The following is a 57,189-nucleotide window of genomic DNA, read 5'->3' as shown; positions in this document are numbered from 1 at the left end:
GGCGCTTCGAGCGTGACCTCGCCACCACCCCGATGCGCTGGGTCGCCGCCGAACGGATCGCGGTCGCCAAGACCCTCCTGGAGACCACCGATCTGCCGATCGACCGGGTCAGCCACGAGGCGGGCTACTACTCGCCGGTGACCTTCCGGGCGGGGTTCACCGCGGAGGTCGGGGTGACTCCGGGGCGCTATCGGAGGCGGTTCTCGGGGCGGGAGGTCGGGTAGCTGGATCGCCGCCGGACTCGCCCGTGCGGACGCGCTTCGGCTTCTGTGTTTTGTGGTGGGTGTTTGCCGCCGACCCGTTACGGGAGGGTGTTCTCAGCGACGCCCGGAGTAAAGGACGGCCTTCGGCCGCCGGCTGACGCCGGCCGCTTCGCGGTCCTTGACACCGGCCGTCGCTGAGAATTTTGGCTGGCTATCGGGTCGGCGGCAGGGGTTTGGCGCGGTGATCTGGGTTGGGTAGGGGCTTGGGTCTGTGGGGTGAACGAATTTTCGTTCGCTCGGGGGCGGGGCTCCGGTCTGGGTGGGGTTGACGGGTGAAAGAAACTTTTCTTTCACGTCAGGGAGGGATCGCTGGGCGGGGTGAACGAATTTTCGTTCGCCATGGAGGCGGCAACCTCTCCGAGGAGCGACTGTCTCCCGGCCACACCGGGGCCGCCGCCCCTGATAGCCAGCCAAATCTTTCTCGACATGGCCCGGTGTCAAGGATCGCCGAAGGCGACCGGCGAAGCCGGCGGCCGAAGGCCGTCCTTTACTCCGGGGCAGGGCGAGAAACACTCGAGGACAGGGTCGGCGGCCCAAGTCCAGCCACAACAAACAGTCGCTGACAGCGGACCTTCTCAGCCACGACCGCTCAGCGCCGCCACCAACGCCGTCTCCGCGGCTGCTGCTCGCGACGTGCGTTCTTGGCCGCCTCCACCCGAGCGGCGCGGCGCTCGCGCCAGGCGTCGAGCGTGGCGTCGACGTCGCGGGGCATGGTGATCAGCGGCGGACCCTCGGGCGCGCCGTAGCGGGCCGCGATGACGCGCTCGTTGAACTCCTCGACGATCCGGCGGGCGCCGTCCTCGGTGGTCTGGGTGTCGAGGAGGCTGTCGAGCTCGGCGTCGTCCTTGCGGAGCTGGACCGACCGGGGGAGAACCACGATCTGCTCGCGCTCGATCAGCTGCTTGACCCACCAGTCGGGATCGTGGTCGCGGTCGAGGTTCTTGATCGGCTTGCCGGCGCCGGGCAGGTTGTCGAACTCACCGCGCTGGATCGACTGCTGCACCTGGAGGTCGACCCACTTGGTCTGGTTCTCGATCCGGGCGGCGGCCGCCGTCCTGCTCGCGGCATCGTCGAGGTGGGGCGCCTGCGTCTCGGGGCGTTCCTCGGGCCGGTCCTCGCTCGTGGGCATGTGGTCACCTCCAGCGCGAGAAAGTTTACCCAGCGCTGGTTGCGCGGCGGGGCAGCAGAAGCAGCAGCCCGGCGACGAGGGCGGTGACCCCGCACACGGCCCACACCGTGAGGTAGCCCGAGAGCGGCGCGTGCGCCTCGCCGGAGATCGACCCGTCCGCCGCGAGGGCGATGGCGAAGACCGCGGAGGCGATGGCGCCGCCGACGGTCTTGGTGGCGTTGGTCATGCCGGTCGCGAAGGCGGTGCGCGAGGTCGGCGCGGCCGCGGCGGCGGCCGCCGGCAGCGACGCCACCAGGGCACCCGAGCCGAGCCCGACGACCGCCATGTTGAGGAGTCCCTGAGCGGTGGAGTCGTGGAACGGCAGCCACATCAGGTAGCCGGCGGCCACCAGGAAGCAGGCGACCGCCTGGGCCCGGACCGGCCCGAGGAACCGAGCCCACAGCGGCAGGGTGAAGGCGGAGACGGCCATCGCGATGACGTACTCCGCGATCAGCAGCGACACGAACGACGCGTCGGCGCCGAGCCCGAAGCCGGCCTCGGCGGGGTCGGTGCGCGCGAAGGTCGACAACGGGATCTGCGCTCCCAGGACGGACATCCCGAACAAGAACGCGGTGAGCTGGATCGGCCACTGCGCGCGCGAGACCAGCAGGCGTACGTCGATCAGCGGCTCGCGCCCACCCGCATCCTCCAGCGCCGTCTCGATCCGCCAGAACGGGATCAGCGTGAGCAGGCCCAGGACGACGAGGGCCCAGGCGAGCAGCGAGCCGGCCCCGAGGACGCGTACGCCGACCAGGCCGGCCATGACCAGGCCGAGGACGAGGGTCAGCACCGCCAGCCCGAGCCAGTCGAAGGCGCCACCACTGGTGCCGGAGTCGGGCTCGATGCCGACCGCGATGACGAGGAAGACCGCGGTCACGGCCACCGCCGGGAAGGCCAGGATCGCGGTCATCGGGAGCACCCCGACGAGCGCACCGGCGGCGATCGCGCCGATGATCACCGAGAGCTGCAGCGCGCCGACGAGCACCCCGGCCGCGCGACGGGTCAGGGCGGTGTCGCCACCCGTGCGCTTGTGGACGATGGCGACCTCGAGCGGCAGCCAGATGACGTAGGCGCCCTGGATCGACCAGGCGACCAGGAACGAGCCGAAGTCGGGAGCGACCACGGTCCACCAGGTGGCGAGCGCGGTGATCCCGGTCGCCAGCAGGAGCACCTTCTTGTGGCCGATCAGGTCGCCGAGCCGGGCGAGCGGCGGTACGCACAGCGCGGAGACGATCAGCTGACCGGCCTCGAGCCAGTTGAGGTCGGCGTCGGAGACGCCGAGGTGGTCGGCGAGGTCGGAGAAGATGGGGGTGTAGTAGCCCTGCAGGATGCCGCTGGCGAACTCGACGGCCACCAGGAAGCCGACGATCACCCAGATTCCGCGGGCGGCCTTCTCGACGCCGGTGCGCTGACTTTCGGTGGTCACAGTGACTCGATCAACCTTCGGTAGAAGCGGATCCCGTCGAGATAGTCATCGACCCCGATGTTCTCGTCGGCGGCGTGGATGGTGGCCCGCTGGGCAGCGGTCATCCGGAACGGCGCGAACCGGTAGACCCGGTCGCTGATCTCGTAGAAGAAGCGGGAGTCGGTCGCGGCCATGACCGTGTAGGGGGCCGGCACCGCCTCCGGGAAGATCTCCGTAATGGTGTCGGTGACCAGCGAGAACGCCTCGTCGCGAGGGGAGACCGGCGACGGCTCGCCGGCTCGGACGACCTCGATCTCGACGTGCTTGTCGCCGATCGCGGCCCGCAGCCGCTCGACGACCTCGGCGACCGTCTCGCCGATCATGATCCGCAGGTTGACCCCGGCCGAGGCGGCCGAGGCGATCACGTTGGCCGCCGGGCTGCCCTCGAGCGTCGTGATCGCGACGGTGGTGCGGGTCAGCGCGGCGGGCTCGGGCCCGAGCCGGGTCAGCAGCCGGGCCAGCGCCGGCGCCAGCCGGCCGGCGTTGGCCAGCACGGGCCGCATGGGCCTGGCCGCGTACGGGGCGATCTGCTCGAACATCTCCACCGTCGGCGTGGGCAGCCGGACCGGCATCGACATCCGGTCGAGCCGGGTGATCGCGCGGGCCAGCCGCGCGGTCGGGCCGTTCTGGCGCGGGGTGGAGGAGTGGCCGCCGTCGCCGGTCACCCGGAGACGTACGTCGGTGGTGCCCTTCTCGGCGACGCCGACGACCCCGATCGGAGCGGTGACGCCCGGGAAGGCGTCGAACGCGACCGCACCGCCCTCGTCGAGGACGAACCACGGCTCGACCCCTTGGCTCTTGAGCTCCTGGACGGCCGCCCGCGCTGCCTCCCCGGTGGTCTCCTCGTCGGAGCCGAAGGAGAGCCACACGTCGTACGCCGGCTCGAACCCGTCCGCGAGCAGCCCCTCGACCGCGGCGCAGATGGCCACGAGCTGGCCCTTGTCGTCGAGGGTGCCGCGCCCGTGGATCACCCCGTCGACGATCTCGCCGCCGAACGGGTCGTGGGTCCACTCGCCGGCGATCGGGACGACGTCCTGGTGGGCCATCAGCACGACCGGCTTCGCGGCCGAGGCGCCCGGCCAGCGGAAGAGGAGCCCGTGTCCGCCCACGGGGGTGAGGTCAAGCGTCGCGTGGAGCAGCGGGAAGTGTTCGCGCAGCGCCTCGTGGAGCTGCTCGAACGCCTTCGCCTCGGCGCCGGAGCCGTCGTTGACGGTCGGGGCCCGAAGTGCGGCCTGAAGAGCGGCGACGGGGTCGAGTGTCATGTCCGAAACCTAACCCGGTGGCCGCGGTGCAGATCACCCTGTTGGCGACTCCGTCACCAGTTTGTGGCGCTCCCGGGCAGCCTCACGTCGCGCGGGTGGATGACGTAGGTGATCCCGTCGGTCGAGGTCTGCCAGACCCGCTCGAAGTTCTCGCGGGTGTAGACGTTGCGCACCTCGTCGTCGGAGGGGTAGTTGGGGTCGTAGAGGATCGGGTCGCCCTCGGCGGTGAAGCCGCCGACGACCAGCAGGTGGCCGTCGGTGCCGTAGCCCGCCTCCGGCATCTCCTCGCGCTCCCAGCTGGCCGAGACGACGAGCGGGAAGCCGGCCGCCACCAGGGTCTCGGCCTCGGCCAGCGAACGCAGACGGGTCACGGACCCGTCCAGGCCCCAGCGGCCGGCGTAGGCGGTGTTGAACGGCCAGTTGCCGGCGCCCTCGTAGGCGTAGTCCCAGGTGTTGATCGCGGCGTAGGCGACCTGCGGGTCGCCGTGGGGCGCCTCGATGCCCTCCAGTTCGCGCGCCGGGACCTCGTGACCCCAGTGGTACTGCACCATCGTCGTCGACGTCGGTGAGCACCAGACCTGGCCGCCGCCGCCGAACTCCGGGTATTCGCCGCGGTGGATGTTCTGGCTGAACGGCGGGACATGGAGGTCGATCGCGCTGTCGAGGGTCGGCGCGCTGGTGCCGGGGTAGGCCGAGTCAGGCAGGTATTCGTTGGTCAGCGTCGAGACCGTTCGCAGGCTGGGGGAGGTGGTCGCACCCTCGGGGCGCAGCAGGGTGACCCTGGTCTGGAACGCTTCGGGCTCCTTGCCGGTCCGGGCGACAAAGGTGTCGGTGTAGAGCGCCGCGTCGGTGTCGCTCTGCCCCTCGACGGAGGTGCGGTGGATGTCGCCGGCCGCGAAGTCGTCGCCGGCCGTCCAGCGACCCATCACGAACCACTTCGTCCAGGCGCCGTCGGCCTTCCGGCCGCGGAACCCGATCTCTGCCCAGGTGCCGGTCGGTGTCTCGACGTCCCACGAGGTGACCGACTCGTCGATCGGGTATCCGGTCCTGACCACGGGCGAGGTCCAGGTGCCGAGCTCGTACGTCCTCGTGATGCCGTCGCCGAAGGGGTCGGTGTAGGTCGTCGTCTCGCTGCCGCGCCCGATCCGGAGGGTGCCGTGGCGGTCCGGGTGCAGGTTGGTCGACCTGCCCTTCGCGAAGTCCTCGACGCTGTTCCACCGGGTGAGGGTGATCTCGGTGGGCGGGGACTCGGGCTCGGCCGCGTGGACCGGAGTCGTGGGTGCGATCAGGACGGTTGCGGCGGCGAGGGCGGCAACGTACGCGAGGCGAGACCGAGGGCTCATGTCGGAACGCTATTCCCCCTCGGAGCGCGCGGCCACGACAATTCGTCGGTGTCGACTGGCATCCTTGGTCGACGTGAACAACTTCGCATCCGACGGCTGGTTCAAGGACGAGTTCCACAAGAGGTACGCCGAGTCGGCCAAGGAGATCGGCCGGTTCAACCTCGCCGTCTTCGGCAAGACCGGCGTCGGCAAGTCGACGCTGGTCAACGCCGTCTTCGGGGCGGAGGTGGCCAGGACCGGGATCGGCGAGCCGGTGACGAAGGAGTCGACGCTCTACCTGCACACCAGCGGCTTCTTCGGTCTGCTCGACACCCAGGGCCTCGAGATCGGCGTCGAGGGCGACCGGGTGATCAAGGACCTCGCCAAGCTGATCCAGGAGCGGCGCCGCAAGCCGCAGTCCGAGCAGATCCACGTGGCCTGGTACGCCGTACGTTTCGCCGACCGCCGCTTCGAGGAGACCGAGGCCGCGTTCATCCGCAAGCTGGCCGACCTGGGGCTGCCGGTCGTGCTGGTGATGACCCAGGTGCCGACGTCCCCGACCGGTGCCTACCATCCCGACGCGGTCGAGTTCGCCCAGCAGATCGACGCGCGCGGGCTGCCCGTCCACGGCGCCCGGGTCTACCTGACCAACGCCAAGGCCGACGACTTCTCCGGCCAGCAGGTCCACGGACTGCAGGAACTTGTTGATGCCACCTTTCGATGCGCGCCTGCAGGCGTCGAGGAAGCCCTCACCGCGGCGCAGAGGGTGGATCTCAAGCGGAAGCAGGAGCAGGCGAACACCGTGATCGCGGGTGCCGCGACCGCGGCCGGGGCGGCTGGCGCGACCCCGATCCCGTTCTCCGACGCGGTCGTCCTGGTGCCGATCCAGCTCGGCATGATGGCGCGCATCTCGGCGATCTACGGCATCGAGGTCGACAAGGCCGCGATGGCCTCGATCGCGGCCACCGCGGCTGCCACCCAGGCCGGCCGCACCGTGGCGGGCAACCTGCTCAAGATGATCCCCGGGTTCGGCACCGTCGGCGGCGGCGCCATCAACGCCACCGTCGCGGCCGGCTTCACCGGCGCCATCGGCGCCGCCTGGTCGGCCGTGTGCGTCAAGCTCGGCGAGGGCAAGCTGCGCGGCGTCAACGGCGCCCTGGACACCGAGGGCATCCGCTCGCTCTTCCTCGACGAGCTGAAGAACCAGATCTCGAAGCTGAAGCTGCACGGCAAGGAGAGGTGAGGTTGGCAGGGGGATGTTCGTCTAGGTATGCAGCCGAGCAGTCACTTCCCAGGTGGAACTCCACGAGGGAAGCGACGGTTCGGCTGCATACCTAGACGAACATGCGCCCCGAGCTCAGCCGCCCATCGCCGCCTCGTACGCCGCGGCGAGCTGCTCGCTCGCCCGCGGTGCGTCCGGGTCGGGCCGGGGTGTGCCGAGGTGGAGCTCGCGCAGCTCGTCCATGAAGGACGCCACCGTCTCGGGGCCGGCATCGCGTAGCAGCTCGGCGCGGACCCGGAGCTGCCGGGTGCCGTCGCGGTGGGCGAGCCCCCAGTTGCCGAGGGCGACCATGATCGGCAGGGTCTGGATGCCTGCCTCGGTCAGCGCATAGGCCGCCTTCTGGCCGCGGCCGGCCTCCTCCTTGGTCAGCAGCCCGCCCTCGACGAGCTTCTTCAGCCGGCTGCTGAGGATGTTGGAGGCGATGCCCTCCTCGGAGCTCGCGAGCAGCTCGCGGAAGTGACGTCTGTTCCCGAACATCACGTCGCGCAGCACGATCACCGACCAGGGGTCTCCGAAGACCTCCACGGCCGCGTTGATCGGGCACCCCGATCTGGGCTCGCTCACTCGGCTTCTCCTGCGCTCGAAAATAGTGGTTGCAATCTGCAATCGGGAAGTCTACTCTCGACGCTAGTGATTGCAAAGTGCAACCACTCGGATTCGAGGGAGAACGACATGTCACGCGTACGTGCTCACACCATCGGCGTCTCGCTGGACGGCTTCGCCACCGGCGACGGCCAGAGCCTGGAGGCGCCCTTCGGCCACGCCGGCATGCGGCTGATGGAGTGGTTCTTTCCGACCAGGACCTTCCAGAGCGCGAGCGGACACCGCGAGCGGATGGAGGTCGACCCGGCCGCCGATCCCGACGACGCCTTCGCCGCGCGCTCCTGGGAGGGCATCGGCGCCGAGATCATGGGCGCCGGCAAGTTCGGCCCGCCGGGATGGCAGGACGACGCCGAATGGACCGGCTGGTGGGGCGAGGAGCCGCCGTTCCACACACCGACCTACGTGCTGACCCACCAGCCCCGCGAGTCGATCGAGATGAAGGGCGGCACCGTCTTCCACTTTCGCAACGCGCCCATCGAGGAGGTGCTGGCCGAGGCGCAGGAGGCGGCGGCCGGCCAGGACGTACGCATCGGCGGCGGCCCGTCCTCGCTCCGGGCCTACCTGGCGGCCGGTCTCGTGGACCACCTGCACGTCGCCGTCGTCCCGATCATCCTGGGGCGCGGCGTACGGCTGTGGGACGGGCTCGAGGGGCTCGAGGACGGCTACGAGGTGGCGTCGACCACGACCCCGAGCGGGGTCACCCACGTGACCTTCGACCGGAAGCCGGTCTCGTGATCGCCGGCAAGGTGCTGTGGCACTTCTCGATGTCGCTCGACGGGTTCGTCGACGCCCGCGAGCCGGGGATGGCGTGGCTGGGCGACGTCACCGGACCGCCCGGGGTGGCGGAGGCGTACTCCTCGCGGCTGGGTGCCGTCCTGGGCGGCCGCGACGGGCACGATGCCTACCCGGATGCGATGCCGTACGGGGACTGGGAGGGACCGGTCTTCATCCTCACCCACCATCCCGAGGACGCCCGGCCGCAGGAGCACGTCACCTTCCTCAGCTGCGACGTCGGTGAGGCGCTGCGGATCGCCGTCGAGGCGGCCGACGGGAAGAACGTCGAGGTCCACTCGGCCGATATCGGCCGCCAGCTCCTCGAGCGCGGCCTGATCGACCAGATCGACCTGCACATCGCGCCCGTCCTGCTGGGCGACGGCATCCGCCTCTACGAACGCCCGGGCGGGGAGCCGATCAAGCTGCACAACCTGATCGGCGACGATCCGCATCGGGAGGTCGACCTCCGCTACGCCCCGGTGCGTCCGTGACGCGCTGAGGCCGCGGGTCTCAGACCCGGCAACCGGCCGCTCGGGCGACGGCGAAGGGGTAGGACTGCGCGGGACCGGTGCCGTAGTAGTACGGCGAGCACAGGTAGGCCCAGGTCCTGGGGCCGACGATGCCGTCCACCACCACCGAGGAGTCCCAGTAGCGCCACGACGTCTGACGGTTGATCACGGCCTGCCGCGTCAGGTTGCCGTACGCGCCGTCCACCACGAGGTCGATGCCGGGCTGCCAGTTGAGCAGCGTCTGGATGTACCTGACACAGGTGCCGTTGCCGCCGTAGGAGTAGTTGTACGACGTGCAGGTCGCGGCGTGAGCCGGGCTCGGCGCGGCAACGCCGGTGACGGCCGCGCCGGCGATCGCGATCAGGGTCGCAGAGACGATCCCGGCGATCCGCCGCTTCCACGTACGCGGGACGATGCTGGTGATTGACATGTTCTCTCCTGGATCGCGCGGTGGTGTCGGCTCCGGGCCGACATCTCGACGCGTCACGCTAGAGGCCGCATACCCGGGCCGGCACCCAACGAATCCGCGGAAACGAGCCCGGGCCGGGCCGCTAGGGTGCGGGGGTGGTCAGCCTGTTCTCGCTTCCGCTCCTGCAGACGCCGCGCGCCCGGTTCGCGCGCACGATCCGGGCCGTGACCGGTGCTCCCGGCCCGCTCGCCGGCCGCACGGTGCTGATCACCGGGGCCAGCTCCGGGATCGGTGAGGCGACGTCGTACGCCGCGGCTCGACGTGGTGCCCACGTGCTTCTCGCCGCGCGCCGGGCCGAGGAGCTCGAGCGGGTACGGAAGACCATCGAGGAGAGCGGCGGGCGAGCGTCGACGTACCTCGTCGACATGGCCGACGGTGACTCGATCGACGCGCTGGTGGAGCAGCTGCTCGCCGAGCACGGGGCGGTCGACTACCTGGTCAACAACGCGGGCCGGTCGATCAGGCGGTCGCTGGAGCTGACCCAGGACCGCTTCCACGACTTCGAGCGGATGATGGCGGTGAACTACTTCGGCGCGGTCCGGCTCACGATGGGCCTGCTGCCGGCGATGCGCGCCCAGCGGTTCGGCCACGTGGTCAACATCGTCACCTGGGGCAACCAGATCAAGGCGCCGAAGTTCGCCGCGTACATCGCCGCCAAGTCGGCGCTCGACGTGTTCGGCCGGATCCTGAGCCGCGAGGCCTACTTCGACAACGTGACCTGCACCAACATGCGCGTCGCGATCGTGCGTACGCCGATGATCGCCCCGACCGCCGAGTACGCCGGCCGCGGCGAGAGCCCCGACGAGTGCGCCGAGCGCGTCGTCCGCGCGCTCGAGGACCGGCCGGTGACGGTCGACGGCGCGTTCGGCTCGGTCTTCGAGGTCCTCAACATCGTCACCCCGCGGCTGGCCGATCTCGCGATGGCCGTCTCGCACGTGCGTACGCCGGACTCGGCGGCGGCCCGTGGAGTGGATGTTCATCAAGGTATGCAGCGGAGCATCCACTTCCCTAGCGGAACTCCACGAGGGGAGTGATGGTTCGTCTGCGTACCTAGACGAACATCCACCCGGATCACCCCGCCCGGCGCATCGCCCGAAAGAGCCGCTCGATCGACTCGGCGGGGCGGTCGTAGTCGGACCAGATGAATCGGATCATCATCGACCTGGTGAGCTCGCGCAGCTCGTCCTCTCGGCGCTTCTCCTCGAACACGACGTCTTCGGGGTTCTGGCCGGGCTCGAGCAGCCTGCCGTACTTGACCTTTCCGTCGAACTCGCCGAGCAGCCCGTATTGCGGCCATGCCCAGTCCGTGATGCCGGCGAGCGTGCCGTCGGGGCGGCGCACCTCGTACTGCAGTTGGGGCCGGGGGACGCCGTAGCGTTTGAACATCGCCGTGCCTCGCGACTCACCGACCGAGCCCGACCGCCCGTCGGCGTAGGGCAGCACCGTCCCCACGCGGCGCATGAAAGGCCAGTGCTCCATGATCGAGTATGTCGCGTCGAGCTGTTCCCGGTTGAACCTCTTGCTCCGCAGACCTGAGTCGAGCAGACACCATGCCGCCTCGGTGTCGATGCGTGATGCTGTCTCGAGTACGCACCGTTCCGGGCGCACCACCTGCTGACCTTCCACCTCGATGATGTCGTCGTGACCGGTGAACCCTTCATGGTGCACGACATCACCCTCGATCCGGCCCGGGCCTCCATCGAGCCGGGTGACGTGCACGCGGTCGAGCGGGACCCGCCAGAGGTCGATGTCGTGGCGTACGACTCCTGAGGCGTGACTCAACGCCACCTTCGGTCCGAGCGCGTGGAGCACGGCGCCGGAGCGCACGCGGTGACGACCGACGTCGTCGAGCTCCGCCCACACGGCCGCCGGGGCGTAGGCGCCCCTTCTGATCCGGTGCCACTCCCTGCGCCGAACCATCTTGGTGATCTCGCGGTCGGCGTAGCCCGCCGCCTTGGCATGTTGTGTCGTGAAGAAGCCGGCTCGTTCGACGGCAAGGTCCAGTTCATCCATGGCCCGACCGTCGCCCGGTCGCGACTGCGTTTCCAGTCCGATCCGGTTGCATGTGGATAACCCGTGCGTGAGATGCCCATGTGGATGGTCAGCGGCCCGGGGGATGCTGGTCTAGGTACGCAGCCGAACCGTCACTTCCCGCGTGGAACCCCACTAGGGAAGTGGATGCTCGCCTGCATACCTAGACGAACATCCACACCCCTCACCACCGCCCCCGATGGACGACGTCCTCGAGCGGAGTCCGCTTGCGGCGGGTGGGGGAGCCCTTGGCGCCGCCGGAGGCGGGATGGCCGATGGTGACGGCCCCGATCGGGTCGAAGGCGTCGGGGATGTCGAAGGCCTTGCGGACCGCGGCGTCGGACTCCGGCGGGATGCCGAAGTAGAGCGCACCGAGCCCCTCGTCGACCACGGTCTGCAGGATCAGCATGGTCGCCATCGCGGTGTCCATGTGCCAGAACGGCATCGGCCAGTGGGCCTCGTCGCGGTCGGTCCAGCCCTTGTCGGGCTGCGCGTAACGATCCAGGTAGGCCGCCTTGGAGGAGCACGGGATCACGATCACCGGAGCCTGCATCATCCCGGTCAGCCAGGTGTCGGGGTTCTCGATGTCGGCCGTCGCCTCCCAGTAGCGACGTACGTCCTCGGGGGTGTCGAGCACGAGGAAGGCCCAGCCCTGGGAGAAGCCCGCCGACGGCGCCCGGGTGGCGTTGTGCAGGATCTTGTCGATCACCTCGGGGTCCACCGGATCGCCGGTGTAGCTGCGGACCATCTTGCGGCGACGTACGACCTCGGAGAACTCCATAGGCCCAGTGTCCCGTCTAAGGCGCTCAGGTCGGGATCGAGGTCGGAAAGTAAGGCGCGCGACCGATTCGGCTGCCTACCTCAGCAGAGGAGTCTTCTCGATGTCAGCAGGACATCCCAGCAGAACAAGCAGCAGGAGATCGAGATGTACACCACCGTAGGTTACGAAGCAGAGGTCAAGTACCGCCGCCAGCAGATCCAGAAGGACCTGGCCAAGCGTCAGCGGGCCACCGAGGCTCGTCAGACGCGACGCAGCCGCACCCGCTGAGATGCGGGCGCGAACAGGCAGTCAGGACCGGAGCAAACGCCGAGCAGGAGAGATCCCGCTCGGCGTTGCTTCATGTCCGGGGCAGGGCGGTGTCGACCCCTGGGCCGACCGGGTGTTGCCCGAGGGCGCGATGATTGCGCTCATGGCGCAGAGTGCCGAGAGGCTGGTCGGGCGTGACGCCGACCTGGAGACGCTGGCGGGACTGGTGGGACTGGACGGCACCGCGCAGGCGCGCGGAGGCAGGCACGTCCTCCTCGCGGGCGACGCCGGTGTCGGGAAGACCCGGATCCTGCGCGAGCTCCGCGGCCGGGCCGCCGCCGACGCCAGGCAGGTGCTGGTCGGGCACTGCCTCGACTTCGGCGACAGCGCGGAGGCGTACCTGCCCTTCACCGAGATCCTGGACAACATCACCACCGCGCTGCCCGACGTGGTCGCGCAGGTCGCCGACGTACATCCGGCGCTCCTGCGGATGGCGCCCGTGGCCCGTGCGCTCGGCGAGGCCGACACCGCCGTCCAGGAGGCGCTCGACCGGGGCAACCTCTTCGCCGCGATCCACGCGCTGCTGGAGCGCGCGGCGCAGAAGGCGCCGCTGCTGGTCGTCGTCGAGGACACCCACTGGGCCGACCAGTCGACCCGGGACCTGCTGACCTTCCTCTTCACCCGGCCGTTCGACGGGCCGGTCACGATCCTCGCCTCCTACCGCGCCGACGACCTCCACCGCCGCCACCCGCTGCGCCGCCAGCTGGCCGAGTGGACCCGGCTGCCCTCCGTCGAGCGGTTCCACCTCGGACGGCTCTCGGACGAGGACGTACGCATCCTGGTCGGTGAGCTCGCCGGTGACCTCGAGGGCCTCGACGGAGAGATCGACGTCGAGAGCGTCGTACGTCGCGCCGACGGCAACGCGTTCTTCGTCGAGGAGCTGGTGCAGGCCGCCGGCGCCGACGAGCTTCCGTGGGACCTCGCCGACCTGCTCCTGATCCGGCTCGACCAGCTCGACGCGACCGCGCGCGAGGTGGTCGACACGGCCAGCGCCGCCGGGCGCGACGTCAGCGACGAGCTCCTCGAGGCGGTCGCCGGTCTCGACCGCGCCACCCTCGATGCCGGGCTGAGGCAGGCGATCGAGCGCGCGATCCTGGTGCCGCGCGAGGACGGCTACTACGTCTTCCGGCACGCGCTGCTCGGCGAGGCGGTCTATGACGACCTGCTGCCGGGCGAGCGGGTCCGGCTCCACCAGCGGTACGTCGAGGCGCTGGGCAAGGACCTCACGACCGGCAGCGCGGCCGGTCTCGCCCGTCACGCCCGTCTTGCCGGCGACCACGAGACCGCGCTGACCGCCGGGATCGCCGCCGGTGACGAGGCGGCTGCCGCCGGTGGTCCCGACGAGGCCTCGCAGCACTATCAGCAGGCGATCGCCCAGCTCGCCGGCCGTGCCGACACCGCCCACGACACCCAGCGTCTCGTCGACCTGGTGGTCAAGGCCAGCGACGCGATGGTGGCCGCCGGCCACGCCGACCGGGCCGGGAAGCTGGCCCGGGAGCAGCGGGAATCGCTCCCGGCCGATGCGCCCGGGTTGTGGCGCGCGCAGCTGCTCACGGTCGAGATCGAGACCAGCTTCGCCTACGTCAACGACGTCCGGGTGGGGGCGCTCGCGCAGAAGGCGATGGCCGAGCTCCCCGAGGACGCTCCGCCGCTGGTGCGCGCGCGGCTGCTCGCGGCGTACGCCCGGACGCTGATGATCTACCGCCGTCACGACGACGCCGAGGAGGCGGGCCGGGAGGCGCTGGCGCTGGCCGAGGAGCTCGGCCGGACCGGTCTCGCCGCGGAGGTCGCGGCGACGCTCGCCGGGTCGTGGGGTCGCCCGCCGCAGGCCTGGATCGAGCCGCTGCGCGAGGCCGTGGCCAGGGCCGCCAAGGTGGGTGCGCTGCACCCGGAGCTGCGCGCCCGGCTCCAGCTCGCCTTCGCCCTCGACGCGGCCGACCGGCTCGACGAGGCCGGCGAGAACTATCGCAGCGCCTTCGAGCTCGGCGTGGAGCGCGGCGTCCCCTGGGCGCCGTACGCCTTCGACGCCCGCATCGCCTGGCTCGACCACCTCCACACCGCCGGCCGGTGGGACGAGGCGCTCGCGCTGACCGACGCGTACGGCATCCCGCCGGCGCTGCGGCCGTGGCTGGAGTCCAAGCGGCTGATGATCGAGCAGGCCCGCGGTGCCGATGTGGGTGCCGAGGCACGGCGGCTGCGGCCGTCGTGGAAGCAGGAGGTGGCCACCGCCAGCGAGTCGGCGCCGGTCGAGATCAGGGCGGCCGCAGGCCGTGGTGACATCGACGGTGCGATCGAGGCCTACGACGCCGGGGTCGCGGCCCTCACCGCCGGCTGGGGAGAGTGGTTCGGCGCCCATGCCCGGCTCTCGGCGATCGCCGTCGGCGCGATCGGCTCCGCCCTCCCGGCGCTCCCGGTCGGTGCGCGTCCGCAGGTGATGGCGCAGGTGGACCGCATCCACGAGGCGGGCACGCGGCCGGTCGAGACGGAGCAGCCCTGGGGGCTGGAGGGTCAGGCATGGTCGGCGCGGCTGCGGGCCGAGGGGCTCCGCGCCCATTGGCTGGCCGGCGTCGCCGTGCCCGAGCAGACCGACCTCGTCGAGGCGTGGCGCCAGGCCGTGGCCGCCTTCGAGGCCTTCCCGCACGTCCACGAGCTCGCCTGGTCACGGGTCCGCCTCGCCGAGGTCCTCCGAGCCGGCGGTGACACCGCCGGGGCGCGTGAGCTGGCTGACTTGGCCAGGGAGTCGGCGAAGCGGCTCGGTGCCCGGCCGCTGCTCGACCACCTGCTCGCCCTCGGCACCACGCCGCAGCGGTCGGCGGCCGGACCCTCCGGCCAGCTGACCGCCCGGGAGCGCGAGATCCTCGCCCTGGTCGCGGCTGGGAGGAGCAACGGCGAGATCGGCAAGCAGCTGTTCATCTCGACCAAGACCGTCTCGGTCCACGTCTCCAACATCCTGGCCAAGCTCGGTGCCTCCGGTCGCACCGAGGCAGCGGCCATCGGACGTCGCCGCGGGCTCGTGGAGTGACGTGGATCACGGTCGAATGAGGCACCTCTGACCGGCTCCTAAGGCAGGCGCCTCATGCGCGGCGCTACCTCAGGAGCCGAGGCTGGAGGCATGACGTACACCAACCAGATCAGCTACGACGCCGAGCTGGCCTACCGCCAGCAGACCATTCGCCGCGCGACCGCGGCCGACCGTCTCGCCCGCCAGGTGAAGCGGCGCCGTCCGCGCCGGATGGACTCGATACACAACTGAGTCCCCGGAGGACGGTAATGCGGGAGAATCCCGGGCCCGGAGGCGCGATGATAGGGGACATGGCGCAAAGTGCTCGGTCCTTCGTAGGCCGCGACCCGGAGCTGCGGTCCCTCACCGGGCTGCTCGGAGTCGCGGCGACCGACTCGGCCATCGCCACCCGGCGCCAGCACGTCCTCCTCGCCGGTGACGCCGGCGTCGGCAAGACCCGCCTGCTCACCGCGCTGCGCGACCGTGCCGTGTCCGACGGCTGGCAGGTGCACGCGGGTCACTGCGTCGACTTCGGCGAGAGCGCGGTGGCGTACATGCCGTTCTCGGAGATCCTCGACCGCATCGTCGCCGACCTGCCCGACGTCGTCGAGCGGGTGGCGGCCGACTATCCCGCGCTGGCCAGGCTGAGGCCCGTACGCCGCGTGATGGGCGCCAACCAGGGTGCTGCCCCGACCGGCACCGACCGCGGGCAGCTCTTCGACGCCGTGCACACCCTCTTCGAGGCAGCCGCCGAGAAGGCGCCGCTGCTGGTCGTGGTCGAGGACACCCACTGGGCCGACCAGTCGACCCGCGACCTGCTGACCTACCTCTTCACCCGGCCCTACGTCGGCCCGGTCGCGATGGTCGCCTCCTACCGCGCCGACGACATCCACCGCCGGCACCCGCTGCGCCGCCAGGTCGGCGAGTGGGGCCGGCTGCCCGACGTCGAGCGGATCGTGCTCGAGCCGCTCTCCGACGACTCGGTGCGACTGCTGGTCCATGAGCTGGCCCCCGGCAAGGTCGACGCCGAACGAGTCGTACGCCGCGCGGAGGGCAACGCCTTCTTCGTCGAGGAGCTGGTGCAGGCCGGCTGCGACGAGGATCTCCCGGTCGACCTCGCCGACCTGCTGCTGGTGCGGCTGGACCGGCTCGACGGCTCGGCCCGGAGCGTGGTCCGCACGGCGAGCATCGCCGGGCGCCGGGTCACCCACGAGCTGCTCGCCGCGGTGACCGAGATGAAGACCGACGAGCTCGACGACGCGCTGCGCACGGCGGTCGAGCAGAAGGTGCTCGAGCCGACCGGATCGCGCTACACGTTCCGCCACGCGCTGCTCGCCGAGGCGGTCTACGACGACCTGCTGCCCGGTGAGCGGGTGCGCCTGCACGCCCGGTTCGCCGAGGTGCTGAAGGAGACGCCCGGGCTGGGTGCGGCTGCGGAGCTCGCGCTGCACGCCAAGCACGCCGGCGATCTCGCGACCGCGCTGCGGGCTCGCATCGCCGCGGCCGAGGAGGCCCGCAGCGTCAGTGGTGTGGGCGAGGCCGCCCACCACTACGAGAAGGCGCTGGGTCTCGCCGCGGACCCGAAGGTCGCCCAGGCGGCCGCGGTCAATCTGGACCGGGTCTACGAGCGCGCCGCCGACACGCTCATCCTCGCCGGCCTGCCCTCGCGGGCCGACGCGATCCTGGCCGAGCGGCTCGACGCCATCCCGGCCGGGCCGTCGGTCGGCCGGGCGCTGCTGTTGGCGACCCGGGCCGAGGCGGCTCTCGCCATGGAGAACGGCGACCCGCTCACCCACTCCCACGACGCGATGCTCGCGCTCCCTGCCGACGCCGAGCCCAAGGCGCGGTGCGCGGTCCTCGCCGTGCGCACCCGGACGCTGGTCACCTTCCGCCGCAGCGAGGAGGCCGAGGCCGTCGGGCTGGAGGGCATCGAGATCGCCGAGCGCCACAGTCTCTCCAAGCTCGCCTCCGACATGGCCACCAGCCTGTCGATGCTCAAGGTCCGCACCGGCCGCGGTGGTGGCGACAAGGTCGAGGGCTTCCGCCAGGTGCTGCGCGAGACGATCGACCAGGCACGGCAGGTCGGGTCGACGTACGCCGTCAGCCGCGGGCTGTTCACGCTGGGCCGCTCCTATGACGAGGCCGGCGACTACGCGGCGGCGCTGAGGTGGTTCCGGGCGGTGAAGGACGACGCCGGTGGCGAGTCGCTGCAGTGGTCGCCCTACGCCGCCGCGGCCCGCTCCGACATCGTCCGGATCCAGATGGTCCTGGGGGAGTGGGACGAGGCGCTCGCGCTCGCCGGTGGCAACCTGCCCGACGCGCCGCCGGTCCCGGTCGCGCTCCTCGACTCGCTCCGGATGCTCATGGAGCAGGCGCAGGGGGCATCGGTCGGGGAGGACGCCAAGGCGCTACGTCCGTTCTGGACCCAGGAGGGCCTGATCGCCCTCAACGGCTCGATCGTGGAGATGACCGCGCTGGCCCGCGCCGGCGACGCCGAGGGAGTGCTCGGGGTCTACGCCGACGCGGTCGAGACCCTCTCCCAGTTCTGGACCGAGTGGTTCGGCGGCCGGGTGCGCCTGGCGGTCGTGGCTGCCTCCGGAATCGCGCAGATGCTGCCCTCGCTGCCCGCCGCGCGGTGGCCCGCGTTGGTGGAGGCCGTCGACGGTCTGCACAGCGACGGCGAGCAGGTGGTCGCGCAGTACGAGCCCGGCGAGTGGGGTCCCGAGGGCCGGGCCTGGACCGCCCGGCTGGAGGCGGAGGTGCTCCGCGTCCACTGGCTGGCCGGCATCGACGCGCCGCCCCAGGAGTCGCTGCTGGCGGCGTGGGAGCGCGCCGAGCAGCAGGTCGAGGCCTACGGCGACGTCCCGGGTCTGGCCGCGGTCCGGACGACGTACGCCGCGATCCAGCGGGCCACCGGTGACGTGGCCGGCTCGCGGGTGACCGCCGACAAGGCCCGGGAGACCGCGAAGCGGCTCGGCCTGCAGCCGTTGCTCGACGAGCTGAGGTCGCTCGGCGCGACGGCGGTCAAGCAGCCGCAGGCGACGTCGACGTCCCTGACGCCGCGGGAGAGCGAGATCCTGACGCTGGTGGCCGCGGGACGCAGCAACGGCGAGATCGGCAAGCAGCTGTTCATCTCCACGAAGACGGTCTCCGTGCACGTCTCCAACATCCTGGGGAAGCTGGGCGCCGGGAGTCGCACGGAGGCGGCCGCCATCGCGCGCCGCCAGCAGCTGATCAGCTGAACCGGTGGTGCTCGGTGGGAACGTGTGGCTGAATTGTCACCATCACCACGGGCGGTCGAGGAGCAGATGTGAAGCAGGGCGGGCAGCACCCGATCGCAGCCGGAGTCACGGCGCTCGTCGCGGTGGCGGTTGGGGTGGGGCTGATCGTCGGGATCGGGATGTTCGTCGGTGCCAACATCATGGGCCTGGGTGGCGGCGGTGCCGCCGAGGACCAGGCCACCGACCCGGACGCGGGCGCCTCGCTCTACGCCCCCTCGCCGAAGCCGACCAAGACCGCGAACGGGCCGGCGATCACGCTCAACGCCTCGCCCACGAGCGCTCCGGAGAAGCAGGGGGCCTCCACGAGCCCGTCGCCGTCCAAGACCGTCGAGGAGAGGCCGGCGAAGAAGGAGATCACCCTCCAGGCCGGAACCGTCCAGGCGGAGCCGATGGAGCGGATCGACCTCAGCGGGATCTACCCGCGCGGCGAGGGCGCCATCCTCCGCCTGGAGCGCAACGACGGCCAGGGCTGGGAGGAGTTCGGGATCCCGGACGTACCGGTCAGGGGCGAGCAGTTCTCCACCCCGATCCAGTCCGGCCGGATCGGGAAGCACAAGTTCCGGATGAAGGACATCGACACCGGCACCTACTCCAACGTGGTCACCGTGACGATCGGCTGAGATCGAGCCGGGGATGGAATAGGTCATGGCGCGCTTGGTTGTATGGGGACATGACGGTTCCCACGATCAAGCTCAATGACGGCACTTCGATCCCGCAGTTCGGTCTCGGCGTCTGGCAGGTCCCTCAGGACGAGACCGAGCAGGTGGTGAGCCAGGCTCTCGAGGTCGGCTACCGCCACATCGACACCGCGCAGATGTACCAGAACGAGGCCGGAGTCGGCGCCGCGCTCAAGAGCGCCGGCCTCGCCCGCGAGGACGTCTACGTCACCACCAAGCTCAACAACTCCCAGCATGACCCGGCCAAGGCCAAGACGTCGCTGGAGAGGTCCCTGGAGCTGCTCGGCCTGGACCACGTCGACCTGTTCCTGATCCACTGGCCGCTGCCGACGCAGTACGACGGGACGTACGCGAAGACCTGGGAGGCGCTCGTCGGCCTCCGCGAGGCGGGCCTGACCACCTCCATCGGCGTCTCCAACTTCCAGCCGGACCACCTCGACAAGATCGTCGCCGAGACCGGCGTCGCCCCCGCGGTCAACCAGATCGAGGTCCACCCCTACTTCACCAACGAGGCCGCTCGCGCCGCGACCCTGGCCCACGGTGCGAAGGTCGAGTCGTGGTCCCCGCTCGGTCAGGGTGGCGGCGAGCTCACCGACCCGGTGGTCGCCGAGATCGCCTCCGCCCACGGCAGGTCGCCCGCCCAGGTGCTGCTCCGCTGGCAGATCGACCGGGGCGACATCGTCTTCCCCAAGTCCGTACGCCGCGAGCGGCTCGAGGAGAACCTCGCGATCTTCGACTTCGAGCTGAGCGCCGACCAGATCGCCGCCCTCGCCGCCCTCGACAAGGGCGAGTCCGGCCGCTCCGGCCCCAACCCCGACACCTTCGACTGGATCCCGTCCTTCTGACGGTCCAACCCCCGCCGAGTCGGCTCGTCATGACGGGCCGGCTCGGCGTGCTTGTGGGTGGGGCTGGAATAGGGCGCGTAGGGTCTTCGTTGTGCACAGTGAACGAAGTTGAGTTGAATCGGCTCAACTTGTTTGCAACACTCGGCGGCGGCAGCCGCTGGGCAGCAGACCACCCAGTCTTCCGGGGCTCCTCGCCCCAGATGCACCACAGTCACATACACACAGCTTCAACAAGCGGAGGTAGCAAAGATGGCACGTGCCGTCGGTATCGACCTCGGGACCACCAACTCGGTCGTCTCGGTTCTGGAGGGTGGCGAGGCCACCGTCATCGCGAATGCCGAAGGCGCCCGTACGACGCCTTCCGTGGTCGCGTTCAGCAAGTCCGGTGAGGTGCTGGTCGGTGAGGTCGCCAAGCGCCAGGCCGTCACCAACGTGGACCGCACGATCAAGTCGGTCAAGCGTCACATGGGCACCGACTGGAAGGTGTCCATCGACGACAAGGACTTCACGCCGCAGCAGATCAGCGCGTTCGTCCTGCAGAAGCTCAAGCGCGACGCCGAGGCCTACCTCGGCGAGACGGTGACCGACGCGGTCATCACCGTCCCGGCCTACTTCTCCGACGCCCAGCGCCAGGCCACCAAGGAGGCCGGTGAGATCGCGGGCCTCAACGTCTCGCGCATCGTCAACGAGCCCACCGCCGCCGCGCTGGCCTACGGCCTCGACAAGGGCGACGACCAGACCATCCTCGTCTTCGACCTCGGTGGCGGCACGTTCGACGTGTCCCTGCTCGAGATCGGTGAGGGTGTCGTCGAGGTCAAGGCGACCTCCGGTGACAACCACCTCGGTGGTGACGACTGGGACAACGCGATCGTCAAGTGGATGGTCGAGAAGTTCAAGGCCGCCAACGGTGTCGACCTGGCCGCCGACAAGATCGCCGCGCAGCGCCTCCAGGAGGCCGCCGAGAAGGCGAAGATCGAGCTCTCCTCGTCGCAGAACACCAGCATCCACCTGCCCTACATCACCCACGGTGAGTCCGGCCCCCTCCACTTCGAGGAGACCCTGACCCGCGCGGAGTTCCAGAAGATCACCGCCGACCTGCTCGACCGCACCAAGAAGCCGTTCGAGTCGGTCCTCAAGGACGCCGGTGTCGCGCTCAAGGACATCGACCACGTCGTCCTGGTCGGCGGCTCGACCCGGATGCCGGCCGTGACCGACCTGGTCAAGAGCCTGCTCGGTGGCAAGGAGCCCAACAAGGGCGTCAACCCCGACGAGGTCGTCGCCGTCGGTGCCGCGCTGCAGGCCGGCGTGCTGAAGGGCGAGGTCAAGGACGTACTGCTCCTCGACGTCACCCCGCTGAGCCTCGGCATCGAGACCAAGGGCGGTGTCTTCACCACCCTGATCGAGCGCAACACCACCATCCCGACCAAGCGCTCCGAGATCTTCACCACGGCTGACGACAACCAGCCCAGCGTCGAGATCAAGGTCGCCCAGGGCGAGCGCCCGATGTGGTCGGAGAACCAGCCGCTGGGCAACTTCGAGCTCACCGGGCTCCCGCCGGCGCCGCGTGGCGTGCCGAAGATCGAGGTCACCTTCGACATCGACGCCAACGGCATCGTGCACGTCTCCGCCAAGGACCAGGCCTCGGGCCGCGAGCAGTCCATGACGATCTCCGGCGGCTCCGCGCTGTCGAAGGACGACATCGACCGCATGGTCAAGGAGGCGGAGCAGTACGCCGAGGAGGACGCCAAGCGTCGCGAGTCCATCGAGATCCGCAACCAGGGTGACAGCCTCGTCTACACCACCGAGAAGTTCATCACCGACTCCGGCGACAAGGTCCCGGACGACGTGAAGACCGAGGTGCAGGCCGACCTGGACGCCCTGAAGAAGGTCCTCGAAGACACCGAGGCCGACAAGGACGCCATCCAGACCGCGATCACCAAGCTCGGTGAGTCCTCGCAGAAGATGGGTGCGGCCATGTACGCCGCGGCCGAGGCCGAGCAGTCCGCTGCCGGCGGTGCCACGGGTGCGACCGGCGAGGCCGACGACGACGTCGTCGACGCCGAGATCGTCGACGAGCCCGTCGAGGGTGAAGAGGGCGACAAGAAGTGACGAAGCGCCGCCCCGGCGGGGCGGAGGAGGCCGTCGAGGAGACGGCCTCCAAGGCCCCGCCGCCCGAGACCGACGAGGCCGAGGAGTCGACCGAGGACGCCGAGGTGGACGCTCCTGAGAGCGACGCCTCGGACTCGGACGACGCTGCCGCCGAGGCTGGATCCGACGAGGATGCCGTGGACGAGGCGGACAAGGCCGAGGACAAGGCTGAAGACAAGGCTGAGGACAAGGCCGAGGCCGACGAGGAGGACGTGATCGAGGACGACAGCGAGGTGGACTTCATGGGCGATGCCGCCGACGAGGTCGACAAGCGGGTCGCCGAGCTGACCACGGACCTGCAGCGTCTCCAGGCCGAGTACGTCAACTACAAGAGGCGGGTCGACCGTGACCGCGAGCTGGTCTCGCAGAACGCGACCTACAAGGTGCTCACTCCGATCGTCGAGGTGCTCGACACCATCGACCGTGCCCGTGAGCACGGCGAGGTCGACGGCGGCTTCAAGGCCGTCGCCGACCAGCTCGAGAAGATCGTGACCAACCTGGGTCTGAAGAAGTTCGGTGAGCCGGGCGACGTCTTCGACCCCAACCGTCACGAGGCGCTCAGCCACATGGGCACCGACCCGGAGGTCGAGGAGACCTCGGTCAAGCTGGTCGCCAAGGCCGGCTACATGATCGGCGACCGGGTGGTCAGGGCCGCACAGGTCCTGGTCGTCGACCCGGAGTGACCAGGAGTGACAACGATGGGTGGCCGAGGCTGTCGGGACACCGATGGCCTCGGCCGCCGAGAAGAAGGGAGGAGGGGCTAGGTGGCTGAGAACGACGGGATCCGGCCGGACTGGATCAACAAGGACTACTACGCCGAGCTGGGTGTCAAGAAGGACGCTTCGGGCGACGACATCAAGAAGGCCTATCGCAAGCTCGCGCGGGCCAACCACCCCGACTCCAACCCGGGCGACGACGCCAAGCACGAGAAGTTCAAGAAGGTCGCCGAGGCCTACGACGTCGTCGGCGACGCCGAGAAGCGCAAGAAGTACGACGAGGTGCGCACCCTCGGCGCCTCGGGCGGGTTCCCGGGCGGCTTCGGCGGCACGGGCGGTGGCCGCGGCTACAACTTCGACGACCTCTTCGGCGGTGGTGGCGCCCAGGGCGGCGGCCTCGGCGACATGTTCGGTGACCTCTTCGGCGGTGCCGGTGGCGCCGGCGGTGGCTTCGGTGGGCGGCGTACGGCCCCGAGGGCTCGGCCGATCAAGGGTGCCGACGTCGAGACGAGCGCCACGATCGGGTTCACCGACGCGCTCGACGGCGTGACCATCTCGCTGCGGCTGACCTCGGACGCCGCCTGCCCCGACTGCAACGGCACGGGCGGCAAGCCCGGCACGAAGCCGCGGGTCTGCCCCGAGTGCGAGGGCGCCGGCTACGTCGTCAACTCCGTGGGCGGTGCGTTCTCGATGAACGAGACCTGCCCGCGCTGCGGTGGCCGCCAGCTGATCTACGACGAGGCCTGCCCGACCTGCCACGGCTCCGGTCGCGGCACCTCCGCGCGCACGATCCAGGCGCGCATCCCCGCCGGCGTCAAGGACCGTCAGCGGATCCGGCTCAAGGGCAAGGGTGCCGCCGGTGAGAACGGCGGCCCGGCCGGTGATCTCTACGTCACCGTGCACGTCACGCCTCACCGCGTCTTCGGCCGCAAGGACGACAACCTCACCATCGACGTGCCGGTCGGGTTCGACGAGCTGGCGCTCGGTGCCGAGGCCAAGCTGCCGACGCTGTCCGGCTCCCCGGTGACGCTGCGGATCCCCGCGGGGACCCCCAACGGCCGTACGTTCCGGGTCCGGGGCAAGGGGTTCCGGCGCTCGGACGGCACCGTGGGTGACCTGCTCGCGACCGTCGAGGTGCAGATCCCGGCCGTGCTCGACGCCGATGCGAAGGCCGCCGTCGAGGCCTATCGGGCCGCGATGGCCGACAAGCCCCTGCGTACGTCTCTTCTCGAGGAGTCATGATGAGTGACGGATTCGGCAGTCCGGCTCCGGATGCCGCGGTCTACGTGATCAGCGTCGCCGCGGAGCTGACCGGGCTGCACCCGCAGACGCTGCGTACCTATGAGCGGATGGGCCTGATCACCCCCGGTCGCACCGGGGGCGGCGGGCGCCGCTACTCCTTCCACGACATCGAGCTGCTGCGCTCGATCGCGGACCTGACCGCCGCCGGCATCGGCATCGAGGGGGTGCGTCGCATCCTCTCCCTCGAGCAGCACGTCGACGCCCTGCGCCGGCGCAACGAGGAGCTGCTGCACGAGCTGGCCGCGACTCGCGAGGCGCTCGCCCAAGCGAGGTCGGCGGCGCCCGAGCCGAAGGGGCCGACGAGCAGGCTTCCTGCGGTTCGCCAAGCACCGCCCGGGCAGGCGATCGTGGTCTGGCGGCGGCAGCAGGGCTAGCACGGCCCCTACTGATCGCTTGACAGATTTGTTGGCGAGTTGTGGCTTTCGGTTAAAACCGATGTTGGTTCGATACCCTCATACTCATGAGTAAGCCGCGAGTGTCGGACCAACCCCCATATGGTCGGGGCACGCGCGGCGGACCCGGTGGAGCCGACCCGAGACGGACCCACCGGGTCCTTCCAATTTCGGCGGATCCGCGGGCTTGAGCACCTGGTCCGGCGTGACAGATGTGACCCCTGGTGCGAGCGTCGCTCTGGACCGAGCCCCGGTGATCAGGCAGGATCTGAAGCGACGCCTGCGCACGGCGCAGGCGGTCTTCTCCCAGCTCGGTGACTCTCGGCGCGCCTCTGCGTCGATCGGTGGAGTCCCCGGATAGCGGGAGGCTCACCGACCGACATACGAGGGGTCCTGTGTCCAGCGTCGCCGACGTGCTCTCCGGGTGGGAGATCGACTGGTTCGCGTTCTGGTCGATCCCCGTCTTCACCGCCGTGATCGGCTGGCTCATCAACTGGTCGGGGCTGTGGATGCTCTTCTCCCCGATCCGGTTCCACGGGATCACCGTGCCGGGGCTCGAGCGGATCGCCGGCTCGCTGCCGCGCAAGGTCCAGGAGATCCCGGGCATCCTGCACGGCGGGCTCGGCTGGCAGGGGATCGTTCCGGCGCGGGCCGCGAAGATGGGCTCGATCGCCGTCGACCGGGCGCTGTCGCAGATGGCGACGGCCCGCGACTTCTACGAGCAGCTCGAGCCGGACAAGATCGCCGCCCACATCGTCGACGTCTTCCGGCCCGAGATCCCACTGCTCGTCGACGAGATCATGTGGCGTGAGCATCCCCGGTTCTGGCGCGATCTGCCGCGCCCGCTGCGATCGGTCGTGATCGAGCGGGTCCAGGACCGGCTCCCCGAGGTCGTCGGCGGCGTGACGGTCGAGATCGGCAACCACATCGACCAGCTCTTCGACCCGAAGCTCATGGTGATCGAGAACTTCGAGAAGGATCCCTCGATCATCGTGCGGATCTTCAAGGACTTCGGTGCCCGCGAGCTGCGGATGATGGTGATCTTCGGGGCGGTCTTCGGGTTCCTGCTCGGCATCCCGGTCGCCGTCGTCGATCAGGCCTTCCACCTCTGGTGGCTGCTGCCGATCCTCGGCGTGCTGGTCGGCTGGACCACCAACCTGCTCGGCATGCTGCTCATCTTCGAGCCCGCCGAGCCCAGACGGATCGGGCCGGTCACGATCCAGGCGCTCTTCGCCCGGCGGCAGTGGCAGGCCTCCGACGTCTACGGCAAGCACATCGCCACGGACGTGATCACCCTCGAGCGCATCGGCGACCACCTCCTCAACGGCCCGTCCGGCGACCGCACTCGCCAGATGCTGGCCGCGGCCCTCGAGCCGGCGGTCGACGCCGCCGTCGGACCGGCCCATGGCGCGGTCCGCGTCGCGGTCGGGACCCGGCGGTTCGACGCCATCAGGTCCTCGGTCGCCGAGCAGGCCGTCGACTACACCCTCACCCCGCTGCGCGACGCCGCCTTCAGCCAGCAGCAGTCGTGCAACATCCGCCGGCTGATCGCGGAGCGGTGCAGGGCGCTGCCGCCGAAGACCTTCGTTGAGATGATGAGAGCCGCGATCAAGGAGGACGAGTGGCTGCTCTACGCCCACGGGGCGATCATGGGGCTGGCGGGCGGATTTCTGCACGTGGCAGTCTTCGAATGGTGGAACGTGCTGTGAGCGCCCTCCACATCAACACCGAGCCGACGGCCCGCCAACCGCGTCCGGACGAGCCCGCCCACGAACCCGCCGACGGGCTGGTCGAGGGTCGTGAGGGGATGCACCGCATGCCCACGCCGGCTCCGAGCAGCGGTCTGGTCGAGGACGCGGTGGAGGTCCTGCCGGGCCTGCTCAGGATCTCCGCAGTCACCGTCGCCCACACCGCAGGATGGGGGCTGAGGACGTACGCCCGGGGGGTGGGGCGGGTCGCGAAGGCGGTCGTCGACCCGGACGAGGCCGTCCGGCTCACCGAGGACGTCGCGACCAGCGCCCGCCAGGTGACCGCCCTCGCGAAGCGGGTCGCCACGGGCAACCCCGTCACCGGCCTGCTGGAACGGTTCGCGCTGCCGGCGGCCGAGAGCGCGCGGGTGGCGATGGAGGGTCGGGCCGCACGGGTCAACGGAGTCACCCCCGGCACGGACCCCGACCGGTTGCGGCGGTCCGGCGAGGAGCTGCTGCGCCGCTCGCGCGACGTATGGGACGAGAACGAGCGCCACCCGGCCTTCGTTGGGATCCTCGACGAGCTGGCCCCCGACGAGGCGCGCATCCTGGTGCTGATGCTCAAGGGCGGCCCGCAGCCGGCCGTCGACGTGGTCGAGGGTGGGCTGATCGGCCAGCTGCGCGGCGCGCGGATGATCGCCCGGGGTCTGACCATGATCGGAGCGCACGCCAGCGTTCGCTACCCCTCGCTGGTTCCGCAGTACCTCAACAACCTGACCCGGCTCGGTCTGGTCTGGCAGTCCGAGGACCCGGTCAGCGAGCTGATCCGCTACCAGGTGGTCGAGGCGCAGCCGGACGTGCTCGCGGCGCTCCACACCAAGGGCGGGGGCCGGATCAAGCGCCGCTCGATCCATCTGACCCCGTTCGGGCAGGACTTCGCCCGGGCCTGCTTCGCCGATGTCGAGGATCTCGACCAGCTGCCGAGCCATGAGATCCCGCCCGGTGCGGCGACGGAGGCCTCCACCGATGGTCCAGCCGAATAGCAGACGCTTCAGGGTGTTTGCGTTCGCCTGTGGGTAGGGTACGCATACTGACGGTCTGGAACTCTGGCGGAAGGAGCTCGGATGTCGCCGGAGTGGCAGGACTCGCTGGTCAGCTGGTTCGAGGACTGGGCTGCCCACGTCCACTGGCTCTCGCTGATCACCATCCCGATCTTCACCGGAGTGATCGGCTGGCTGATCAACTGGTCGGGCCTCTACATGCTCTTCTCCCCGCTCACCTTCAAGGGGTTCCAGGTCCCCGGGCTGCGCGAGCTGACCAGGGTGCTGCCCCACAAGCTGCAGGAGGTCCCGGGCTTCGCCCAGGGCGGGCTCGGCTGGCAGGGCATCATCCCCGCCCGGGCCGCGAAGATGGGCTCGATCGCCGTCGACAAGGCGATCGCGAAGCTCGGCACTCCCAGCGACTTCTACCAGCAGCTCGGCCCCTCGGAGATCGCCACGCACATCGTGGAGACGTTCCGCCCGGAGGTGCCCGAGCTGGTCGACCAGATCATGATGCGCGAGCACCCGCGGCTCTGGCGCGACCTTCCGCAGGCCGTCAAGGACGCGATCGCTGTCCGGGTGCAGGCGCAGCTCCCCTCGATCGTGCACAAGGTCACCGACGACATCGGCGTCCACATCGACCAGCTGCTCGACCCGAAGCTGATGGTCATCGACCACTTCCGCAAGAACCCCGCCCTGGTGGTCCGGATCTTCCGTGACTTCGGGCAGCGCGAGCTCAATCTGATGGTCGCCTTCGGGTTCATCTTCGGCTTCCTGCTCGGCATCCCGGTGGCGCTGATCGACCAGACCTTCCACCTGTGGTGGCTGCTTCCCGTGCTCGGCGTGGTCGTCGGCTGGGTGACCAACCTGCTCGGCATGTGGCTGATCTTCGAGCCCGCCGAGCCGCGGCGCATCCTGGGGATCAAGGTGCAGGGTCTCTTCCCGCGCCGTCAGGAGCAGGCCGCGGAGGTCTACGCCGACATCATCGCCACCGACGTGATCACGCTCGAGCGGATCGGCGACTTCCTGCTCGACGGCCCCCGGGGCGACGCCACCCGCAAGCTGCTGATCAACGCGCTGATGCCCGCGGTGGACAAGGCGGCCGGGCCCTACCGGGGCGCGGTGCGGATAGCGCTCGGCTCGGAGCGGTTCGACCGGATCAGCACCTCGGTCGCCAACGAGGCGGCGGACCGTACGCTGGTGCCGTTCCGCGATCCCGGCTTCAGCCGTCACCAGGCGGACAAGATCCGCGACCTGGTCGCGCGGCGCACCAAGGAGCTTCCGCCGGGCGACTTCGTGGACATGATGAGGTCAGCGATCAAGGAGGACGAATGGATGCTCTACGCCCACGGCGCGATCATGGGACTCGCGGGCGGCTTCCTGCACCTTCTAATCTTTCCGACATGAGCCTCTTGGGCAAGGTCTTCCCGACCGCCTCCGCCGTGGCCGGCACCGCTCCCGGTCTGGCGAGGGTGGCGGCGGGTGCTGCCTGGCACACCGCCGGGTGGGGGCTGCGCACCTCGAGCCGAGCCGGCATCCGGGTCGCCCGGGCGATGGTCGACCAGGACGTACGCGTGGGGCTGGTGCGGGACACGGCCGAGGCGGTGGGCATCGTCGCCGGCACCGCGGCCCGGATCATCGCGCCCGGCGCGAACCAGGTGATGGAGCTCTCCGATGCCGACTACGAGGCGGCCGGCCGCGATGTCGTGCTCGCCCGCACGCGGGAGGCCGAGGAGTCCCAGGACTCCCTGCCGGTGCTGCGCCGGCGAGGCGCCGAGCTGCTCGACCGGTCCCGCGACGTCTGGGCCGACGAGCAGGGGCATCCGGCGTACGCCCGGATCCTCGACGAGCTCGCGCCCGACGAGGCGCGGATGCTGCTCTACCTGCTCCAGGCCGGGCCGCAGCCCTCGGTGGACGTTCGCACCGGTGGGCCGGCCGGGCTCGTCGGCAGCACCATGATCGCGCCCGGTCTCAACATGATCGCGGGGCGCAGCGGCGTGCGCTATCCGGACCGGGTGCCGGCCTATCTCAACAACCTGTTCCGGCTCGGGCTGGTGTGGTTCTCCAAGGAGCCGCTGCCCGACCCGCTGGAATACCAGGTCCTCGAGGCCCAGCCCGACGTGCTCGAGGCGCTGCACTCGGTGAAGTTCGCCAAGATCGTGCGCCGCTCGGTGCACCTGACCCCGTTCGGCGAGGCGTTCTGCCGCACCACGCTGGTCGACGAGGTCTCGGCCGAGTCGGTCTTCCCGGAGCATCAGGCTCCGGTGACCGGCGGGGCCGATCTGCCCAAGGCCTGATCGCCGGACAACGCCTCGGTCAGCCTGGCGAACTCGGGGTCGACGGTCTGCGGTGACACCTCGGCGTCGCGCTCGAGCATGATCCCGGGCAGCCGTCGCCCGGCGGACGCCTCGACCGCGGTCGTGAGCAGCGAGAGCACCGGCACCGGCATCGGGTGGGCGTGGGTGTCGAGGTAGAGGCCCTCGCGCTCGATGCCGCCGGCGACGTGCATGTAGGCGACCGCGTCGAGCGGGAAGCGGGCCAGGTCGGCGACGGGGTCGGAGCCGCGGGCGACCGCGGAGGCGTAGAGGTTGGCGACGTCGAGGACGAGGCGTACGCCGGTGCGCTCGACGAGCTCGGTGAGGAAGTCGGGCTCGCTGATGGTGTCCTCGGGCCAGGTGAAGGTGGCGGCGATGTTCTCGACCGCGAGCGGCACCGGTAGCCGGTCCTGCGCGATCCGGACGTTGTCGACCAGCACGTCGAGCGAGTCCTTCGTGCGCGGCGGCGGCAGCAGGTGGCCCGCCTCCAGGACGTCGCCGTGCAGCGGGTCGGGCGAGTCGCTCGCCCGCACGAACGCGACGTGCTCGGAGACCAACGGGCTGTCGAGGACCTCGGCGAGCTCGGCCAGCCGGGTGAGGCGGTCCGTCGCGGGGCGGTCGGCGCCGGCCAGGCCGAGGGTGACGCCGTGGGCGATGACGGGGACGCCGAGATCCCGGACGGCCTGCGGGACCTGTGCCGGTGCGGTGTTCTCCGCGACCACCTCGGTGAACCCGAGGCGGCCGGAGGCGGCGTACGTCTGGAGGAGGTCGGCGATCGCGGGACGCCAGGCCACGGCGATGCCGGAGACCGAGGGATGCACAGGGTGAAGTGTGACGGATCGATCGAGGCCGGTGTGGGCCCTTCCGGTATTCTGGAACACCTGTTCTCCCATCGTTCAGCAACCCTCGCCGGTCCTGGCTCGAGGCCCGGGTAGGAGCCCCCAACTTGGCGCGCAAAGTCGTTCGTTCCCTGCCGTTTCATCGTGTCGTGACGCGGTTCGCGGCTCTCATCGGCGTCGCCGCGGTGACGGGTCTGGTGGCCTCCGGCATGGCGATCCCGTTCGTCCACCTGACCGGCGTCGCCGCGAAGTCGGGAGTCGAGGCGATGGACGAGCTGCCGCTCGACATCGACATGGGCGAGCTGTCCCAGACGACCCGCGTCCTGGACGTCCACGGCAAGGTGATCACGACCCTCTACGACCAGAACCGGTCCTACAAGCCGCTCGACCAGATCTCGCCCAACATGCCGAAGGCGCTGCTCGCGATCGAGGACAGCCGCTTCTACGAGCACGGTGCGATGGACCTCAAGGGCACCCTGCGGGCGCTGCTGCGCAACTCGGCCTCCGAGTCGGGGTCGGTGCAGGGTGGCTCCTCGATCACCCAGCAGCTGGTCAAGACGACTCTCGTCTACGGGGCCGACACCGACGAGGAGCGGGCCGCCGCGACCGAGAAGTCCACGGCCCGCAAGATCCGCGAGCTGCGCCATGCGATCTGGCTCGAGGAGAACCACGACAAGGACTGGATCCTCGAGCGCTACCTCAACGCCGCCTACTTCGGTGACTCCGCCTACGGGGTCCAGGCGGCCGCGAAGCACTACTTCGGCGTCGACGCCGCCGACCTGACCTGGGGTCAGGCCTCGATGCTGGCCGGGATGGTGAAGAACCCGACCGGCTACGACCCGACCGACTACCCCGACGCCGCGATCGCCCGCCGCAACCTGGTGCTGGAGCGGCTGGTCCAGGTCGGCGACCTTCCCCGCGCCGATGCCGAGAAGGTCAAGGAGAGCTCGCTCGGGCTCAACGTCCAGGACAGCCGCAACGGCTGCTTCGGGTCGTCGGCGGAGTTCTTCTGCGACTACGCGCTGCGGTGGCTGCTCGCCGACAAGTCGCTGGGCGAGACCGAGGCCGAGCGCTGGCGGCTGCTGCAGACCGGCGGCCTGACCATCAGGACGACCCTGGACTCGAGCTTCCAGAAGGCGGCGCAGCGGTCGGTGAGCGGCCATGTCTCGCCCACCAACAATGCCGTCGGTGCCCTGGCGATGGTCGAGCCCGGCACCGGCAACGTCAAGGCGCTCGCGCAGTCGCGGCCGATGGGGGAGAACCGGAAGAAGGGCGAGTCCTACCTGAACTACCTGGTGCCGAAGGAGTACGGCGACGCCAACGGCTTCCAGGCGGGCTCGACCTTCAAGGTCTTCGTCGGCGCCGCGGCGATCGAGAAGGGCTTCCCGCTCCGGCAGGAGATCAAGTCGCCGGAGAAGAAGACGTTCAACCAGGCCTCCTTCGCCAACTGTCCGGGCGCGGGCCGGTTCAGCCCCAACCCCTACCCGGTCGGCAACTCGACCACCTCGGGCAACAAGAACCTCTACACCGGCACCCGGGAGTCGGTGAACACCTTCTACGTCCAGCTCGAGCAGTTCACCGGCGTCTGCGCTCCCTACGCCCTCGCCAAGAAGATGGGCGTCAGCCTGACCGACCCCGCCCACGAGCGTTTCCCCTCCTTCACGCTCGGTCCCATCGACGTCAGCCCGCTGGAGATGGCCGAGGCGTACGCGACGTTCGGCGCCCGCGGCAAGCACTGCGACTCGCGGCCGGTGACCGAGATCGTCGGCCCCGACGGGAAGACGATGAAGGAGTACGCGGCCTCGTGCGAGCAGGTGATGCGTACGGGCACGGCCGACGCGATGAACGACATCCTCCGCGGCGTGCTGCAGCCGGGCGGTTTCGGCCAGAAGCTCGCGCTGAGCGTGCCGTCCGCGGGCAAGACCGGAACGACCAACAGCAACCGCGCGGTGTGGTTCAACGGCTACACGCCCAAGCTGGCGACCGCCTCGATGATCGCCGGCGCCGACTACGAGGGCAACTGGGTCTCCCTCAACGGCCAGCGCCTCCGCGGCGGTTACATCGCCTCGGCGTCGGGCTCGACCGTCGCCGGGCCGATGTGGGCCGAGGCGATGCGGGCCGTCGACGGCAAGCTGGGCTCCGCGAAGTTCGTACGTCCCGGTGCCGGCGTCGTCAACGGCAAGGGCGTCAAGATCCCGAAGGTCGAGGGGCTCTCGGTCGCCAAGGCCACCGCCCGGCTCAAGGCGGCCGGGTTCAAGCCGGTCGTCGGCAAGCGGGTGAAGTCGCGCTGGAAGGCCGGCACCGTGGTCGGCACCGTCCCCGGCAGTCGCGCGATCAAGGGCGCGACGGTCGAGATGCTCGTGTCGAAGTGGCGCGGGTAGCGCGGCGGATGCTCACCGAGGCACCTCGGTGAGCATTCAGCCGGCCGCACGCGCCTGAGCTGCCTCGACGGCCTCACGGAAGGCGCGGGTGACGTAGTCGGGGACGGGGAGGCCGCGGTCGCGGGCCCAGAGGAGCTCCTGCTCGACCCGGGCCACGTCGGCGGCCAGGTCACGGCCCTCGTGGTCGACACCGAGGGTCTCCATGACGTCGCCGAAGTCGGCCAGCTGGCTCACGTTGTTGACCCCGACGGGGGCGAAGGAGATCCGGCGCATGCGTCTGACCAGCCACCTCTGCCAGGCAGCGAGCGTCGCCCAGTGGGCCCGGGCGGAGAGCTGGTAGAAGGCGTAGTGTCCCGGCTCCTGCCGCTTGATCGGCGCGATGATGGTCTCGGCGACGGCCTGCTCACCGGTCTCGATGACCCCGTCGTGGAGCAGGTTGTAGGCGATCACCGCCGAGCGCTCGGTGGCCATCCCGGTCAGGTAGTAGAGCATCCGGCAGACGTCCTGGAACGGCTCCAGGTGAGCCAGCAGCCCGAGCACCTTCAGCTTCAGGCCGACGTGCTCGAGGTCGGTGGTCGCCGGCGGGCGCCCGAGCACCTGCTGGAGCCGGTCGAGGATCAGCCCGTGCTGGATCTCCTGCGGCTGCCACACCTCGGCGTAGAACTGCTTGTCGACCTCGGGTGGGTTGGGAAGCATGGTGGAGATCTCGAGGACGTTGCGGTCGACCTCGAGCTCGACCCGCGCCATGTAGTCGAGCACATGGCCGAAGCGGGCACCGAAGCCGGCCGGGTCGTGCACGGTGAAGTCGACCGAGTCCATCGGGATCGGTGGATGCTCCTCACCGAGGCGCGAGACATGGGCAGCGAGGCGGTCGGTATCGGATGGCATCGAGACGGCTCCCGGTGGGGTGTCAGCAGCGCCTCCAGTGTGCCCGCACTGCGTGGGGTTGTAACCCGATTTTACCTAACCGAGGCCAACGCCGCTGGGTCTCAGGATGCGCTTGGGGAAGTCTCCGCCAGCGGGGTCTCCGACGCAGCCTCGGTCGGGGTCTCTGTCGGGGTCTCGGTCGGCGTCGGGTCCTCGGTGGGCGTCTCGGTCGGGGTCTCGGTGGGCGACTCCGTCGGGTCCTCCGTCGGGTCCTCGGTGGGTGTGTCGGTCGGCGTCTCGGTCGGAGACCCAGTGGGGGAGCCGGTCGGATCCGGGTCCGAGGTGGGCGAGGGGACGACGGACCCGTCGTCGCCGGCGGAGCCCGACGGCGAGGGCGAGGAGGGCGTGGTCGCGCCGCCGCTGGGCGTACCGGTGTCCTTGCCTCCCGGGAAGGAGCCGGCCCGGGGCGGCTGGGCGCTGGGCGAGGCGCCGGAGAGCGGCTCGAGATCGGAGGCGGAGGTGACCGGGATCTGCGCGGCCGGCAGGACGACGCCGGTCGGTGTCTCGAACGTCCCGAGCCGATAGCCCTCGGCGATCTGCAGGACCGCCGAGACGTACGCCTCGCTGTGGTTGTAGCGCAGCACCGCCGAGCGCTGCCCGGCCTCGGTGGACAGGTCGGCGGGGCCGGAGCACAGGTAGACCGCGGCCGCGAGCGCGGCGTCGTCGACGTCCTGCGGGTCACGACGCCCGTCGCCGTCGGCGTCGACCCCGACATCGGACCAGGTCGAGGGGATGAACTGCATCGGCCCGACCGCGCGGTCGTAGACCAGGTCGCGGTCGTAGGTGCCGCCGTCGGTGTCGAGGATCCGCGCGGTGCCGGCGGCCCCGGTGAGAGGTACGCCGAAGATCCCGGGCGTCGCGACCCCGGAGGTCGACAGCGCGTTACCCCCGGCCCGGCCGTGGTCGGACTCGACCCGCCCGATGGCGGCGATCAGCGACCAGTCGAGATGGCACCCCGGGTCGGCGTCGGCGAGCACGGTCGCGGCGCGCTGGTAGGCGGAGAGCGCGGTCTCGGGGATGACGCCGGCGGCCGCCTGGGCGGCGAACCCGGCCGGTTTCGCCGCGAGGGTGGGACTGACCTCGGGGACCGGCGTGACCGCGGAGACGCTCACCGGCGGCCGCAGCTCCTGGGCCGGCACCTCGACCGGCACCTCGACCGGCACCTGGCGCACGCTGGCCGTGGCGTCGACCGGCCGGCCCTCCTGGATCGCATGGATCGTCCAGGCGGCGGTGGCGGCGGCGACGGGCAGTGCGGCTGCCTTGATCAGCAGACCGGGTCGCGGTGTCATCCTCGGTCACATCCTCGGGTCGGGCGGGGTGAGTCGGTGTCATCGATCCAGCCACCATGTGAGCCCCGCCACAACGCGCCGAGCGCGATCCGGGCCGAGAATCCCCCAAACTACTCACGTACGTGACAAGTTTCCCGCCCTCGCCACCGGGATCGCTCCGGCCACTGCGGCCGTCACCAGGCAGAGCAGCGCGACTCCGGCCGCCAGCACGGCCGAGCCGGCGTCGAGCAGCATCGGCACCGCGCCGGCCACGGCCGGCACCAGCGCGACCGGCCCGGCCCAGCGGGAACCCGCGACGGCCCCCCGCGCGAGCGAGACCAGCTCGGCGACGCGGCGGACGTCGAGGTCCGCCAGGCGCACGCCGGAGCTCCCGCCCACAGCCAGGTCGGCCACCGCCTGGGCCTCGGCGTCCTCGGGACGAGCGCTCACGAACGCCACCACCCGCCCCTGCTCCTGCAGCTCGGCGACGAGCCGCTCCCGTTTCTCCGGGGCGACCTCGGAATGCCATCGCTCGATCCCGCAGGTCTGCGCCAGGTGCTCGGTCTCGCGGTCGGTGTCGTCGGAGACCAGCACCGGTGTCACCCCCGCGGCCCTCAGCCGGGACACCGAGGCACCCGCGTCCGCCCGCGGCTCGTCGCCGACCACGAGATAGCCCAGCGGCCGCCCGTCGAGCTCGACGCCGAGGACGGTGCCGCGGTCGGTGCGGTCGGCCATGCCGACCCAGGGCGGTCGCCCGATGCGTACGGGATGCCGGTCCACCGATCCCCGCACCCCCGAGCCCGGGACGACCGCGAAGTCGGCGACCTTTCCCCGCGGCGAGAGCCGCGCGACCGCGCGGGCGATCGGTCCCTCGGCCTCGTGCTCGAGCGCCCCCGCGAACCAGCGCAGGTTGCGCAGGTGGTCGGGGTCGAGCGGGTCGACGGCGGTCACCACGAGTCGCCCGGTCGTCACCGTGCCCCAGCGGTCGAGCACCACGGTGTCGACCCGGGCGGCGACCGCCCAGGAGGACCGGGGCACCGACTCGATCCCGTGCCGGCGCCCGGCCCAGCCGGCGACGACGTGCGGAGACACCGACCCCAGGACGTACGCGGCGACAGCACCGGCCACGAGAACGACCACCTCGACCACCATGAGCGGCTCCGGGTCAGCCGGTCTGCTGCTGATAGCGGTCGAAGTCGCTCTGGTCGCCGGCGACCCACAGCGGCACGCTCGCCTTCAGCAGCAGCAGGAGCTGGGTCACGAACTCGGGGTCGCGCAGGGACTCCCCGAAGAGCTCGTTGATCCGCTTCCAGCGGTAGCGGATCGTCTGCGGGTGGACGCCGAGGACCGCGGCGATCGCCGGGGCGCTCTCCCGGGTCTCGAGCCAGACCAGCAGCGTCTCGGTCAGGATCTCGCGGGAGTTGGCCGACTCGGCCAGCAGCGGCTCGAGCAGCTCCTGGGCGAGCTGGCGGCGCATCACCGGCTCGGCGTGCAGCCAGATCTCGGTGCGGTAGGCGAGGCAGTCGATGACCGGCTTGGCCGGGATCACCCGGGCGTTGACCAGCGCCAGGGCGCGGTTGGCCCAGCGCCAGGCGGCCGGTACGTCGGCCGGCGGCACCGGCCAGCAGATCGAGACCCGGGCCTTCGGCGCGGCCGCGCGGACCTCCTTGGTGACCGCGGTGGTGGCGCTCGGCGGGCAGATCACGACCTGGGTCGGCCGGCGCCGCCGGGTGAGGGCGAGGGCCGAGAGCGCGTCCGCGGAGATGTGGTCGGCATCGAGCAGCTCGACCGCCATCACCGTCACCTTCTCCGGCAGCGGCCACTCGCCGAGCGCCGCCTGCATCTCGATCTCCTCGTGCGAGGCGCCCGACAGCATCCGGTCGATCAGCCGCGCCCGGGCGACGTCGTTGTCCTGGTCGCGAGCCTCGGTGCCGGCCTCGAAGCCCTTGCCGACCTGCGACGTCAGGTGCTCGACGTACGTCGTCATCATCTCGTTGAGCGCGTTCAGCGCCGCCGCGGAGAGCTCGTTCTCGACCGCCCGGCGGCGCAGCTCGTCCCAGAGCTCGCCGGTCGCCATGCTGATGCCCTGGTCGACGATGGCCCGGTCCTGGCCCAGCGCGGCGACCCTGAAGCCGACCTTGCGGAAGTGGTCGTCGATCGCGATGTAGGGCGCCGAACGCCCCAGACCCAGGTCGATGAAGTGTGACATCGCGCCGTGCACGGCGGTGAAGATGAGCTCCTCGAAGCCCTCGGTCTCGGCCGGCAGCCCCTCGCGCAGGTGGCCGGTGATCTTGCGCGCGATCGGCCGCACCTCGCCCTCGAGGCTCTTCAGCATCCACACGGCGGACCCGGGTAGCCCGGGGGACTGATGGGTCTGCGTCATCTCGTGCTCCGTCGCACGTCAAACTCCTTCGACCAACATGCCCGAGAAGGTATCGACCACCATGGCACGTCTTTGCTTGGCGTGCCCCCGAAATGCGGTACGCCCGTGCCGCTGCGTGGCCCGGATGGGAAAAGCCCGCCGGGGGCCGTTCGGCCACCCGGCGGACTCGGGGAGGGAGAGCTCAGCCGCGACGCGGGTTGGTGAGGTTGAGCTCGATGGTGTTCCCGTCGCCGGGGACGAGAGCGTTGACCAGCCAGGTGTTGAGGCCGCAGTTCTGGAAGTCGCCGATCGAGTACGTCCCGGTGAGGCGGCCGCCGGTGAAGACCCCGAACCGCTCACCCTCGGGCGTGGCCACGGGGATGGCCACCGGCTCGACGGTGCGGCAGAACGGACCGGAGAAGGTCGGGAAGCCCACGACCTTGATGTTGGTGAGACGTACGTTGTAGTAGGAGGTGGCCTCGACATAGCTGCCGCCGCCTTCGGGATGCGGCTTGAGCGTGCCGGTGGTGGGGGCGGCCTCCTCGAAGGAGACGTCGGCGCTCATCGGGATGAACCCCACCGCCTTGAACTCGGTGCTGGCGCCGGGAAGCGCCAGCGAGCCGGTGAACGCGCCGGTCGTGGTCTCCAGCGTCGTGTCCAGGACGGCGGGGCCGACCGGGATCTGCGACCCGGTCGAGGCGACGACGGTGGTGCCGTTGGCGTCGTAGAGGATGTCGAGAGGTGCGGCGTGGGCGGGTGCGGCCGTGGCGACGGCGAGCAGCGTGGCTGTGGCCGGGACGGCGAGCAGACCGAGCCGGCGCTTCATGAGTGTGGAGAGAGACATGAGGGGCTCCTTCGGGAGGGTGGATCGGGAAGACGCGACAACGGTGCGCCGCTGGGGCGCACCGCTCTCGCTTACCGGCCTCAGCTGACGTTGACGGCGCCGTCCGGGACGGAGACGTTGTAGGTGCCGTTGAACGAAGCGGGATCGCCGACGGAGACCGAGCCGAGGCAGTCGGCGACGACCGCGGACACCGTCAAGGATCCGTCGCCCGTCTCATTGACGACCAGCCGCTGCGTCGCCTCGTCGAAGTGGCCGTCGGCGGTGCCGGTGACCGTGAAGTCGCAGAGGCCGGTCGAGTCGGTGACGTGGGCACTGATGTGGTCGATCCAGCCATCGACCTGGTCGGTCGCGGCCGAGGTCACTGAGGTGTCGTTGGTCGCCAGGTGCCACTGACCGCCGTGGGTGACCGTCAGCGGGGTGCCGAACTGCTCGGTGCAGCCACTCCACGTGGTCGAGTTGATGGTGGCCAGCGGACTGGGGTCGACGCCGCTCTTCCCGGTACCGCTGTGGATGAAGCCGGCGGCACCGGCAGAGGTGCAGGTCATCGTGTTCAGCGGGACGGCGAAGGTGATGCTGCCGACAGCGGCGGCGGTGAAGGCGTGGTTGCCGGCGGCCGTGCTGCCACCGACGGCGACGTTGTAGGGCGGGGCGGCGCTGGCCATCGCGGGAGCGGCGAGGGTGAGGGCGGCTGCGGCCGCACCCACAAGGAGAAGCTTCTTCTTCATCGAAGGTCGTCCTTTCGTGGCGATGGAGACTGGTTGTCTCCGTCGGGGCCCATTCATCCGTGCGGTGGATCCGGCTGTCGACGGGCATCTGCCCGAAAGCGCGAAATGGAGCGCCACGATGTCGCCTGCGCGACATCGGACCCGGGCGCCGGCCCGAGACTTGTCATGGGCATGACAAGTCCGGGCACCGGTTCCGGTGTAGCCGAGCCGACCTTGTTGCGTCCGCATATCCGCGATGCCACGTTGGCGACATGCGACACACTCTGCAGCGCGCGACGGCGCTGGCCGTCCTCGCCGGAGCCGCCTTCGCGGCGTTCGGCCTCGGGACGAGCCAGGCGGACGAGGGTCCTTACCCGGGGCTGCCCGCCGCGGAGCAACAGGAGCTGCCGCTCCGACACGCTTCCTGGACCGGGTCGGCCTCCGCCTCGCTCGCCGATGTGGAGCGGGCACGTCAATGGATGCGTACGCCCCTCATGACGGCGGCTGCCGACTTCTACCAGGGACGCGTCGATGTGCCTGATCCGGACTTGTACACGCAGTGCACCAAGGCAGGGGCGAACATCTACTTCGTCGCTCAATCGGGATCCGACCACAACTACGGCCAGACGCCCGAGATCGTCGTTCGCACGGTCACCTTCGGTGCGGTGCCGGTCGAGGCGACCGTACGTCTGGAGCAGGAGAGGTCCGAAGGTCTCCCGGTGCCCATCAAGCTCGAGACGTTGTCGTGCGCACTGAGATCGGGCAGGAGAGAGGTTCCAGACACTCCGGTCGAGGGCAGGCTCTCGACGCGAGTGTTGTCGCTGCGTGTCGACGGCGTGTCGCTACCTTTCCGGGGGGAGTGCCGGACCCGTGAGCCAGGGGACGTCCGGCTCACCGGCAAGGGATACTTCTATGCCTGGGACGGGACCCAGAACGTGCCTGCCCCGGTGCAGCCCGAGCTGTGGGACAACGGCCTCTTCAATCTCAGTCCGGGGGGCCTGCTCGCCGGCACCATCGACGTGCCCCCGTTCTCGGGGTGTGTGACCACGACCGGTGACGACGTCTCCAGACTGTTGACGGCCGCCGTCTCGGGTGAGGGGTACCCGTTGCGTACCTATCAGGGCGGCGTCCTCGGGTGCACGGTGCCGAACCCCGGCGGGCCCAACCTGCCGCCTGCCCCGGGGGCATCGACCCCTGAGGCGGTCCCGTGTCGCATGGACGTGCTGCCTCCCCAGGTCCCCTCGCTGCCCCAGATTCCCCAGGGTGACCGGTGACGACGCCGCTCACGAGAGATCCGCCGGAGCAAAAGTTGTCACGCGCGTGACAAGTCGGATGCCTCTGTGCCCGGACGGGGACCTCTTCCACTGGCCGATCGGCCCGATGTCCTCTGTGATGAGCGTCACTGAGTGACGCCGGCCTGACGGAGCACAGTGCTCCCGCGGGCCGGGGATCGAGGGGAGAAGTCGTAGATCCATGAGTCCGACGCAGAACCAGATGACGACCACCGGAACGCGTGTCCCGCACCCACGGCTGCCACGCCGAAGCGCCTCGCGGCAGCTCGCCGAGAAGATCCATGCCCCGCGCGTCTCGCCCACGGAGTGCGCGGTCATCCGCAGGGTCGGCCGACGGCTGGTCCCGCAGATCACCGACGAGATCCTGCGCCAGGTCGCCGCCTACTCGCGGCATCCCACGCAGCGGCGTCGGGACCTGATCACGAGGGCAGTCGCCAGCGCCGTGGAGCTCTATGCCGACGTGGTCGAGAACATCCCGTCCGACCCGGAGACGGTGTCGGCGATGTACTTCGGGATGGGCAGGGGGGAGGCGCTGGCCGAACGAAGCCTCGACGGGTTCCGGGCGGCCGTCGACCTGGCCACGCACCGGGCGGCCGAGGCGATCCGGCACGAGGCCGCGGGGCTGGTCCCCGACGACGTACGCGGGACGCTGTGCGGCTCGCTCCTCGCCTACATGGGCATCCTGCTCGACGACGTCGCCCGCGGGTACGCCGCCGGGGTCCGTGACCGCGAGGCGGATCCGCGCTGGATCCGGCGCCGGCTCGTCCGTGGTCTCGCCGGCGCGGCGGACGCCGAGGTGATCGGTGAGCTCGCCGCGCGCGTCAGCTGGCAGCTGCCGGCTGCTGTGGTGGTCTGCGCGGTCGACACCATCGCACCGCTCGACTCCGTCGAGTGCTCCGTCGACCTGCCCGAGGGGTGCGTGTGGGACACCGCCGGCCGGCGCGCTCTGGTGGTCACCGACCCGGCCGAGGTCGACGCCGTCAGCGCCGTGATGCGGGGGTGGCCGCGTACCGGGCCTGTCTTCGTGACCGTGCCGGTGCCGTTGGCCGACGTTCCGGCCGCGATCCGCTGGACCGAGCGCGCCCGGGACCTCGTCGAGTCCGGGATCATCCCCGCCGACCCGGTGGTGCGCTGCGCCGACCACCACGTCGCCCTGCTGCTCAACGCCGACCCCACGCTCTCGCGCTGGGAGGCGAGCGAAGCCCTCGCGCCGTTGGAGGCGTTCAAGGACGAGCACCGGCGGGCGGTGCTGCGTACGCTGCGGCTCTGGTTGCTCACCGGCGCGAACGCTCCGGCGCTGGCCGCGGAGCTCGGCATCCACGAGCACACCGTCCGCAACCACAAGCTCCGCCTGCGCGCCGCCTTCGGCAGCCGGCTCCAGGACCCCGAGTTCGTCACCCTCCTCCTCTTCGCCCTCGGTGCTGGCGACGGCATCGCCGCCGACTGGGTCGAGCTCGAGCGCTGCGGCTGAGTTCTCGGACGAGGCCGATCTGCGCCTGTCATGCTGGCGGGGTGGAGGATCGGCTGATCGCAGAGCTTCGGCTGCCGTCGCCGGTCGTCGAGATCGACGACGACCGGCTAGCGAAGGCGGGCGTGCGGGTGCTGCTCAAGCGCGATGACCTGATCCATCCGGAGATCCCTGGCAACAAGTGGCGGAAGCTGAAGTACAACATCGCGACTGCCCGGGAGCTGGAGTTCGAGACCCTGCTGACCTTCGGTGGGGCGTACTCCAACCACATCCGAGCGACCGCTGCGGTGAGTGCCTACTTCGGGTTCAGGTCGATCGGGGTCATCCGCGGTGAGGAGCACCTGCCGTTGAACCCGTCGCTTCGGTACGCGGTCTCGCGCGGGATGCGGCTGACGTATCTCGATCGCGCGACCTACCGAGCGAAGTCGTCTGACGCCGTGATCGAGGCGTTGCATCGGGAGTTCGGCGACTTCTATCTGATCCCGGAAGGGGGCAGCAACGCCGAGGCCGTACGCGGCTGCGCCGAGCTTTCCAAGGAGCTCGATGAGGACATTGACGTCGTGTTCTGTGCAGTGGGGACCGGCGGGACACTCGCCGGCGTGGCCGCGGCGGCGGCGCCTGGCCTCGTGACCGTGGGAGTTCCGGTCCTGAAGGGTGGCGCGTTCCTCGAAGACGACATCGTCCGGCTGCAGGAGCAGGTGTACGGCGCTCGGCGCGGTTCGTGGCGGCTGGAGTGCGACTACCACTTCGGCGGCTACGCGAAGCGCACCCCTGAACTGGATGACTTCATCGACGACTTCGATCAGCGGCACGGCCTGCGGCTCGACTGGGTGTACGAGGCGAAGATGATGTACGCGCTGATCGATCAGGTCGCTCGCGGAACGTTCTCCCGTGGCACCACGATCGTGGCGCTCATCAGCGGGTCGGGCGATGTGCCCCAAGGAACCGTCTCCATCGCCGCGTCGACGGCAGACGATCTCTTGGCCGGGCTCGGGGCCAACGGCCAGCCTGCCCAAGCTCTGGCAGCACGGTAGCCGGACGCGGGCGAACGAATTTTCGTTCGCCCGCCGGGCCGCCCTGCTGTCGGGGGCGGCCGATTTGTCATGCGCGTGACAAATCCCGGCCCGCATTCTTCGGGCAGCTCGATTTCCCCTGCCGCTGTGACCTGAGCCACACGTACTGTCCGGTCGGAAGCACACCCCACAACGGCAGATCAGGGAGGTCCCGCGATGGGCGGAACCGTGGAGGTCACCGGGCTCACCAAGAGCTTCGGGTCCCAGAACATCTGGAGCGACGTGACGCTCACGCTGCCCCAGGGGGAGATCACTGCGCTGCTGGGGCCCTCGGGCACCGGGAAGTCGGTGTTCCTGAAGTCGCTGATGGGGCTGCTGCGGCCGGAGGCCGGGGTCTGCCTGGTCGACGGGGTCGACATGGTCAAGGCCCGGGAGTCGCAGCGGCAGGACTTGCGCAAGCGGTTCGGGGTGCTCTTCCAGGACGGCGCGCTCTTCGGGTCGATGAGCGTCTTCGACAACGTCGCCTTCCCGCTGCGCGCCCACACCAAGAAGCGTGAGTCGGAGATCCGGCAGATCACGAACGACAAGCTCGACCTGGTCGGACTGATGGGCCAGGAGCACAAGCTGCCCGGCGAGATCTCCGGCGGGATGCGCAAGCGCGCCGGCCTGGCCCGCTCCCTGGTCACCGAGCCCTCGATCATCCTGTGCGACGAGCCCGACTCGGGGCTCGACCCGGTGCGTACGGCCAACCTCGCCCAGCTGCTGGTCGACGTCAACGCGGCCACCGACGCGACGATGCTGGTGGTCACCCACAACATCGAGCTGGCTCGCACCTTGCCGGACAACCTCGGGATGCTCTACCGCCGCCGGCTGGTCATGTACGGACCGCGCGAGGAGTTCCTGCTCACCGACCACCCGGTCGTGTCCCAGTTCATGAGCGGCGACCCGATCGGGCCGATCGGGATGAGCGAGGAGACCGACCACGGGGTCAACGACGACTACGTCGAGGGCGAGGCCTACTACCCGTCCGGGGGAGTGGCGACCGTACGCGCCGGAGCCCGCGCCATCGAGGTGCTGCCGCGCCAGCTCGCCCCGGCCAGCGGCGCACCCCGAGAGGGTGCCGCGAGACACGCGGACCGGGTCGCGAGCGGCGCCGCGGCGCTCTACACCGCCGATGACGACGACGTTGACCGAGCCCCGCCGGCGGTCCGAAGAAAAGACCCGGTCAGCCGGGGGCTCGACCAGGTCGGGGCGCTCTTCGCGCTGGGCCTGGACACCTTCCGGGCGGCGTTCCGCAGGCCGTTCGCGGCCCGCGAGCTGCTCGACCAGTTCTGGTTCGTCACCTCGGTCTCCTGGATCCCGGCGATGCTGGTCGCGATCCCGTTCGGCGCGGTCATCGCGCTGCAGCTCGGCACCCTGACCGTGCAGATCGGGGCGCAGTCGTTCACCGGCGCCGCCTCGGTGCTCGCCGTCGTCCAGCAGGCGGCCCCGATCGTGACCTCGCTGGTGATCGCGGGGGCCGGTGGCGCCGCGATCTGCGCCGACCTGGGGTCCCGGACCATCCGCGACGAGATCGACGCGATGCGGGTGATCGCGGTCGATCCGATCCAGGCGCTCGTGGTGCCCCGCGTGCTCGCCTGCGTGCTCGCGGCGGTGCTGCTCAACGGCTTGGTCAGCGTCGTCGGTGTCCTCGGCGGCTACTTCTTCAACGTCATCATCCAGGGCGGGACGCCCGGGGCGTACCTCTCCTCGTTCACCGCCCTCGCCCAGCTCTCCGACCTGTGGGTGGGTGAGCTCAAGGCGGTGCTCTTCGGGCTCATCGCCGGCCTCGTCGCCGCGTTCCGCGGGCTCAACACCAAGCCCGGGCCCAAGGGGGTGGGCGAGGCGGTCAACCAGTCGGTCGTCGTCACCTTCCTGCTCCTCTTCTTCGTCAACTTCGTGATCACGACGCTCTATCTCGAGCTCGTTCCCGGGAAGGGGGCCTGACGATGGCGACCGTCGACGTGGTCAAGAAGCGGTCCCGGCTTGACCGGTCCCTGGACGGGCTGGTGCAGACCGGGAAGGACATCCGGTTCTACGGGAAGGTGCTGGTCGGCATCCCGACCGCGATCCGGCACTACCCGCGCGAGATCCTGCGGATCCTCTCCGAGGTCTCCTTCGGCACCGGCGCGCTCGCGGTCATCGGCGGCACGATCGGCGTGATGACGGGGATGAGCATCTTCGTCGGCACGGTCGTCGGCATGCAGGGGTACGCAGCGCTCGACCAGATCGGCACCTCGACGCTCAACGGGTTCATCTCCGCCTACTTCAACACCCGCGAGATCGCGCCGCTGGTGGCCGCGCTGGCCATGAGCGCGACCGTCGGCGCCGGGTTCACCGCGCAGCTCGGCGCGATGCGGATCAACGAGGAGATCGACGCGGTCAAGGTGATGGGGCTGGGCACGATCCCCTACCTGGTCTCCACCCGCGTGGTCGCCGGCTTCGTCGCGATCATCCCGCTCTACGTGGTCGGGCTGCTGACCTCCTATGCGGGGTCGCGGATCGTGACGGTCTACTTCCACGGGCAGTCGGCCGGGACGTACGACCACTACTTCCAGCTCTTCCTGCCGCCCATCGACATCCTGCTCTCGTTCGGCAAGGTGCTGATCTTCTCGATCCTGATCATCCTGATCCACTGCCGCCTGGGCTTCTACGCCAGCGGCGGGCCCTCCGGCGTCGGGATCGCGGTCGGGCGCTCGGTGCGACGGACCATCGTGGTCGTCGCGCTGCTCGACCTGGCGCTCTCGATGGCGATGTGGGGCGCGACGACGACGGTGAGGATCGCGGGATGACCCTCGGCAGACTTCGCGACGCCTTCCTCGGCCTGTGCTACCTGGCCGTGGTCGCGGCGGTGGCGCTCGGCGCCTGGCTCGCCTACGACCAGACCTTCGTCGACCGCTCCGAGGTGCGGCTGACCACCGGCACCCTGGGCAACGCGCTCCAGGCGGGCTCTGACGTCAAGCTGCGCGGGGTGCCCGTCGGCACCGTCCGCACCGTCTCGGCCCGCGAGGGTGGCGCCGAGCTGACCCTCGCGCTGGAGCCGGACGTCCTCGCCGACCTCTCGGCCGACACCACCGCGCGGCTGCTGCCCAAGACACTCTTCGGGGAGCGGTACGTGGCGCTGCAGCCGGGGCCGGGCCCGGAGCTGGAGGCCGGTGACACCATCGAGCAGGACCGCTCCGACGAGGCGGTCGAGCTGGAGCAGGTGCTCGACGAGCTGCTCCCGGTGCTCAAGGCGATCCAGCCCCACAAGCTCAACGCGACGCTGAGCGAGCTGGCCACGATGCTGCGCGACAACGGCGACGACATCGGCCAGGTCTTCTCGGCGTGGGCGGACTACCTGAGGAAGCTCAACCCGCTGGTCCCGCAGATGGCCGACGACCTCGCCGCCCTCGGCCGGGTCGCGGGCCACTACGAGGAGGCCGCGCCGGACCTGCTGGACGCGCTGGACACCATGACGGTGACCGCCGAGACCCTCGTCGACCAGCAGCGACAGCTCGCGGACACGTTCCGGTCGGTGACCACGACGGCTGCCGACACCGACCGCTGGCTCGAGCGCAACCGGGAGACGATCGTGGTGCTCGCCGACACCTCGCGCGACGCGCTCCGCGCGGTCAGCCCGTACGCCTCGTCCTTCCCGTGCCTGTTCAGCGCCCTGCGCGACTACGCGCCGGTGATGGCCAAGAACCTCGGCAAGGGCACCGACGAGCCCGGCATCCATGCGCTGGTCAGCGTCTCCGACATCCGGCAGCCCTACCCCTCCGGCTACGTCCCGAAGCTGCGTACCGGCGGCCCCCGGTGCCCGTACGTCACCGGCCAGACCGGCAGCCAGCCGGCCGTCACCGGGACGGCCGGCACCGTCGAGCAGATCGAGGCACCACCGACGGACCGGGTGCGCACCTTCGGTGCGACCAGAGGCCTCGGCGAGCAGAACTCCCCGGGCGAGAACCAGCTGATCGCCGAGGTGATGGCGCCGGCGGAAGGCCTGGCACCTGATGAGTATCCGACCTGGTCGAGCCTGCTGCTCGGCCCGACCCTGCGAGGCACGGAGGTGATCGTGCGATGAGGACAGGCAACGGCGGCTCGGTCGCGGTGACGCTCACGAAGTCGGTGGTCTTCGCGCTGGTGACGGTGCTCGCGATGGCGGCGCTGGCGACGACGATCTCCAACGGATCGACCTCGTCGGGGCGTACGTTCACGGCGCTCTTCACCGACGTGACCAGCCTCAACAAGGGCGACGACGTGCGGATGGCGGGGGTGAAGATCGGCACCGTCCAGTCCATCGGACTGCGCCACGACGACACCGCCGAGGTCGTCTTCACCGCGGCCGAGTCGGCACCGATGGTCGAGGGCACCCGGGCGGAGCTGCGGTTCCGCAACCTGATCGGGCAGCGCTACATCGCACTCGAGCCGGGTTCTCCCGGCGGGGACCCGCTGCGCACCGGCTACACGTTCTCCCTCGACGAGACCCAGCCGGCGCTGGACCTGACGATGCTGTTCAACGGCTTCCAGCCGCTGTTCAAGTTCCTGAACCCCGAGGACGTCAACAACCTCAGCGCCCAGATCATCGCGGTCTTCCAGGGCGAGGGCGCGACGGTCGAGTCGCTCCTCTCCTCGACGGCCTCGCTGACCTCGACGCTCGCCGACCGCGACCAAGTGATCGGCGACCTGATCACCAACCTCAACTCGGTCCTCGAGGTGGTCAGCCAGCGCACCGGGATGCTCGACACCACCCTGGTGACGCTGCAGCGGCTGGTGACCGGGCTCGCCGCCGACCGGAAGACGCTCGGCTCGACCATCGAGGGGATGGGCGAGCTCTCCCAGAGCGTCACCGGACTGCTGCAGGAGGGTCGCGAGCCCCTGCGTGACTCGATCGACTCCCTCGGCGACGTCTCGGAGAACCTCGCCGAGAACGACGAGGCGCTGACGAGGTTCCTGACCACCATGCCCCAGAAGACCGACCAGATCGGCCGGATGGCCTCCTACGGCGGCTGGCTCAACTTCTACATCTGCTCCATCGACGGGCGGATCCCGAAACCCGAGGGCTACTACGGCGATCTGGGTGTGGACTCGCCGGCAGGAAGGTGCCGATGATGGCCCGCTATCCGAAGTCGTTCGCCGAACGCAACAAGGTCGTCATCGCGGTGGTCGGGATCCTCGCCATGACCGGCGTCTTCTTCGCCACCTTCTATGCCGAGGACCTCCCCGTCATCGGCGGTGGCGACACCTACGAGGCCTACTTCGCCGAGGCCGCCGGGATCCGCCCCGGAGACGAGGCGAGGGTCGCCGGGGTGAAGGTCGGCGAGGTCTCCTCGCTCGAGCTCGACGGCGACAAGGTGCTGATCAGGTTCCGTGCCAAGGACGTCTCGCTGGGCTCGCAGACCACCGCGTCGATCAAGGTGAAGACGCTGCTCGGGCGCAAGTTCCTCGCCCTCGACCCGGGCGGCCCGGGATCTCTCCGCGAGCCCATCCCGATCTCCCGGACGACGACCCCCTACGACGTCAACGCCGCCTTCTCCGACCTCTCCTCGACCGTGGACGAGATCGACATGGCCCAGGTCGAGGAGTCGATGGACGCCCTCTCCGAGGTCTTCGAGGACACCCCCGAGGATGTCCGCGGCATGGTCTCCGGGCTCACCCGGCTCTCCCGCACGATCTCCTCCCGCGACCAGGAGCTGGCCGAGCTGCTGCGGACGACGACCGAGGTCACCGGCACCCTCGCCGAGCGCAACGACGAGATCGGCCTGCTGATCGAGGACGGCGACAAGCTGCTCGAGGAGCTCGCCGCCCGGCGCCGGGCGATCCACCAGATGCTCACCTACACCGACGACCTCGCCGAGCAGGTCACCGGCCTGGTCCAGGACAACCAGAAGCGGCTCCGGCCGGCGCTGGAGAAGCTCGACCAGGTCTCCGAGATCCTGCAGCGCAACCAGGACCACCTCGACAAAGCGCTCTCCCAGATCGGTGCCTACTACCGGGTGATCGGCGCCTCGATGAGCAACGGCCCCTGGATCGACGTCTACGGCTGCGGCCTCTTCGACGAGGACAATGCGCCGGTGCTCGACAACGACGTCGAACGTGACTGCCGGCCGGGAGGGACGAGATGAGACGCCTGATCGCCGGGTTCCTCGTGGTCGCCGTCGTCGGCGCGATCGGGTGGGGTGCTGCGTACGGGATCCGGGAGGGGGGTCGTGGGACCTCCTTCTCGGCGCTCTTCGAGGCCTCGATCGGACTCTATCCGGGCTCCGACGTGCAGATCCTCGGCGTGCCGGTGGGTGAGGTGACCGCGGTGACCCCGGCCGGCGAGCACGTGAAGGTCTCGATGACCCTCGACCCCGGCCAGACCGCCGCGGCCGACACCGAGGCCGTGATCGTCGCCCCGACGCTGGTCTCGGACCGCTTCGTCCAGCTCACCGAGCCGTACGTCGACGGGCCCGAGCTCCGCGACGGCACCGTCATCGAGGAGACGGCCGTCCCGGTCGAGATCGACGACCTCTACGCCTCGCTGACCGAGGCCGGTGAGCAGCTCGGTCCCGACGGCGCCAACCGGGACGGCGCCCTCTCCCGGCTCCTGGAGGTGGTGGCGGCCAACCTCGACGGGCAGGGCGCCGACATCAATCAGGTGATCCGGGAAGGAGCCGACGCGTCGGCGACCCTGGCCGACGTCGACCGGGACTTCTTCGCCACCGTCGAGAACCTCGACACCTTCAACAAGACCCTGCTCGAGCACGACGACGGGGTCGAGGACGCGAACCGCCGGTTCGCGCAGGTCACCGAGTACCTCGCCGAGGACCGCGACGACCTGGCCGCCGCGGTCGGCAACCTCGGCGAGGCGCTCGCGCTGCTGGAGTCCTTCATCAAGGACAACCGCGGCGAGATGCGCATGAGCGTCGAGAACCTGCAGGGGCCGACCCAGGTCCTCGTCGACCAGAACGAGTCGCTGGAGGAGGCGGTCGCCACGATCCCGTTGGTGCTGCAGAAGTACATCAACGCCTACGACCCGACGACCAACAGCCTCGTCGGCCGCACCAACCTGAACGAGCTGAGCGTCTGGTCCGGCGACGGTCTCACCGGCCAGACCTCCGAGGACGCGCCACCGGTCCTGCTTCCCGGTGTCGGGTCCGGTGGGGGAGAGGAGCAGTGATGGGTCCTCTGTCCAGGCCTCTGGTGGCGGTGCTGGCCGCGGCCACGCTCACACTCTCCGGCTGCGGCCTCGGTGCCGTCAGCGGCGGCGTCTACGAGGCGCCCTTGCCCGGCGGCGCCGACGTGGGGAAGGACCCGATCACGCTGAGCGCCGAGTTCGGCGACGTACTCGATCTGGTTCCTCAGTCGAGCGTCAAGATCGACAACGTCGCGGTGGGCCGGGTCTCCAAGATCCGGCTGACCGAGGACGGTCGCAGCGCGCGGGTGTCGCTGGTGGTCAGGGACGACGTCTCGCTCCCCGCCGGCACCACCGCGCGACTGCAGCAGACCTCACTCCTCGGAGAGAAGTACGTCGCGCTGATCCGCCCCGCGACACCGGTCGCGGGCTCGCCCCTGGGTGATGGTGCGGTCCTCGGGAGGGGTGACACCGAGGCGGCCGCGCAGGTCGAGGAGGTGCTCGGGGCCCTGTCGATGGTGCTCAACAGCGGCGGGATCGCGCAGTTCCAGGAGATCTCCCGCGAGATGCAGCAGATCTCCGACGGCCGACCGGAGGAGATCAAGGCCTTCCTGACGGAGATGGACCGCTTCGTCTCGGTCCTCGACTCACGCTCGGCCTCGATCACCTCCGCGATCGAGTCGCTCAACGAGCTCGCGGTCACGCTGGAGAAGGACAAGGCCAAGATCGCGGGAGCGCTGGAAGGACTCTCGCCGGGGATGCAGGTGCTCGTCGACCAGCGTCCGCAGTTGGTCGCGATGCTGGAGGCCCTCGACAAGCTCTCCAAGGTCACCATCAGCACCCTGGACGAGGCCCAGGACGACATCGTCGCCGACCTGAAGCTGCTCGACCCGATCCTCGACCAGCTCGCCAAGGCCGGCTCCGACCTGCCCTACGCGCTCGAGATCCTCTTCACCTACCCGTTCCCCGACGAGGTGCTCGAGGCGATCCGCGGCGACTACCTGAACCTGTTCCTGGTCACGAACTTCCGCACTCCTGCCGGCTGCCGGTCCAAGGGCTGCGAGTGGCTGCAGCCGGCAGTCGAAGGCGGGTCCGGCGGCTCGGTCTCCTCCCAGTCCGGGTCGTCGGACGCACCGCCGGGGCTGCTGCCGTCGACCACCTCACCGGTGCCGGGCTCGTCCTCGCCGTCGATCCCGGGCGAGTCGATCCTGCCCTCGGACCCCGGCTCGACGTCGTCCTCCTCGGACCCGTCGCCCTCCGAGTCCGGGTCGTCCTCGTCGTCCCCGTCCGATCCCTCCGGGTCGCCGTCGGAGACGCCGCCCGATCCTGCCGGGTCGGGGTCGGCGACCTCCGAGACCTCGCCGGAAGGCGGAGCCGGTGACACCGGCTCCGCGGAAGGGAGCGAGTGATGCAACGGCTCACCGGAGGCGTACGCGTCAAGCTGGGGCTCTTCGTCGCCCTCGCGCTCGTGGGCACGAGCTACGTCGGGGCCCGCTACGTCGGCCTGGACCTGCTCGACGAGCCCTACCGCGTCGACGTCTCGCTGCCCGAGGGTGGCGGGCTCTTCGTCAACTCGGAGGTGACCTACCGCGGGGTGCCCGTGGGCGAGGTGACGTCCCTGGAGGCAGGCTCCGACGGCGTACGCGCGGTGCTGGAGATCGAGGGCGACGCACCCGCCATCCCCGAGGACGTGACCGTGAAGGTCGCCAACCGGTCGGCGATCGGCGAGCAGTATCTGGACCTGCGCGGGGGCGCGGTGGGCTCCGCCCGGCTCTCCGACGGCGACCGGCTGAGCGCGGGGGAGGAGGCGTTGCCGTACGACGCCTCCCAGGTCATCGAGACCGGCCGCGACTTCGTCGCATCGGTCCCCGAGGAGGCGCTGGTGACGACGATCGACGAGTCCTACCTGCTGTCCCGGGGAGCCGGGTCCGACCTGCGCAAGCTGGTCGACACCTCGCTCTCGTTCCAGCAGGAGGCCGACCGCAGCTTCCTGGTCTCGGCGAGCCTGATCCGCAACTCCGACCAGGTGCTCGCGACCCAGGAGGAGTCGGCGAGCAGCATCAGGGCCTGGAGCAACGACCTCGCGCTCTTCTCCTCGACCCTTGCTGACTCCGACAAGGACCTGCGCGACCTGATCGGGGCCGCGCCCGGCGCGGCCACCGAGATCTCGCTGCTGGTCAAGGAGGTCGGGCAGCCGCTCGGGATCCTGATGAGCAACCTGGTCACGCCCGCGACGCTCTTCGGGACGAACGCGGCCGCGCTCGAGTCGACCTTCGTGACCGTGCCGGAGGCGGTCAGCATCGGCTGGGCGATCAACACCTCCAACGGGCCCCGGCTGAGCCTGATGCCGTCGTTCTTCGACCCGCCCGCCTGCGTGGCCGGCTACGAGGGCACCGACCTGCGCGCCGGCACCGACGTGAGCAAGGGCAAGCCGTTCAACACCGCGGCGGGCTGTGCTGCCGTACCCGAACCGAGAACCACGAAGACCGAGACAGCCGAGCCGGGGACGGTCAGCGTCCCCACCACGCTCGCCGGACTGATGGGGGAGCGATGAGCACGACGACAGAGAATCCAACAGAGACCCGGACGGAGGCTTCGGTGGTCGAGAAGGCGCCCGAGCCGCCGTCGCGGCGCGATCGGGTGCTCACCTGGGCCCTCCCGCTGGTGGCGCTGTGCGTGCTGGTCGCGGGCGCCCTGACCTGGTGGCGCGCGAGCGGTCACGACCAGGAGATGGTCGACGAGGCCGCCCGGCGTGACCGGGTGCTGATCGTCGCGACCAGCCACATCGAGACCCTCAACTCGCTCGACTACCGGAAGGTCGACGAGGGCCTGAAGGGGTGGGCCGCGGTCACCACCGGCACCCTGCACGACCAGCTGACCAGCGTCTCCGAGGAGGACCGCACGGTCCTTGCCGAGCAGGAGAAGATCTCGACCGGCTCGGTGATGGAAGCCGCCGTGACCGAGCTCGACGACGACAGTGCGACCGTGATCGCGGCGGTCGAGATCACGGTCCGCGACGGGTCGGCCTCCGGCGAGGACGCCGAGCCGACCGTCAAGCGCAACAGATTCGCGGCCGACCTGGTCAAGGTCGGCGACGACTGGCTCCTGGAGAGCCTCGAGCAGGTGGCGGTGAACATGTCATGACCCTTCTCGTACGCCGTTGGGCGCCCTTCCTCGCCGCGCTCGCCCTGATCCTCGGGCTGGGAGCGTTCTGGCAGGCCGACCGGGAACGCCGCACCGACCACGTCGGCAACCGTGCCGTCGTCGACGCCGAGGCCACCACCGAGGTGCAGTCGGCCGTCTCCACCGGCCTGCTCCAGGTCTTCTCCTACGACTTCTCCGACCCTTCACCGACCGCTGCCGCAGCCGACGAGTTCCTCGCCGGCGACGCCCGCAAGGAGTACGACCTCCTCTTCAAGCAGCTCCAGGAGAAGGCCCCCGGTCAGAAGCTCGTGCTCAGCGCCGAGGTCCAGGTCGCCGCGGTCACGTCCCTCGACGCCGACTCCGCTTCACTCCTGGTCTTCCTCGACCAGGCCTCCCAGCGCTCCACCGACAAGGAGTCCTCGATCTCCGCCGCCCAGATCGCCGTCGAGGCCGCCAAGATCGATGGCCAGTGGAAGGTGACCGCCCTCGACCTCTTCTGACGCCGAGTCGGCTCGTCATGACGAGCCGACTCGGCACGGATCTCGGTCAAGATGAGCCGACTCGGCATCCGAAGGGTCAGTCCCCGCCGCCTCCGCCACCGCAGCTCGAGCCGCACGAAGAGCTGTTGCAGGAGGAGCTGTTGCACGAGCTGGTGTGGTGGTCGCCGGAGCTGTAGGTGGAGCCGCACGAGCTCGAGCTGCCGCTGCTTCCGCCGCGTCTGCGGGGCCCTCGGCGTCGGTTGCCGCGGCCGGCGCTGACCGCGGCCTTGGTCAGCGCGTAGATGACCAGGCCGAGGATCACGATGATGATCAGGGTCTTCACGGGGAGCTCCGTTTCCAGGTGCGGCGGGTGAGGTGCCAGATCTGTGGGCCGAGACCGACGGTGAGCACCCGGCGCCCGTCGATCCGGGTGATCGCCCAATGCCGCCGGCCCTCATGGACCTCGTGCAGGCGGAGCCAGTCGGCGCCGATGGTGGTCAGGAAGTCGCGTACGTCATCGTGGGCGCAGCCCTGCTGCGGATGCTGCGCGGCCCAGGCATGGAAGCGGGCGCGCCAGTCCGGGAGGAGGTCGAGCTCGGGGGCGGCGTCGTGCGCGGCCGAGGAGCGCTTGTGGTGCAGCACCCGCGTCGTCGCGGTCGTCCCGGCGGCGTCGAACCCCGGCGGCGTACGTCCGGCCAGCAGGTCGTCGAGGACCTCGCGCTGGCGCGCGGCGAGCTGGTCGCGCACGGCGCCTCGGGAGTCCACGGGGAGCAGTGTGCCCGATCGCTTGGACCGCCGCCGCACAATATAGAAATGTCAAAGTTGAGTGGAACAGACTCAACTTTGAGTGTGTTGAGATAGATGCGGGTGACAGGCACTCGCGACAGACTTGAGCGCGTCCCCAGGAGGAGTGCAGAGACAGATGAGCCAGTTTTCGGCAGACAAGTTCACGACCAAGGCTCGCGAGGCCATCGAGGCCGCGCAGCTCTCCGCCACGACGGCGGGCAACACCACGACGGAGCCGATCCACCTGCTCGTCGCGCTGCTCCAGCAGGACGAGGGCACCGCGACGTCGATGGTCACCAAGTCCGGCGTGGACGCCGAGGAGCTGTCGCGAGCGGCGGCCACCGAGCTCGCCGGGCTCCCGCGCGCCAGCGGGTCCACGGTGCAGCAGCCGGCTGCCTCGGGTGCGCTGACCCGCGTCCTGGCCGGGGCGATCACGCTGGCCACGTCCCTGAAGGACGACTACGCCGCCACCGAGCACCTGCTGATCTCGCTGGCCACGGTCGAGTCGTCGGCGCAGAAGGTGCTCAAGCGCGCCGGGCTCACCGAGAAGGGGCTGCGCGAGTCGCTGAAGGCCGTCCGCGGCAACCGCCGGGTGACGAGCCAGGACGCCGAGGACTCCTACGAGGCGCTCGAGAAGTACTCCCAGGACCTGACCGAGGCCGCCGAGAAGGGCAAGCTCGACCCGGTCATCGGCCGTGACTCCGAGATCCGCCGTGTCATCCAGGTGCTGTCGCGGCGTACGAAGAACAACCCGGTCCTCATCGGTGAGCCGGGCGTCGGCAAGACGGCCGTCGTCGAAGGGCTCGCCCAGCGGATCATCGCCGGCGACGTACCCGACTCGCTGAAGGGCCGTCGCGTGCTGAGCCTCGACCTGGCGGCGATGGTCGCCGGTGCGCAGTACCGCGGTCAGTTCGAGGAGCGGCTCAAGGCCGTCCTGGAGGAGATCAAGGCCGCCGAGGGGCAGGTCATCACCTTCATCGACGAGCTGCACACCGTCGTCGGCGCGGGCGCCGGTGGCGACTCCGCGATGGACGCCGGCAACATGCTCAAGCCGATGCTCGCCCGCGGTGAGCTGCACATGATCGGTGCGACCACGCTCGACGAATACCGCGAGCGCATCGAGAAGGACCCCGCCCTGGAGCGTCGCTTTCAGCAGGTCTTCGTCGGCGAGCCGTCGGTCGAGGACACCGTGCAGATCCTGCGCGGGATCCAGGAGAAGTACGAGGCGCACCACGGCGTCCGCATCACCGACGCCGCTCTGGTGGCCGCCGCGACCCTGTCCGACCGCTACATCACCGGGCGACAGCTGCCCGACAAGGCGATCGACCTCATCGACGAGGCCGCGTCCCGGCTGCGGATGGAGATCGAGTCGTCCCCCGAGGAGATCGACCAGCTCCGGCGTGCCGTCGACCGGCTGAAGATGGAGGAGTTCGCGCTCTCCAAGGAGTCCGACGACGCCTCGCTGGAGCGCCACGCGGCGCTGCGCAAGGAGCTCGCCGACAAGGAGGAGGAGCTGCGCGGGCTCGAGGCCCGCTGGGAGCGGGAGAAGGCCTCTCTCGAGGGCGAAGGCGCCCTGCGCAAGCAGCTCGACGCGCTGCGCAGCGAGGCCGAACGGCTCCAGCGCGAGGGGTCCTTGGGCGAGGCGTCCGGGATCCTCTACGGCAAGATCCCGGCGCTCGAGCAGCAGATCGCCGAGGCGGCCTCGGAGTCCGAGGAGGAGCAGGTCACCGACCGGCTGGTCGGTGAGGAGGTCGCTGCCCAGCAGATCGCCGAGGTGGTCGAGGCCTGGACCGGCATCCCGACCGGCAAGATGCTCCAGGGCGAGCAGGCCAAGCTGCTCGAGATGGAGACCGAGATCGGTCGCCGGCTGATCGGGCAGAAGTCCGCCGTGACCGCCGTCGCCGACGCGGTGCGCCGCTCGCGCGCCGGGGTCGCCGACCCCAACCGCCCCACCGGCTCCTTCCTCTTCCTGGGCCCCACCGGCACCGGTAAGACCGAGCTCGCCAAGTCGCTGGCCGACTTCCTCTTCGACGACGAGCGCGCGATCGTACGCATCGACATGTCCGAGTACGCCGAGAAGCACTCGGTCGCTCGGCTGGTCGGAGCGCCTCCGGGCTACGTCGGCTACGACGAGGGTGGTCAGCTGACCGAGGCGGTACGGCGCCGCCCCTACTCGGTGGTGCTGCTCGACGAGGTCGAGAAGGCTCACCCCGAGGTCTTCGACATCCTGCTGCAGGTGCTCGACGACGGGCGGCTGACCGACGGTCAGGGGCGCACGGTCGACTTCCGCAACACGCTCCTCATCCTCACCTCCAACCTGGGCTCGGCCTTCCTGGTCGACCCGGTCATGGACGAGCACGAGAAGCGCGAGTCGGTCATGGCCGTGGTCCGGGCGTCGTTCAAGCCCGAGTTCCTCAACCGCCTCGACGAGATCGTCATGTTCGACGCCCTCACGCTCGCCGATCTCACGAAGATCGTCGACATCCAGCTGGGTCTGCTCGAGAAGCGCCTGGCCGCCCGTCGCATCTCGATCTCCGTCACCCCCGAGGCCCGGGAGTGGCTGGCCGAGACCGGCTACGACCCGGCGTACGGCGCCCGGCCTCTCCGCCGCCTCATCCAGTCCGCCATCGGCGACCCGCTGGCCCGGATGCTCATCGGTGGCGAGGTGTCCGACGGTGGCCAGGTCACCGTCGACCGCGACGGCGACGGACTCACGCTGAAGTCCTGACTCGAGGCGTCAGCCAGGTCGGGCGGGGGGGGGGGCCCCCCCCGGGGGGGGGGGGGGGGGGGGGGGGGCGGCGGCCGCCCCGGCGGGGGGGGGGGGGGGGGGGGGGTGGGGGGGGGGGGGGGGGCCCCCCCCCCCGCCGGCCCCCCGCCGCCCCGGCCGGCGGGGGGGCGGTGGGG

General features: G+C 70.3%; 51 protein-coding genes (1 of these 51 cut by a window edge). 34 read left to right on the top strand and 17 right to left on the bottom strand.

Going from position 1 to position 57,189, the window contains the following annotated elements:
- Positions 1–224, top strand: the end of a protein-coding gene (locus tag ACZ6WN_RS10205; RefSeq protein WP_465864524.1) for a GlxA family transcriptional regulator. Its footprint begins 733 nt before the window's first position; the window shows 224 of its 957 coding nt (coding positions 734–957); its start codon lies off the left edge, out of view; the stop codon is at positions 222–224.
- 628 nt (positions 225–852) lie between these two features.
- On the opposite strand, the gene ACZ6WN_RS10200 is transcribed toward ACZ6WN_RS10205, so the two are convergent.
- From ACZ6WN_RS10200 to ACZ6WN_RS10185, 4 genes are read right to left on the bottom strand one after another with little or no spacing between them, the layout of a single operon-like run.
- Entirely contained in the window at positions 853–1,392 is a 540-nt protein-coding gene (locus ACZ6WN_RS10200) for a DnaJ family domain-containing protein (RefSeq protein ID WP_465864523.1), read from the bottom strand.
- A 25-nt stretch (positions 1,393–1,417) separates the two neighbouring features.
- The gene (locus ACZ6WN_RS10195) at positions 1,418–2,857 is read right to left on the bottom strand and encodes an MFS transporter (protein ID WP_465864522.1); all 1,440 of its coding nucleotides are present in this window, start codon (positions 2,855–2,857) and stop codon (positions 1,418–1,420) included.
- A complete protein-coding gene (locus tag ACZ6WN_RS10190; RefSeq protein WP_465864521.1) occupies positions 2,854–4,158 on the bottom strand; it encodes a M20/M25/M40 family metallo-hydrolase in 1,305 nt (434 codons plus the stop codon). Before ACZ6WN_RS10190 ends, ACZ6WN_RS10195 begins: the two co-directional genes overlap by 4 nt.
- A gap of 53 nt (positions 4,159–4,211) precedes the next feature.
- The gene (locus tag ACZ6WN_RS10185) at positions 4,212–5,501 is read right to left on the bottom strand and encodes a C39 family peptidase (protein ID WP_465864520.1); all 1,290 of its coding nucleotides are present in this window, start codon (positions 5,499–5,501) and stop codon (positions 4,212–4,214) included.
- 73 nt (positions 5,502–5,574) lie between these two features.
- Here ACZ6WN_RS10185 and ACZ6WN_RS10180 point away from each other — a divergent pair, with 73 nt between their 5' ends.
- Positions 5,575–6,723, top strand: a complete 1,149-nt coding sequence (locus ACZ6WN_RS10180; RefSeq protein WP_465864519.1) for a GTPase family protein — start codon at positions 5,575–5,577, stop codon at positions 6,721–6,723.
- 114 nt (positions 6,724–6,837) lie between these two features.
- On the opposite strand, the gene ACZ6WN_RS10175 is transcribed toward ACZ6WN_RS10180, so the two are convergent.
- Positions 6,838–7,326: a winged helix-turn-helix transcriptional regulator gene (locus ACZ6WN_RS10175; protein WP_465864518.1), complete on the bottom strand. Its 489-nt coding sequence runs from the start codon at positions 7,324–7,326 to the stop codon at positions 6,838–6,840.
- Between the two features lie 108 nt (positions 7,327–7,434).
- On the opposite strand from ACZ6WN_RS10175, the gene ACZ6WN_RS10170 reads away from it, so the two are divergent.
- Both ACZ6WN_RS10170 and ACZ6WN_RS10165 read left to right on the top strand, forming a co-directional pair.
- Complete coding sequence (locus tag ACZ6WN_RS10170) at positions 7,435–8,100, top strand: dihydrofolate reductase family protein (RefSeq protein WP_465864517.1); 666 nt, start codon at positions 7,435–7,437, stop codon at positions 8,098–8,100.
- Positions 8,097–8,630, top strand: a complete 534-nt coding sequence (locus tag ACZ6WN_RS10165; RefSeq protein WP_465864516.1) for a dihydrofolate reductase family protein — start codon at positions 8,097–8,099, stop codon at positions 8,628–8,630. The genes ACZ6WN_RS10170 and ACZ6WN_RS10165 overlap by 4 nt, the downstream gene beginning before the upstream one ends.
- Positions 8,631–8,649: 19 nt before the next feature.
- Here the strand turns inward: ACZ6WN_RS10165 and ACZ6WN_RS10160 are convergent, their stop codons facing one another.
- Complete coding sequence (locus tag ACZ6WN_RS10160) at positions 8,650–9,078, bottom strand: peptidoglycan-binding domain-containing protein (RefSeq protein ID WP_465864515.1); 429 nt, start codon at positions 9,076–9,078, stop codon at positions 8,650–8,652.
- Positions 9,079–9,212: 134 nt separating this feature from the next.
- Between ACZ6WN_RS10160 and ACZ6WN_RS10155 the strand changes: the two genes are divergently transcribed.
- Positions 9,213–10,151: an SDR family NAD(P)-dependent oxidoreductase gene (locus ACZ6WN_RS10155; RefSeq protein WP_465864514.1), complete on the top strand. Its 939-nt coding sequence runs from the start codon at positions 9,213–9,215 to the stop codon at positions 10,149–10,151.
- Between the two features lie 37 nt (positions 10,152–10,188).
- Here the strand turns inward: ACZ6WN_RS10155 and ACZ6WN_RS10150 are convergent, their stop codons facing one another.
- On the bottom strand, positions 10,189–11,130 hold the full coding sequence (locus ACZ6WN_RS10150; RefSeq protein ID WP_465864513.1) for a type IV toxin-antitoxin system AbiEi family antitoxin domain-containing protein: 942 nt from the start codon (positions 11,128–11,130) through the stop codon (positions 10,189–10,191).
- Positions 11,131–11,332: 202 nt separating this feature from the next.
- Positions 11,333–11,929, bottom strand: coding sequence for a nitroreductase family protein (locus ACZ6WN_RS10145; protein ID WP_465864512.1), 597 nt, complete (start codon positions 11,927–11,929; stop codon positions 11,333–11,335).
- 144 nt (positions 11,930–12,073) lie between these two features.
- Here ACZ6WN_RS10145 and ACZ6WN_RS10140 point away from each other — a divergent pair, with 144 nt between their 5' ends.
- From ACZ6WN_RS10140 to ACZ6WN_RS10075, 14 genes are all read left to right on the top strand, one after another.
- Complete coding sequence (locus ACZ6WN_RS10140) at positions 12,074–12,196, top strand: hypothetical protein (RefSeq protein ID WP_465864511.1); 123 nt, start codon at positions 12,074–12,076, stop codon at positions 12,194–12,196.
- Positions 12,197–12,338: 142 nt separating this feature from the next.
- A complete protein-coding gene (locus tag ACZ6WN_RS10135; protein WP_465864510.1) occupies positions 12,339–15,257 on the top strand; it encodes a helix-turn-helix transcriptional regulator in 2,919 nt (972 codons plus the stop codon).
- A gap of 90 nt (positions 15,258–15,347) precedes the next feature.
- Complete coding sequence (locus ACZ6WN_RS10130; protein WP_160026607.1) at positions 15,348–15,488, top strand: hypothetical protein; 141 nt, start codon at positions 15,348–15,350, stop codon at positions 15,486–15,488.
- A 59-nt stretch (positions 15,489–15,547) separates the two neighbouring features.
- Positions 15,548–18,478, top strand: a complete 2,931-nt coding sequence (locus ACZ6WN_RS10125; RefSeq protein ID WP_465864509.1) for a helix-turn-helix transcriptional regulator — start codon at positions 15,548–15,550, stop codon at positions 18,476–18,478.
- A gap of 68 nt (positions 18,479–18,546) precedes the next feature.
- The gene (locus tag ACZ6WN_RS10120) at positions 18,547–19,137 is read left to right on the top strand and encodes a hypothetical protein (RefSeq protein ID WP_465864508.1); all 591 of its coding nucleotides are present in this window, start codon (positions 18,547–18,549) and stop codon (positions 19,135–19,137) included.
- A gap of 50 nt (positions 19,138–19,187) precedes the next feature.
- The gene (locus ACZ6WN_RS10115) at positions 19,188–20,039 is read left to right on the top strand and encodes an aldo/keto reductase (protein ID WP_465864507.1); all 852 of its coding nucleotides are present in this window, start codon (positions 19,188–19,190) and stop codon (positions 20,037–20,039) included.
- A gap of 249 nt (positions 20,040–20,288) precedes the next feature.
- Entirely contained in the window at positions 20,289–22,148 is a 1,860-nt protein-coding gene (gene dnaK / locus ACZ6WN_RS10110) for a molecular chaperone DnaK (RefSeq protein WP_357334949.1), read from the top strand.
- Entirely contained in the window at positions 22,145–22,870 is a 726-nt protein-coding gene (gene grpE, locus ACZ6WN_RS10105; protein ID WP_465864506.1) for a nucleotide exchange factor GrpE, read from the top strand. The genes dnaK and grpE overlap by 4 nt, the downstream gene beginning before the upstream one ends.
- Positions 22,871–22,951: 81 nt before the next feature.
- Positions 22,952–24,145: a DnaJ C-terminal domain-containing protein gene (locus ACZ6WN_RS10100; protein ID WP_465864505.1), complete on the top strand. Its 1,194-nt coding sequence runs from the start codon at positions 22,952–22,954 to the stop codon at positions 24,143–24,145.
- Positions 24,145–24,579 (top strand): heat shock protein transcriptional repressor HspR, encoded by a 435-nt coding sequence (locus ACZ6WN_RS10095; RefSeq protein ID WP_465864504.1) that lies wholly within the window; start codon positions 24,145–24,147, stop codon positions 24,577–24,579. The genes ACZ6WN_RS10100 and ACZ6WN_RS10095 overlap by 1 nt, the downstream gene beginning before the upstream one ends.
- Before the next feature lie 413 nt (positions 24,580–24,992).
- Positions 24,993–26,306: a hypothetical protein gene (locus ACZ6WN_RS10090; protein ID WP_465864503.1), complete on the top strand. Its 1,314-nt coding sequence runs from the start codon at positions 24,993–24,995 to the stop codon at positions 26,304–26,306.
- Positions 26,303–27,328 carry an Abi-alpha family protein gene (locus ACZ6WN_RS10085; RefSeq protein ID WP_465864502.1) on the top strand — a complete coding sequence of 342 codons (1,026 nt, stop codon included), beginning with the start codon at positions 26,303–26,305 and terminating at the stop codon, positions 27,326–27,328. The genes ACZ6WN_RS10090 and ACZ6WN_RS10085 overlap by 4 nt, the downstream gene beginning before the upstream one ends.
- Before the next feature lie 81 nt (positions 27,329–27,409).
- Positions 27,410–28,732: a hypothetical protein gene (locus ACZ6WN_RS10080; RefSeq protein WP_465864501.1), complete on the top strand. Its 1,323-nt coding sequence runs from the start codon at positions 27,410–27,412 to the stop codon at positions 28,730–28,732.
- Complete coding sequence (locus ACZ6WN_RS10075) at positions 28,729–29,622, top strand: Abi-alpha family protein (protein WP_465864500.1); 894 nt, start codon at positions 28,729–28,731, stop codon at positions 29,620–29,622. The genes ACZ6WN_RS10080 and ACZ6WN_RS10075 overlap by 4 nt, the downstream gene beginning before the upstream one ends.
- On the opposite strand, the gene ACZ6WN_RS10070 is transcribed toward ACZ6WN_RS10075, so the two are convergent.
- Positions 29,580–30,461, bottom strand: a complete 882-nt coding sequence (locus ACZ6WN_RS10070) for a multinuclear nonheme iron-dependent oxidase (protein ID WP_465864499.1) — start codon at positions 30,459–30,461, stop codon at positions 29,580–29,582. The two genes, ACZ6WN_RS10075 and ACZ6WN_RS10070, sit on opposite strands and share 43 nt — an antisense overlap.
- Positions 30,462–30,628: 167 nt before the next feature.
- On the opposite strand from ACZ6WN_RS10070, the gene ACZ6WN_RS10065 reads away from it, so the two are divergent.
- Positions 30,629–32,860, top strand: coding sequence for a transglycosylase domain-containing protein (locus ACZ6WN_RS10065; RefSeq protein WP_465864498.1), 2,232 nt, complete (start codon positions 30,629–30,631; stop codon positions 32,858–32,860).
- Positions 32,861–32,896: 36 nt separating this feature from the next.
- Here the strand turns inward: ACZ6WN_RS10065 and ACZ6WN_RS10060 are convergent, their stop codons facing one another.
- The 6 genes from ACZ6WN_RS10060 to ACZ6WN_RS10035 all read right to left on the bottom strand — a co-directional run bounded on the left by ACZ6WN_RS10060 (position 32,897) and on the right by ACZ6WN_RS10035 (position 38,986).
- Positions 32,897–33,748, bottom strand: coding sequence for a GTP-binding protein LepA (locus ACZ6WN_RS10060; protein WP_465864497.1), 852 nt, complete (start codon positions 33,746–33,748; stop codon positions 32,897–32,899).
- A 101-nt stretch (positions 33,749–33,849) separates the two neighbouring features.
- On the bottom strand, positions 33,850–35,076 hold the full coding sequence (locus ACZ6WN_RS10055; RefSeq protein WP_465864496.1) for a lytic transglycosylase domain-containing protein: 1,227 nt from the start codon (positions 35,074–35,076) through the stop codon (positions 33,850–33,852).
- Between the two features lie 114 nt (positions 35,077–35,190).
- Positions 35,191–36,207: an HAD family hydrolase gene (locus tag ACZ6WN_RS10050; protein WP_465864494.1), complete on the bottom strand. Its 1,017-nt coding sequence runs from the start codon at positions 36,205–36,207 to the stop codon at positions 35,191–35,193.
- A 13-nt stretch (positions 36,208–36,220) separates the two neighbouring features.
- Positions 36,221–37,438, bottom strand: a complete 1,218-nt coding sequence (locus tag ACZ6WN_RS10045) for a PucR family transcriptional regulator (RefSeq protein WP_465864492.1) — start codon at positions 37,436–37,438, stop codon at positions 36,221–36,223.
- 181 nt (positions 37,439–37,619) lie between these two features.
- Positions 37,620–38,261, bottom strand: coding sequence for a hypothetical protein (locus tag ACZ6WN_RS10040; RefSeq protein ID WP_465864490.1), 642 nt, complete (start codon positions 38,259–38,261; stop codon positions 37,620–37,622).
- A gap of 80 nt (positions 38,262–38,341) precedes the next feature.
- Entirely contained in the window at positions 38,342–38,986 is a 645-nt protein-coding gene (locus tag ACZ6WN_RS10035; protein WP_465864488.1) for a hypothetical protein, read from the bottom strand.
- 251 nt (positions 38,987–39,237) lie between these two features.
- On the opposite strand from ACZ6WN_RS10035, the gene ACZ6WN_RS10030 reads away from it, so the two are divergent.
- From ACZ6WN_RS10030 to ACZ6WN_RS09970, 13 genes are all read left to right on the top strand, one after another.
- The gene (locus ACZ6WN_RS10030; RefSeq protein ID WP_465864486.1) at positions 39,238–40,239 is read left to right on the top strand and encodes a hypothetical protein; all 1,002 of its coding nucleotides are present in this window, start codon (positions 39,238–39,240) and stop codon (positions 40,237–40,239) included.
- 199 nt (positions 40,240–40,438) lie between these two features.
- Positions 40,439–41,728: an RsbRD N-terminal domain-containing protein gene (locus ACZ6WN_RS10025; RefSeq protein ID WP_465864485.1), complete on the top strand. Its 1,290-nt coding sequence runs from the start codon at positions 40,439–40,441 to the stop codon at positions 41,726–41,728.
- 41 nt (positions 41,729–41,769) lie between these two features.
- Positions 41,770–42,759, top strand: coding sequence for a 1-aminocyclopropane-1-carboxylate deaminase/D-cysteine desulfhydrase (locus tag ACZ6WN_RS10020; RefSeq protein ID WP_465864483.1), 990 nt, complete (start codon positions 41,770–41,772; stop codon positions 42,757–42,759).
- Between the two features lie 195 nt (positions 42,760–42,954).
- Entirely contained in the window at positions 42,955–44,724 is a 1,770-nt protein-coding gene (locus tag ACZ6WN_RS10015; protein ID WP_465864481.1) for an ABC transporter permease, read from the top strand.
- A 2-nt stretch (positions 44,725–44,726) separates the two neighbouring features.
- On the top strand, positions 44,727–45,569 hold the full coding sequence (locus tag ACZ6WN_RS10010) for an MlaE family ABC transporter permease (protein WP_465864479.1): 843 nt from the start codon (positions 44,727–44,729) through the stop codon (positions 45,567–45,569).
- Complete coding sequence (locus tag ACZ6WN_RS10005; protein WP_465864477.1) at positions 45,566–46,843, top strand: MCE family protein; 1,278 nt, start codon at positions 45,566–45,568, stop codon at positions 46,841–46,843. The genes ACZ6WN_RS10010 and ACZ6WN_RS10005 overlap by 4 nt, the downstream gene beginning before the upstream one ends.
- Positions 46,840–47,871: an MCE family protein gene (locus ACZ6WN_RS10000; protein WP_465864475.1), complete on the top strand. Its 1,032-nt coding sequence runs from the start codon at positions 46,840–46,842 to the stop codon at positions 47,869–47,871. Before ACZ6WN_RS10005 ends, ACZ6WN_RS10000 begins: the two co-directional genes overlap by 4 nt.
- Positions 47,871–48,884 carry an MCE family protein gene (locus ACZ6WN_RS09995; protein WP_465864473.1) on the top strand — a complete coding sequence of 338 codons (1,014 nt, stop codon included), beginning with the start codon at positions 47,871–47,873 and terminating at the stop codon, positions 48,882–48,884. Before ACZ6WN_RS10000 ends, ACZ6WN_RS09995 begins: the two co-directional genes overlap by 1 nt.
- A complete protein-coding gene (locus ACZ6WN_RS09990) occupies positions 48,881–49,921 on the top strand; it encodes an MCE family protein (protein ID WP_465864472.1) in 1,041 nt (346 codons plus the stop codon). Before ACZ6WN_RS09995 ends, ACZ6WN_RS09990 begins: the two co-directional genes overlap by 4 nt.
- Positions 49,921–51,285, top strand: coding sequence for an MCE family protein (locus ACZ6WN_RS09985; RefSeq protein ID WP_465864471.1), 1,365 nt, complete (start codon positions 49,921–49,923; stop codon positions 51,283–51,285). The genes ACZ6WN_RS09990 and ACZ6WN_RS09985 overlap by 1 nt, the downstream gene beginning before the upstream one ends.
- Positions 51,285–52,430: an MlaD family protein gene (locus ACZ6WN_RS09980; RefSeq protein WP_465864469.1), complete on the top strand. Its 1,146-nt coding sequence runs from the start codon at positions 51,285–51,287 to the stop codon at positions 52,428–52,430. The genes ACZ6WN_RS09985 and ACZ6WN_RS09980 overlap by 1 nt, the downstream gene beginning before the upstream one ends.
- Entirely contained in the window at positions 52,427–53,020 is a 594-nt protein-coding gene (locus tag ACZ6WN_RS09975) for a hypothetical protein (protein ID WP_465864467.1), read from the top strand. Before ACZ6WN_RS09980 ends, ACZ6WN_RS09975 begins: the two co-directional genes overlap by 4 nt.
- Positions 53,017–53,520, top strand: coding sequence for a hypothetical protein (locus ACZ6WN_RS09970; RefSeq protein ID WP_465864466.1), 504 nt, complete (start codon positions 53,017–53,019; stop codon positions 53,518–53,520). The genes ACZ6WN_RS09975 and ACZ6WN_RS09970 overlap by 4 nt, the downstream gene beginning before the upstream one ends.
- A 76-nt stretch (positions 53,521–53,596) precedes the next feature.
- Here ACZ6WN_RS09970 and ACZ6WN_RS09965 read toward each other — a convergent pair whose 3' ends face one another.
- Complete coding sequence (locus ACZ6WN_RS09965; protein WP_465864464.1) at positions 53,597–53,842, bottom strand: hypothetical protein; 246 nt, start codon at positions 53,840–53,842, stop codon at positions 53,597–53,599.
- A complete protein-coding gene (locus ACZ6WN_RS09960; protein ID WP_465864463.1) occupies positions 53,839–54,264 on the bottom strand; it encodes an SCO6045 C-terminal-like domain-containing protein in 426 nt (141 codons plus the stop codon). The genes ACZ6WN_RS09965 and ACZ6WN_RS09960 overlap by 4 nt, the downstream gene beginning before the upstream one ends.
- A gap of 157 nt (positions 54,265–54,421) precedes the next feature.
- Between ACZ6WN_RS09960 and clpB the strand changes: the two genes are divergently transcribed.
- Complete coding sequence (clpB, locus tag ACZ6WN_RS09955) at positions 54,422–57,013, top strand: ATP-dependent chaperone ClpB (RefSeq protein WP_465864462.1); 2,592 nt, start codon at positions 54,422–54,424, stop codon at positions 57,011–57,013.
- Positions 57,014–57,189 lie beyond the last annotated feature (176 nt).

The organism is Nocardioides sp. NPDC054178, from assembly GCF_055585005.1.
The sequence above is the reverse complement of the archived record's forward strand: the minus strand, read 5'-3'. Positions and strand labels throughout refer to the sequence as shown.

Coding starts and splice junctions, on each gene's coding strand:
- ACZ6WN_RS10200 (WP_465864523.1), bottom strand. CDS start 1,392: ATGCCCACGAGCGAGGACCGGCCCGAGGAACGCCCCGAGACGCAGGCG.
- ACZ6WN_RS10190 (WP_465864521.1), bottom strand. CDS start 4,158: ATGACACTCGACCCCGTCGCCGCTCTTCAGGCCGCACTTCGGGCCCCG.
- ACZ6WN_RS10185 (WP_465864520.1), bottom strand. CDS start 5,501: ATGAGCCCTCGGTCTCGCCTCGCGTACGTTGCCGCCCTCGCCGCCGCA.
- ACZ6WN_RS10170 (WP_465864517.1), top strand. CDS start 7,435: ATGTCACGCGTACGTGCTCACACCATCGGCGTCTCGCTGGACGGCTTC.
- ACZ6WN_RS10160 (WP_465864515.1), bottom strand. CDS start 9,078: ATGTCAATCACCAGCATCGTCCCGCGTACGTGGAAGCGGCGGATCGCC.
- ACZ6WN_RS10150 (WP_465864513.1), bottom strand. CDS start 11,130: ATGGATGAACTGGACCTTGCCGTCGAACGAGCCGGCTTCTTCACGACA.
- ACZ6WN_RS10145 (WP_465864512.1), bottom strand. CDS start 11,929: ATGGAGTTCTCCGAGGTCGTACGTCGCCGCAAGATGGTCCGCAGCTAC.
- ACZ6WN_RS10140 (WP_465864511.1), top strand. CDS start 12,074: ATGTACACCACCGTAGGTTACGAAGCAGAGGTCAAGTACCGCCGCCAG.
- ACZ6WN_RS10135 (WP_465864510.1), top strand. CDS start 12,339: ATGGCGCAGAGTGCCGAGAGGCTGGTCGGGCGTGACGCCGACCTGGAG.
- ACZ6WN_RS10130 (WP_160026607.1), top strand. CDS start 15,348: ATGACGTACACCAACCAGATCAGCTACGACGCCGAGCTGGCCTACCGC.
- ACZ6WN_RS10125 (WP_465864509.1), top strand. CDS start 15,548: ATGGCGCAAAGTGCTCGGTCCTTCGTAGGCCGCGACCCGGAGCTGCGG.
- ACZ6WN_RS10115 (WP_465864507.1), top strand. CDS start 19,188: ATGACGGTTCCCACGATCAAGCTCAATGACGGCACTTCGATCCCGCAG.
- dnaK (WP_357334949.1), top strand. CDS start 20,289: ATGGCACGTGCCGTCGGTATCGACCTCGGGACCACCAACTCGGTCGTC.
- ACZ6WN_RS10095 (WP_465864504.1), top strand. CDS start 24,145: ATGAGTGACGGATTCGGCAGTCCGGCTCCGGATGCCGCGGTCTACGTG.
- ACZ6WN_RS10080 (WP_465864501.1), top strand. CDS start 27,410: ATGTCGCCGGAGTGGCAGGACTCGCTGGTCAGCTGGTTCGAGGACTGG.
- ACZ6WN_RS10075 (WP_465864500.1), top strand. CDS start 28,729: ATGAGCCTCTTGGGCAAGGTCTTCCCGACCGCCTCCGCCGTGGCCGGC.
- ACZ6WN_RS10060 (WP_465864497.1), bottom strand. CDS start 33,748: ATGCCATCCGATACCGACCGCCTCGCTGCCCATGTCTCGCGCCTCGGT.
- ACZ6WN_RS10055 (WP_465864496.1), bottom strand. CDS start 35,076: ATGACACCGCGACCCGGTCTGCTGATCAAGGCAGCCGCACTGCCCGTC.
- ACZ6WN_RS10050 (WP_465864494.1), bottom strand. CDS start 36,207: ATGGTGGTCGAGGTGGTCGTTCTCGTGGCCGGTGCTGTCGCCGCGTAC.
- ACZ6WN_RS10045 (WP_465864492.1), bottom strand. CDS start 37,438: ATGACGCAGACCCATCAGTCCCCCGGGCTACCCGGGTCCGCCGTGTGG.
- ACZ6WN_RS10040 (WP_465864490.1), bottom strand. CDS start 38,261: ATGTCTCTCTCCACACTCATGAAGCGCCGGCTCGGTCTGCTCGCCGTC.
- ACZ6WN_RS10035 (WP_465864488.1), bottom strand. CDS start 38,986: ATGAAGAAGAAGCTTCTCCTTGTGGGTGCGGCCGCAGCCGCCCTCACC.
- ACZ6WN_RS10030 (WP_465864486.1), top strand. CDS start 39,238: ATGCGACACACTCTGCAGCGCGCGACGGCGCTGGCCGTCCTCGCCGGA.
- ACZ6WN_RS10025 (WP_465864485.1), top strand. CDS start 40,439: ATGAGTCCGACGCAGAACCAGATGACGACCACCGGAACGCGTGTCCCG.
- ACZ6WN_RS10015 (WP_465864481.1), top strand. CDS start 42,955: ATGGGCGGAACCGTGGAGGTCACCGGGCTCACCAAGAGCTTCGGGTCC.
- ACZ6WN_RS10010 (WP_465864479.1), top strand. CDS start 44,727: ATGGCGACCGTCGACGTGGTCAAGAAGCGGTCCCGGCTTGACCGGTCC.
- ACZ6WN_RS10005 (WP_465864477.1), top strand. CDS start 45,566: ATGACCCTCGGCAGACTTCGCGACGCCTTCCTCGGCCTGTGCTACCTG.
- ACZ6WN_RS10000 (WP_465864475.1), top strand. CDS start 46,840: ATGAGGACAGGCAACGGCGGCTCGGTCGCGGTGACGCTCACGAAGTCG.
- ACZ6WN_RS09995 (WP_465864473.1), top strand. CDS start 47,871: ATGGCCCGCTATCCGAAGTCGTTCGCCGAACGCAACAAGGTCGTCATC.
- ACZ6WN_RS09990 (WP_465864472.1), top strand. CDS start 48,881: ATGAGACGCCTGATCGCCGGGTTCCTCGTGGTCGCCGTCGTCGGCGCG.
- ACZ6WN_RS09985 (WP_465864471.1), top strand. CDS start 49,921: ATGGGTCCTCTGTCCAGGCCTCTGGTGGCGGTGCTGGCCGCGGCCACG.
- ACZ6WN_RS09980 (WP_465864469.1), top strand. CDS start 51,285: ATGCAACGGCTCACCGGAGGCGTACGCGTCAAGCTGGGGCTCTTCGTC.
- ACZ6WN_RS09975 (WP_465864467.1), top strand. CDS start 52,427: ATGAGCACGACGACAGAGAATCCAACAGAGACCCGGACGGAGGCTTCG.
- ACZ6WN_RS09970 (WP_465864466.1), top strand. CDS start 53,017: ATGACCCTTCTCGTACGCCGTTGGGCGCCCTTCCTCGCCGCGCTCGCC.
- clpB (WP_465864462.1), top strand. CDS start 54,422: ATGAGCCAGTTTTCGGCAGACAAGTTCACGACCAAGGCTCGCGAGGCC.